Raw genomic sequence first — 44370 nt, forward strand, 5'->3', positions numbered from 1 at the left:
ACGCGAGAAATGGCCTCTATCAGATCGGACAATCAATCAGCTATTAAAGAAAATAGAGTCTTATCAACCGCGAATTGTTGGTTTATATCTTTTCCGACCAGAAGACAATAATTTGGCGGCTAATTTCCAAAATCAAGATAACATTGTCACTACCTGTTTGTTCAGCAGTTTGGGTAGAGATGAAATTCCCCCACCGCCGAATGTCCCTATAGATAATGTCGGATTTAGCGATGTGGTCGCTGACAATGAAATCGACCAAAGTCTCCGCCGCACTTTATTATTTGCCAACTCTACAGACAAGAAATGTACAACATCATTTGCATTTGGTGCATTAATTGCAATTAATTATCTACAAAAACAAGGTATTGCATACGATTTCACTCAAAAAGGAGATTTTATCTTAGGTAAAACCTTGTTTATGCGTTTACAACCTAATTCTGGTGGCTACCAACATTTGGATGCAAAGGGCTATCAAATATTATTAAATTACCGTCACCCCAATAGCCTCGCCGACCAAGTAAACCTCACAGATGTTCTTAGCGATCAAGTCAACCCCAGTTTATTCAAAGACCGTCTGGTAATTATCGGCCCTACAGCAGCTAATATCCCTTCACCTTCAAGTGGCTTTTATACGCCCTACAGCGCTTTACCAGATCAACCAGCTAGAATGCCTGCTCTGTTTATTCATGCACAGATAGCAAGTCAACTCATCAGTACAGTGTTGGATGGGCGACCTTTAATAAATTTTTGGACTGAAGCAATAGAAGAGATATGGATTTTAGGCTGGTCTTTGGTAGGAGCCAGCATTAGTTTATTGTTTTGGAGATGGGCTTCTTGGAAATGGTCGGCCTTCAGTATATTCTTTGCAATGATTGGTCTTGCTGGTATCTGTTACTTGGCTTTCCTGGAAGGTTGGTGGTTACCTTTAATTCCTGCAATGGTAACACTACTATCGTCTATGATTCCTATGCCAGTAGTACCCAGCTATCCTTTAGATAAACTACGCTTCCAGCGCAGTTTAGAGTTAATTTTAGAAGCTTATAATGAAAATCTGGCTGATGCTCGCATAGCTGTTGAATATCTCATCAACTCTAATCCCTCGAAAAGAACTACCACTGAAGGATTGGTTAGTGTTGTTATAGATACACTTAACTCTTGTCAGACTCTTGAAACCATCGCTGCGCTTGCGAATCAACTAGCTTGGATTCCTTCTCAACTGCCAAAAGCTCTTAGCTCTGTACTCCCCCTATTTTTGCAAATTAGCCAAGGAGTGAAGAATGCCTTGGATGTTACGCAAGTAGTCCGTCAGCGCGAATTGCTTAACGAGTCGATAAATGCCTTGCGCTCTTTGTCAGCAAGTTTAGCCTCAGAAATCTTTAGCCGTGAAGCTTCGACTTTTAAAAGTATTGCCGAACGTTGGTTAGCAATCCTAAATGATCGGGCTAGAGGATAAAAAAATAACGCTTTCAGTAGTTTTGCAGTGTTGCAATTGGCTGTATGATTATTTGTAGACTGATTAGAGTGCCAGAAAGCGGTTTAAAGGATGATTCGGTTGTACTTCTCAATCAGATTCGCTCAATTGACAAGCAAAGGCTGATTAAACGTTTGGGAATTCTGCACCCAGAAACGATTGCACAGGTAGATAGAGCAATTCAAATCAGCCTTGGTCTAGTAAACCTTTGAAGCGATGCCTGACAATAAGCAGATGCATCGTCTACACTATAACGTTTCTAAATTCTGCTCAAGGGTTGATTGCAAATTTTTGTGAGATCGCCTGAAAACAGATTTTCATTGTAAGATAGGCGATAGCCTCTATCTATTCGATGTAGCTCAAGCAATATTTTGCGATCGCCCTTTGATATTGAATCAAAGCGATTTTAACCAAAGCGCAATGGCACTACTTGTACTTGTGCATTGGCGATCGCTTCTTTAATCCTTCTGCTTTTATAGCCCAATACGGTTGGGTTAAGGGTTATTGGTACAAAATATTGGGTTTTGAGACGCGATAAATCGGCGTCTCTACAAGTGTTTTGGTCTTATCTAAACTGTATTGGCTTTTAGCCCACTGCATAGTCACTCATTTCACGCATGAAAGGAGGATGAAAACCTAGCACAATATCTTGTTTTGGCACGCCCAAATCAACTAAATCTGCCGCAATATCATGCTCGGTTGAATTGTAAAAAATCCAGATTTTCTCATTCCGAATATCCAGATGCATTACACAATGATGTACCCAGCGCTTATGCTGCCAACCCAGATGCACAATTTGATAGCGATCTCGCAGCGTATCAAAGATAGTCTCAACCTCAATATCACCATAAGCTGGCTTAACTTCTGCGTAACCGATCAACAATTGCTGCACGATTTGCTGATAGTTCTTTAATTTATCCGTCAGTTCTTCCATTGGGAAATTTGCTCCAATTCAATGTCGTAAACAATCATTTTTACGGTATTTTCTTGTAGCATTGAGGCTGGAAAATCAAGTTGAAAGAAGCTGTTATAGATTAGATCGGGGACGGCTAGATAGAGAATGCGATCGGGTTCTTGACGACGCAATGCAGCCCGATAGTTAATAAACTGCCCCAGTGCTGTATGAAACTCTGAAATTGCCGATGCACTAGCCAAAAAACTTTTGACTTCAACCGCAATTTTTTTATCTCCTCGCTCCGCTGCCAGTAATCGTTCTGCCCCCAAGTCAATTTCCATATCTACACCACCTACTTTAATCTGAAGCGGATCGTGAGTAACATTCCACCCATCCTTAGCAAGAGCCGTCTTAACAACTTGATGAAAACGATCCTTAGCCACAACAGACGATCCGATCTAGAGGTGCAATTCAAACCTATCACACCAAGCAAAAGAGCGATCGCTTTTTCTAGTAGCCAGAGTAACTCGATTTTAACTGCTTCCCCAATTGTGCGATCGGGGTTTACTTGCAGTCTCATCTACTCCCAAAGCCTAGATGCGAATTATTTGCCATGCCATCATCAATGAAACAAAACGTCAGTTGAGGTTTTTCATGGCATTATAAGGGGTAATTTTAGATATTGATGGCACACTGGTATTAAGTAATGATGTTCATGCAAATTCCTGGGTAGAGGCTTTTGCAGCTTATGACTTGGAAGTGCCATTTGAAACAGTTAGACCACTCATGGGCATGGGTGGAGATCAACTGATTCCCAAAGTAGTGCCAGAATTAAATGGTGAAGAAGGAACTGGCAAAGCGATCGCTCAACTACGCAAAAAACTATTATTTGACAAATATATACCGCAAACTACTGCTGCTGCTGGTAGCAGAAACTTAATATTAAAGATGCAAAAATCGGGATTGCATCTGGTTGTCGCTAGTTCTGCAAGTTCTGAAGAACTTGAGATCATGCTCAAAATTGCCCAAGTAGATGATTTGCTAACGGAAGTAACTACATCCGATGATGCTGAAGCATCTAAACCTGCTCCTGACATTGTAGAAGCTGCCTTGAACAAAGGGCAAATTACACCAGATAAAGTCGTGATGCTAGGAGATTCGCCCTACGATATTGAGTCTGCCGCCAAAGCAGGGGTAGGTGTAATTGCTTTGCGTTGCGGTGGCTTTAGCGACGAACAACTATCGCAAGCGATCGCAATTTACAACGATCCAGAAGATTTACTACAGCACTATGACTCTTCTATTCTGGGTGCAAATGCTTAAATATTAAAAGAAGGAAGAAGGGTAGGCGATCGCACTCGATTCATTAACAAAGCTGTGCAATATTATACTACTCAAAAAGCCTTAGTCAATCTTGGAGAACAGTTATAGCAAGGGACTGGGGACTAGGGACTGGGGACTAGGGACTGGGTGAAAAGCCTTTTTGTGTCTAAATTTTATCATCTGTTAATGTCCTAACCATTTTGGCTGTTGCTATAAAAGAAAGAGCCATCCAACGGGCGGGACTTGATTTGAAGTTGGTAAATTTTGAGGCGATATCTGGTGAAAAGCTACTTTGCATCTGCGCTTCCCACTTTTTTAGAAGACGCGATTAATCGCGTCTCTAACCTTTGGCTTAGACCTTAGTGTAATTATTGATTACCTTAGCTAAATCTGGCACTGCTTCTTCTACGTGCTTTTTGGCTGAACCGCGAAGTTTTTCATAGGTTCCTCGCACGAGTTGGCGGTTTGAGTTCTTGACTCTAGCATCGGTAACACTCAGTAGCGCGTCTGCTGTATCAGAGCGATTTGCACTCAGATATTCAACTGGATCGCCTTTCTCTACGCCTCTACTCCAGATGGGATCGAGAGCTGTAAAGCATTGCGGTAATATCTGCTCAACGACATAAGGAATATACCCCGGCTTAATCCCTTTCAAAGCAGCAAAGGCAGTTTTCAAAGCGATGCCGCTCATGCCTGACTTGGATGCAAGCTGTCCTTCAATCATGTTGCAACAATCATCTACGACCATAGCCTTTTTGGTCGGATTCAAAAGTCCCTCACTAAGTCCCATTTCACTCTTCCTTATCTAAGTACTAATTCTATTCGGCTAATTTTTTTAGCAAGCAGGAAATTACAGAAAATGGTATCAGAGTTAGAGATGTTGTGGATAAGCTGATACGCTTTTAAGCTGCATAGTTGATAAGAGGTAAGGGGGCAGGGGGCATTGGGCATTGGGCATTGGGCATTGGGCATTAATTATTCCTCCCCTGCTCCCCTGCTCCCCTGCCCCCCTGCCTCTTATGAGACTTAAGAGCTTATCCCATCCTCCTGAGACCTAAGTTGCGTCTCTGGCTGACTTGAGCCAGCAGGTAGAACTTCATGTCTAGTTCCCGAAGCTCCATTTGGTGAATCTGGAGGATTTGAACCTCCTCGTTTCCGAGGTAATATAGCCTGAGCCAAACTCTTAACCAAAATATAGAGAATTGGCACTAAGAACAAACTCAAGAATGTCGAAAGCATCAGCCCGCCAAACAGCGCTGTTCCTAAAGACCAACGGCTGCTGGCTCCAGCCCCTTGAGAAATCACTAGGGGCAAAAATCCTAACAGTGCGGCAAAGGAAGTCATTAAGATCGGTCGCAAACGTTCTTGTCCCGCTTTCACCGCCGCCCTTGTGTAGCTCATGCCCTGCTCGTGCAGTTGATTGGCAAATTCCACGACTAAAATCGCGTTTTTCGCAGCTAGACCAATCAAAGTTACCAAACCTACTTGGCAATAGATATCATCGACCACTTTTGGGAAAAGGCTACCTGCCATGAAAATATTGGAACGCAGCCAAATCGCTGTCATTGCTCCCAAAACTGCCAAAGGAACTGTCAGCAAAATGATAATCGGGTCAACGTAGCTTTCATACTGAGCTGCCAGCACCAGAAAGACAATAACGATCGCTAAGGCAAAAATCAAGCCTGTAGCTCCCCCCGATGTCTTTTCTTGGAGATAAGTGCCTGTCCACTCATAACCAAACCCTTGAGGTAAGTTTTCTGCTGCTAGTTGCTCCATTGCTTTAATCGCCTGTCCAGAACTAGCACCGGGAGCCGGAGCGCCCTGTACTTTGATTGACCTGTACAAGTTGTAATGGGCGATGGTTTTCGGCCCGACAAAGGGAGTAATTGTCACCAAACTGCTCAACGGAATCATCGCCCCATTGGCAGAGCGAACATACAGCTTGCCAATATCCTCTGGATTAGAACGGAACACTCCATCTGCTTGGACATATACCCGATACTGTCGCTGTCCCTGCACAAAGTTATTCACATATTGCGACCCCAGATAAGTTTGCAATGCCCCAAAGATGTCGTTAATTTCAACATTGAGAGCTTTGGCTTGGTTGCGATTTACCTGAATGTCAAATTGGGGAGTATCTGCGGTGAACTGAGTGAAGACTCCTTGGAGAACAGGGGTTTTACGTGCTGCCCCAATCAATTTTTGAGCAGCATCAATTAGGCTTTCAATCGGCGCACTGCCGGTTTTGTCTTGAACGATAAACTCAAAACCACCCGTAGTACTTAATCCTCTCACTGGAGGAGCATTGACTGCGATCGCTCTGGCTTCTGTAATTGTAGATAGCTTTGCGTTCAGTCTTTGAAGTATGCCATAAACAGATTGAGATTGTTCAGTTCTCTCTTTCCAGGGTTTCAGGTTAGCAAAGGCAATGCCTAAATTAGAAGCATTACCATCGAAACCAAAGCCACTGATCATAAAACTAGCTCTAACTTCGGGAGCCGATGTGACTTCTTTGACTACCTTATTCATCACAGATTCGGTATATTTCAAAGAAACCCCGTCAGGCCCCTGGACAATCACAAAGAAGTAACCTTGATCTTCCTCTGGAATAAATCCGGTAGGTACTGCTCTGTACATCAAAACTGTTGCTAATAAACCAGTGAGAAAAACGCCAATTACAACCGGCTTGATATGGGTGAGGTAGCTAATAAACCTGACATATCGCCGCGTGAACCAGCTAAATCCTCGATTAAATTGGGTAAAAAACCACCCCAAAGGGCCGCGTGGAGTCTGAGCAGGGCGCATCAGGATGGCTGCCATACTCGGAGAGAAGGTTAAGGCATTGAAGGTGGAGATGCCAATGGAGCAAGCAACGGTTAAGGCAAATTGTTTGTAAACAATCCCAGTAGTGCCTGGAATGAAGGCAACTGGAATAAATACCGCCATAAGTACAAGTGAAGTGGCAATGATTGCCCCAGTTAACTCCTTCATGGCTTCCACAGCCGCCTCAAAGGGTCTCATACCCTGCTCTAGTTTGACTGCAACTGCCTCCACCACAATAATGGCATCATCCACGACGATCCCGATCGCGAGAACAAAACCAAATAAGGTGAGTGTATTAATTTGAAATCCTAAAACCAACAGAGCCGCACACGTCCCAATCAAGGAAACGGGGATCGCCACAGTCGGAATGATCGTGGTACGCCAGTCTTGTAAAAAGACAAAAATTACCAAGACCACTAGGACAATTGCTTCAACTAGAGTGTGCAGAACTTCTTCTAAAGAAATTTCTACAAACGGAGTGGTATCAAATGCCAACTCGGCTTTGAGTCCAGGTGGAAAACTTTTCTCTAATATTTTGATCTGTTCTTCAACAGCATGAGCAACGTTCAGGGCATTACTACCGGGAAGTTGATATATCCCCAAACCCACGGCTGCCTTGGGAGCATTTCCTGGAATAGTGAATTTGGCATCAGCCAGATAGTTCTCTGCTCCTAGTTCAACTCGACCGACATCTCTGACTTTAACTAGGATGCTATTGGTGCTATTACTAGTGCTATTAGTAGTGTTATTACTGGTGCTACTAGTAGTACTGCCTGGAGTAACTTTTAGCACCATATCTTCAAATTCAGCCGCATCTTTAAATCGACTGGTTGCCCGTAAAGCAAATTCAAAGCTTTGATTATCTGGTGATGGTTCCTTACCAATCGCTCCTGCACCCACTTGAATATTTTGTTGTTGCAGGGCAGTTGTTACATCTTGCGGAGTTAGTTGATGTTGGGCAAGCTTGTTGGGATCGAGCCAGAGACGCATAGCATACTTGCGTTCTCCAAAAACCCTGGCACTTCCTACACCAGGAAGCCGTTTGATCTGATCGAAAATATACAGATCGACATAGTTACTGATAAAAATGTTGTCATACTCATTATTTTCTGAGTAAAACCCATAAACAAGCAATAAACTGCTTGATGCTGTTTCAACAGTTACACCTGTTCGTTGAACAGTATCAGGCAATTGAGGTGAAGCCAGTGCTTCTTTATTTTGAACGTTTACTTGAGCAATATCGCTATTGACATTAGTGGGAAACGAGACAGTTATATTGCTCGAACCATCATTACCCGTATTAGAAGATATATAAGATACATCTTTAACACCATTAATTTGTCGCTCAATAATGTTGGTGACAGTATTTTCTGTTGTTTGAGCATCTGCACCAATATTGTTGGAGCTAACTGTAATTTGTACTGGGGCAAGGTCTGGTAGCTGAGAAATGGGAAGAATCGGTATACAGATGCTTCCCAGCAGCAAGATAATGAACGTGCAGACCGTCGTCAGCACTGGCCGCCTGATGAAGGTATTGACAAACATAAATCAAGCAATAATGGAATTGTTTCAGACTGGTTAGCAACGTAGTAGCTTTTTATTAATATAAGGATTTATTAAGGCTTAATGTCGGCGATCGCACAAGATTGGGGATTGGGTACAAAAGGCAGAGGAGCAGAGGGGCAGAAGGGAAAGACTTAGTGCAACTTCTCCCTTGCTCCCCTGCCCCCTGCTCCCCTGCCCCTGCCCCTTGCCCCCTGCCCCCTGCTCCCTGCTAGGAGAAGTCACGGTTGGGTCTCATCAACCGAAAAATGCGGTAATGAATCTAAATTTCTAATTAGCTTTGCCATTACTCGAAAAATTTAACGATTGCTCGTCATTGACCCAAATTGCTTGTTGAGGGACAGAAATCGAAATTCCCGCTTCGTCTAAGGCAACTTTTAGGCGGCGGCGAAACTCGCGTGCTACATCCCATTGCTTCAGGGGCAGTGTTTTAATCCAGACACGAATAATCAAACCGCGATCGCCAAATTGATCTATTCCCAAAACTTGCGGTGGTTCCAATATTTGACTCTGCCATTGCATTTCTTGATTCATGTTATCAGCAATAGTTGCAATCAGCTTCAAAGCCTCTTCTGTATCGGCTTGGTAGGCGATGGGAATTGTTAAATCGGCTCGCGACCAACGACTAGAAAGATTGGCAACAACTTTAATTTCGCCATTGGGAATTGTAATCAAGCGCCCTTCAGAATCCCGTACTTGGGTCATCCGCAGATTCAGATTTTCTACTAAGCCTCCCACGCTTCCCACATTAATCACATCGCCTAAAGCATACTGGTCTTCTAAAATGATCAAAAAACCGTTAATCGCATCTTTAATTAAGTTTTGCGATGCCAAAGACAATGCAACACCAACTAAACTCGCACCCGCTAGTAAGGGAACGATATCTATCCCCAAGGATACCAGCGCGATCAAGAAACCTACTCCTACCCAGATAACAGTAGTGATACTTTTAGTTACACCAGAAAATGTGGAAACACGCAGTTGCAACCGTGCAGAACTTTCTGGGGTGAGGAAAGCACTACTGCTAATCAGTGTGGAGGCGAAGCGGTCAATCAGGGCGTAGGTCAAACGAATTGCTACATAAGTTGCCAAGCATACAACACCTAATCGCACAGGAAATTGAGCGGCTGTGAGAATTGCTACCTGCAAACCTCGTGTATAGGGAAATAGACCCAAAATAAAGAAGCTTCCACCTCCCCAAATTCCGGCTTGACTGAGCTGAAATAATCGTCTTTTGGCTTCTTGGAGATGTTGTTGTTGTCGTTGATTTAGCTGTGTTGTAATTGCTTGATCTGTTGGTTTTGAGTAGTTGAAGAGTTCTCTTTGGGGTTGAGAGGCAATGGAGTTTTCTAAATTCTTTTGGGAACGCCGCTGCCAACTATATACCCCCCAACTCATGACAATCATTGCTAGTCCGATACCGCCAGCAATTTTACCTTGGTCGATTAAAGATTGAATTTGCCTTTCTTGCTTGGCTTGTTGCAAGTCTTCTTGTAATGATTCGGCGACTTGATTTGCCGATGTCGATATATCTACCTGTCGCAGTTCCGCATCTTCCGAAGTAACGGTCATCAGATATTGACCGTTGACATAAATTACTGGTAATTCGTTTACTTTGCGAACTTCTACCTTGACTGGTGTTTTTGCTGGTGATTGAAAGTAATTTTGACCAATTTTCTCCAACTTCTTTTGAATATCTTCTGAACGCTCAGGAAAGTTGGTTCTTGTTGCCGCTATTTGAAATAACCGACGACCATCTAAATAAATCCAGCCCGAAACAATTCTGTTATCTGAATCATTACTAATACTGCTGGGAGCTTGCAGTTGCGGTAAAAGAGGTATCTGGGCCGTGGCTTTTGGCACAGATACAATGCCTATAGCCATTGAACTAGCGATGCCTACGGCGGGCAAAGCCAACGCCAAAAATTGAAAACGCACTTCAAACACCTCCTTGAGTAAAATCTATCAATTACTACTTTAACTATCCTGCTTAATTCCTTTGGGTAGATGTACCTATCTAAAGTTGAAGTTTTCCCTTGAGTTGATGAGAATTTGATATATTTTTCTTTGTCTTCTATCTTTAGATAGATGACGAAAATCAGTATGCCAGCGTAAAAAGAGTTTTACTCTTACCAAAGATAAAACAAAAAGGAAGAAGCTGAAGAGGAAGTTGACATTCCGGCGATCAAACGTCAAGCTAGTTTTGAGGATTCTTGACTAGTGATTTGCTTTTATCCAAGCAAAAATCACCAGTAGTAGAATAACCTAGTAGAGTGCGTAAAACTTACGTAGCTTTTTTAATTTTTTGAGGTAACTTTTGATGACCGCAACTTCTCCCCGATTAAAGCACGAGGTTAAAGACCTCGGCCTAGCTGCCTTGGGAAGACAGCGCATTGAATGGGCTGGACGCGAAATGCCAGTTTTGAAGCAAATCCGCGATCGCTTTGCAACCGAAAAGCCCTTCGCTGGTTTACGCCTTGTAGCTTGTGCCCACATTACAACCGAAACAGCACATTTGGCGATCGCTTTGAAAGCCGGTGGTGCAGATGCGCTTTTAATTGCTAGCAATCCCCTATCAACCCAAGATGACGTAGCCGCTAACCTCGTCGTCGATCATGAAATTCCCGTCTTTGCTCAAAAAGGCGAAGATAACGCAACTTATAACCGCCACGTCCAAATAGCTTTAGATCATCGTCCCAATATCATTATTGATGACGGTAGCGATGTAGTTGCAACTTTGGTACAAGAACGCCAACACCAAATTGCTGATTTGATTGGTACCACCGAAGAAACCACCACTGGTATTGTACGGTTACGCGCCATGTTTAGAGAAGGCGTTCTCACCTTCCCCGCAGTCAACGTCAACGACGCGGACACCAAGCACTTCTTTGATAATCGCTATGGTACTGGGCAATCAACCTTAGATGGCATTATCCGCGCCACCAATATTTTGTTGGCTGGGAAGAATGTTGTTGTTGTCGGTTATGGCTGGTGTGGTAAAGGTACAGCCCTCCGCGCCCGTGGGATGGGTGCTAACGTCATCGTCACCGAAATCGACCCCATCAAGGCAATTGAAGCCGTAATGGATGGCTTCCGCGTCCTGCCAATGGCAGAAGCTGCACCCCAAGGTGATATATTTATCACTGTGACTGGTAACAAGCACGTTGTTCGTGGCGAACACTTCGATGTCATGAAAGATGGTGCGATCGTTTGTAACTCCGGTCACTTTGACTTGGAACTTGATTTGAAATACTTGGCTGCACAAGCTAAAGAAATCAAAGAAGTTCGTCCTTTCACCGAAGAGTATAAATTGAAAAATGGTAAATCAGTTGTCGTTCTCGGACAAGGACGCTTGATTAACCTAGCTGCGGCTGAAGGACACCCCAGCGCGGTAATGGATATGAGTTTTGCAAACCAAGCTTTGGCTTGCGAATACCTGGTGAAGAATAAAGGTAAGTTGCAACCTGGTTTGCACTCAATTCCGGTTGAAGTCGATAAAGAAATTGCTCGGTTGAAGTTGCAGGCTATTGGGATCACCATTGATAGCCTCACACCCGATCAAATTGAGTACATCAATTCTTGGACAAGTGGAACTTGATACATTGATTAATTGATTTTTTGAGGGATAAGCCCAAAAGCTTATCCCTTTTTTTGGGGTTTTGCCCAAGCGACTGGCGTGGGCTAGGGGGGATCGTATAGATGCCTAAAGTCACAGCCAACCAATTTTAAAACAACCTTTAAGGCTAGAATTTCTTTCCTAGCCTTTTGTCTTTAAAGCATTTTAGCAATGAGGATATTAGTAAACAATTTTATTTAAGAGCGGCTAAAGTTCGATGTCCAATTATTCCATCTGCTCTTAATCCTTTAGATTTCTGAAATTTGATCACAGCTGCACGAGTCTTATTATCAAATACACCATTCACACTTGCTGTATAGAATCCTTGCTGTTTTAAAGAATTTTGAACAGTTTTCACTGTCTCTCCTTTGCTGCCTACTGTCAGTACAGTACCAGTACTACGCTTTGCCACATGATTAGATTTGTGCTTGGCACTAAGCTTTGGTACAGCATTAGGCTTTTTCATGGTGTTGCCTTGCTGAGTACTTTGGGCAATGTGGGTAGCAGTAGCCGAATTTTGGTTTTTATTATTAGTTAAAGAGTAAGCAGGTACAGCAGTAGCTAGAGTCAAAGCAGGGAGCAAAGCAAGTACTTTCCAATTCATTTTCTTGTTCCTTACAACTGTATGAGATTTTGCAATTTCTATTTGAAGAATCATCTTCATAAGGTACTGTGCCTTAAGTGATTCTCTTCTGTAGATTCTGGTATGTGGGTTTAGTCTGAGACTATTTCCGAAGCCAGAGCTATAGCATCACACGTCGTATTGACAAAGCTATTGCAAAATTGTGACAAAACCATGACTAAGTGTATTAAAATTTATGTCGCACGAAATTGCGCTAGTACCGCAAGGCGGAATTAAAAATTAAAAATTAAAAATTAATACAGCATAAGCATTTCATTGGTTTTGAATGAAATGACACGCTTGTTAAGATACAGCTCTTGTCCCAACTGGAACAAGCCTCCGGGCTGGGAAACCATTCTCGGAGGCTCCGCCTCCTCTTTCTTGACAACAGGCAGCAGCCCACAGGAACTCGTTTCCAGCCTGGAGGCTGGGAACGAGGATACAATAAGTGTTTGGGCTTTACAAGCGTGCCATTCGGTTTTGAATGCGTGGTTTATTTACGCGGTACTGTACTAGTCTCTTTTATCCTCCGAACCCAACATTTTTAATAATTTTCTGGCAGCTAAAACGCCCATAACTCCTGCGCCAACCACCTCCACTGCTTGGACAACTTTTTTGCCCACATCATGAGGATCGAGATGGTGATGAAAAATCTCTTCATCCACCCATTCAGTTGTTGCTTTAAAGTCATGAATTGGTGTTGGTAATAGCGTTAAATAAGTTCCTTGACGAATTAAATGCCCGGATTCTCCTGCAACTTCAAAAACATTGAATAAGTTAGCAGCAGCATCATTTAACCCTAATTTTAAGAGAGTTCCGCGTATATTTACCTTTACTGGTTTGAGGTCTTTGCCTAAAGCTAATGCTTTCAAATTTTGGGCAATATTGGCTCCTTGCTGATAAGCAACTTGGGCTGTTGGCGGTAGTGAATTATCTTGAACTGCTACACAATCCCCGCCTGCAAAGACTTCTGGAAAGTCAAGTAGTTGCATTGTCGGAGTAACTAGGAGGCGGTTATGACGATCGCGGTGTTCTTGAGAAATTGGTAAATCTTTAATTAGTGGGTGAATAGAAGTGCCAGCTGTCCAGATTGCGGTGTATGTTGGCAATGTTTCAATTTGCTCATTGCGTTTATATTCAATGGCATTGGCATGAATAGTAGTGGCTTCTGCTCCCGTAAGTATTTCAATTGGAATTGTGCGTTTTTGTAATTCTTTCTCAGCAATTGGGCGCAGAGGATTGTTAATATCACCATTGAGAATTTCTTCACCGTGATTGAGCAATACTATACGGATTTCACTAGAATTTCCTCCCATAGCGCTATACCAATGTGGGAGTAAATCAGCTAGAGTAGCTGCCATTTCTACACCACTTGCACCACCACCAACTATAACTATTGTTAGCAGTTGACGACGTTGTTCTGGATCTTCAGTTTTGATTGCTTTTTGCAAACAATCGCCTAAATGCCGATCGAGAGTGATCGCATCTGCTTGTGTCCAAAAAGGAAAAGCGTATTCTTTAGCACCTTCAAGATGATGATAAGCAGTAACACTACCCAAAGCTAATACTAAGTTACTGTAGTTGTATGAGTTTCCCGAAGCTAATTTGACTTGTTGTTGGTGCAAGTCGATCGATTCCACTGCATCTTGAACAAAAATTACACCACTACCTTTAAGCAATTCTGCAAAACGCGGTACTACTTGAAAAGCATCCATCTCACCACTGAAATATTCGTAGAGTAATGGCTTAAAGCAAAAGCTTTCATTGCGATCGATCAAAATTACAGAGCGAGGATAATGTTCGTGAGCCAGGTGTAAGGCTGTAAATAAGCCAGTGAAGCCACCACCAAGAATCACAGTTTGATAAACTGGGCTATTCATAAAATATCTCCAAAGTATTGTCAAATCAATGAATTTGCCAGGATGTTATACCAATTCACAATTCGCAATTAAAAAAATTAAAGATAGTTAGCCTTTCAGGGTTTACATCTGTTTCATAATTTTAGTGAATTGGTATTACGCATTTAAATCAGATTTTCTGTCTCACGCATAGGTGCAAAGCAAGAATCACAATTAAGATTTTTGCGAAAATACAAATGACAAATGACAAATGACAAATGATTAATTAGCTATACGAATAAAAATAACGCAATTAAAAAGACGCTGAGGAATAAAGCGAAAGCAATAGCGTATTCGACTCTGCGACTAAAAAATCCCACAGCAGCAATTAGAGCGATCGCAAGCCCAATAATGCCAACATATTGCTCTTTTTGTAAACCTTGTGCAATTAGCGGATCTTTACCTGGTGCGGGAGTTTCTTGAACTGCTTTTGGGGCGAGTTTTGATGCTGGTAATTCTTGGATGAATAAATTCATGAAGTTACTCCTGTAAATATTTAGTGAAGTGAAAAATTTTATGCTCGCCAAAGGTAGAGAAGCGAGAAAAGGAAGATCCAAACTACATCAACAAAGTGCCAAAATAGAGTTGTCGCACTTGTACCGAAGTGAGTTTTATTATAATTGCCTGGAATGAATGAGCGAATCAGCATAATTATCTGAAGCACTACACCAGCTAGAACGTGTAAACCGTGGAAACCTGTCAGCAAATAGAATGTGGAACCAACTAATCCCGTAGTGAGCTTGAAATCGAGATTTTTCCACTCAATTAATAGACCAATTAAAAAGTAGATTCCCATTGCGATCGTTATCAACCAGAGCCAGCGAAATTTACTCAATTGATTACGCTTGAGGGCATTTTCTGCTGGTTGAATCACAAAGCTACTAGAAAGTAAAACTACCGTATTAATAATCACGAGTTTAGACAATTCTGGCCCAGAAACCCCAGGTGGTAGCCAGTTATTAGTATTCAGTCGTAAAGCAACATAAGTAAAGATAAAACTCAAAAAAATGATACTTTCCGACAACAAGAATACACTAAACCCGAACATTCCTTTGCCATGATGATCTTCATGACTTCCGCCACCACTTGGCAGAAAGCGCTGTAACCAATTCGGTAAGCGTCGCCGCCACCGATCGAAACGGATCGGACTTTCATCTATATGGATGCTGCGCTGTTGCATAATTCGTAATTCGTAATTCGTAATTCGTAATTAATAAATTCAGGTTCCATCTGATTTTTCGGACAGAGCAGATTATCCTTATAAAACCTCCGCGTCCCTTTGCGCTAACCTCCGCGTCCCTTTGCGTTAAAAAAAGCACGGAATTACTCACCATTATCAGAATTTTCCACGAATGAATATTTTGGATCGCCATAGTCATAAGGAGGTCTGTTGACAACAGGAATCTCTTCAAAGTTATCTCGCGGAGGTGGCGAAGAAGTTGTCCATTCCAATCCCGTCGCGTGCCAGGGATTATTAACTGCTCTGACTCCATATAGCCAGGAACCGACAATGTTAGCAATAAAGGGCAGCGTTGATACTCCTAATAAGAATGATCCCAGGCTTGCGATGATGTTCCATCCCTGATACTGGGGATCGTAGGAGGAAATTCGGCGTAGCATCCCTTGTAAACCCAAGGGATGCATGGAGAAAAAGGTGATATTTGCAGGAATAAAGGTTAACCAGAAATGCAGTTTACCCCAACCCTCGGCGTACATCCTGCCAGTTATTTTGGGAAACCAGAAGTAAATTCCGGCAAAGATTGCCATTGTGATCGTATTAAAAACAATGTAGTGGAAGTGACCGACGACAAAGTAAGTATTATTGACGTGGATATCAAATGGTGTAGCGGCAAGCATCACACCAGTGACACCGCCAAAAATAAACATCGCTGCACCTCCCATCGCAAACAGCATTGGTGTCTCTAGGTGCAATTTGCTCCTCCAGATGGTGGCAGTCCAAGCGAATGCCTTAACACCTGTGGGTATGGCAACTAACATTGAGGTGGCCATGAAGGTCATCCGCATCCAGCCGGGGGTGGCACTGGTGAACATGTGATGCACCCAAACGAAGATGCTGACTACAGCAATACCTAAAGAAGCAAGAGCAACTGACCGATAGCCAAATAAAGGATTGCGAGAAAAGGCTGGGAGAACTTCCGCAATAATACCGAAGGCTGGTAGCGCCATGATATACACTGCGGGATGAGAGTAGAACCAAAATAAATGTTGGTAAATGATCGGATCGCCACTTCCTTCCGGTTTAAAAAATTGTGTACCGAAGGAGAGGTCAAGCAACAGGAGGATCAATGCACCTGTCAAGGAAGGTAAGTTAATCAGCTGCAACAACTGGGCGCTAAAAACTGACCACACAAAGACCGGCATGCGAAAAAATGTCATCCCTGGCGATCGCATCCAAAAGATAGTGGTAACAAAGTTAACAGCCCCCATAATTGAAGAGATGCCGATTAATACTAGGCTAACTATCCAAATAAATTGACCGTTAATCAACTGACCGGCTGGAGCTTGCAGACTAACTGGTGGATAAGACCACCAACCAGCTTGTGCAGTCCCGCTTGGTAGTAAGAAGCTAGACAGTAGTAAAAGACCCGCTGGTGGCAAAATCCAAAAAGAGATGGCGTTAAGCAGGGGAAAAGCCATATCCCGCGCTCCAATCATCAATGGTATTAGGTAGTTAGCAAGACCTGCATTGAAGGGTATAATCCACAGGAAAATCATGATTGTCCCGTGCATGGTGAATAAACCATTGTAGAGGGGGCGGTCAACTAAATTTGCTTCCGGGGTGAGCAATTCAGCCCGGATAATCATCGCCAACAGCCCGCCAAGTAGAAAGAAAATGAAGGTCATCACCATGTACTGAACACCGATTACCTTATGGTCGGTGCTGAAGCTGAAATATTCCCGCCAGTTATTCTCAGGTTCTCTATTGTTGGCTATAGCTTCACTCAAATCATGTGTCATTATTTGTCTTCCTTTGATTGGCTACAGCTGTTTGAGCGGGTGCGACTGTGTACCAGCCGCTTTTGAATAATGTCTTTGGTGGTTGGATATTTTCGACAACTGCCTGATTTTTAGTGTTTGTAGTTTCGCTAGACACTGTTTGCGCAAGCCACTGGTTATACTGAGTAAGGGATTCAACATATACATCTGCTTCCATCAAGGCAAAATAAGCACCACTGAATTGAGAATCTTTCAGTCGATATTTACCTGGGCGAATCGGTGTTAGCACAATGTCAATGTTCCGTCCTGGAACAATATCTTGCTTTAAGCGAAACTCAGGAACATAGAAGCCGTGGATTACTTTCTCGGCTTGCATATTTAAGCGAGTGCTGCGATCGAGCGGCAAGTGCAATTCCTTACTGGTAAGATTATTTGGATAGTGGAAAGACCAATCCCACTGCCTTACGAAAACATCAATTGTTTCAGATGCAGGTTTGGGGACATCGCTAACGGTTGCGGCGTAGGCGGGTGCAGATTCTAGGGGCGCGTGCAAATGCACTATTTGGTTTAGACCCAAAATATTTAATTGCTGATAAATATTGAAGCTTTGAAAGGCAATCCATATTACTAACAAAGTTGGCGTCGCTGTCCACAATATTTCTAACTTGCCATTACCTCTAGAAGGGTGTCCCTCGCTATAGTCTTCTGGGCGGGCGCGATGGAAGGCGATCGCATACACGATAACACCAACCAGCCCCAGCAAAATAAATGCTCCAATTGAGACTAAAAAGCTAAATAAATCATCTACCCGTTGTGCTTCTGCTGTCGCTTGGGGAGGCATCCAAGAAAATGCCTGTTGTCCAATCCACCGACTGACAATTAGCAGCCCTGCGACATAAAACGCTATTAGTACATATTCCCAAAAACTAAACATAATAATTTCATCTAAGAGTACTTCCCACTTGATTATTTGAGTAGTAAATTTGGGTTTTTACCTTCTTGGAGTAACCTCGCAGCAGTAACGTGTATTCCAAACTCTTCTCCCAATTGCGCCCCCAAAGTTCCGTGGACAAACAAAATGCCCAATATTGCAATACCTGCTAATAAGTAACTCCACTGTACCTGCCTAGAAGCATCCTTGCGCCAGCGATAACGTTGTAAACCTCTCCATACTGTCATGGCAACAATGATCGCCAACAATGAAATGCCACCCAAGCCATGCAAAAGCATCGTCCAACCAGCAGTTAACCCCCAAACGCTCTTTTGATCGATTGGTGGATTGGCTAGCAATAACTCGAAAAAACCAGCTGCAACGGTGAAAAAAGTGATAAAAGCTGCTCCAATGAGGTTATACCAGCCGACATCAAAAAAACCAGAACGCAGGGTAGGCAAACCCAAAAATTTGAAGATTGGTTTTTCTAAAGCAAAAAGCGCTCCCGCAATATCAAAAATAATCGCAAGAATGAATAAACCCAATGTTAGATGCACCAGTTGCGGATGTATGGGAATCTCATAAGGTAATCCGTTGGCATTCAGCCTCAATCTCAACTGGTCAATCAATTGCCAGTTCATGGCACAACTCCCTGCTTCATCCCTTGCACAACTGGCTCGATATGTAACCCATACACCCAAACTAGCTTGCTTCCTAAATAGACTTGCAAGCACACTAAGCATACTAAAAACGTTGCGACACCAAGGTAAGCAGGTGGTACTTTTCGGGGAGTGCGTTTGCGAATCACGAAACGCCAAGCTGTAATGCCAACAACAATAGCCGCCAGCGACCAACCCATCACCGTATGAAAATTCATTGTTGGTTGGACTGCTGGGTAGATGTTCGCCAGACCTGCTTCAAACTGACCAAGAATCACCGCTAAAAAAATAGCTGCTGAGGCCACAAACATATTCCAGAAACTCACCTCAAACAACCGCACGTTACGGCTAAAATAGCCTAGCACATCGCACACGAAAGAAAAAAGCACCATCGCAATTACGAAGTGAACAACGATCGGATGTAGAGGGTCAGGGTATGGTAAATTTTGGTTATTCAGAGACAGAGCAAGCATCGCTTTCTCCTTCATAAGTCAAATATATATGCGTTGCATGGAATTGCCATCCGCTTAATGCACCATTCATATTTTCCAGAATACTGCGCTAACGTCACAGTTCGACCAATTAAAAAACATTGACAATTTCCGATACACTGCAATTTTTCAAGTAGCTTTTGAAATACAAATACATAATTACTATTTTTCAGTAATTATTTTCTCCAAAGGTAAAACTCACTAAAACAACTACATTTCTGATTGGTATCATATCTTGATTAGTATTTCCAAAAACTAAAAATTTTCTTTTTAATTAAATGGGATTGCTAATAGCCAATTTAATCAGACGCTTGAGAAGCGCCTAAAAAATGTTTAACGTCTTATATAATTTTCTGATTAACTAAAAAGTTTACTTTCATCAATAATCAAACTTGCTTTGAATATACCATAAATATTTCTTAAGATTGATATAAGTTTGAAAATTACATTTTTACAAATCTTAAAAAGAAAAACATGCGATTGTCACAGAAATGACAAAGTATTTCAATATTTTTTACTAAAAAATATACTGGTATCTTTCTCTAGATAGATTAGAAAAATACTAAAGCTTTTTAAAATCATTAAGAAAGTAAAACTTTTTTGAGCCATAATTTTCTGATTTAAAAATTAAAATTGTCAGGGTAATACTACGCAAAAAAAGCAAAAATATCATGAAAGTCTTGCAAATATTGGGATATTCACAACGAATAGAAGTTTTAAAAATATCGAAAGCATTATGAGTTATTCCCCTTACCTGCTCAAAGGTCAAAAAGCACTTGTGACGGGTGCTAGTTCTGGTATTGGTCAAGCGATCGCTCGCTATTTAGCTTTATCGGGTGCAGCAGTAGTCGTCAATTATCGTTCGGAAGCTGAATCAGCCCAAAAACTTGTTGATGACATCAAAGCGGCTAATGGTGAAGCATTTGCTATTCAAGCTGATGTTAGCAAAGAAGACGAAATAAAGGCGATGTTTAGCCAAACAATCGAGCGATTCGGCACTATTGACATTTTGATAAACAATGCAGGTCTGCAAAAAGATTCACCGTTTGTAGATATGACCCTCGATCAATGGAATAGAGTTATTGATGTTAATTTGACAGGACAATTCTTATGTGCTAGGGAAGCTGCAAAGGAATTCTTGCGCCGGGGTATACAGCCCGATATTTCATCTGCCGCAGGTAAGATTATTTGTATAAGTTCAGTACATCAGGTAATTCCTTGGGCGGGTCATGTTAATTATGCTGCAAGTAAGGGCGGTATAAATATGATGATGCAAAGTATTGCTCAAGAACTTGCACCCCATAAAATTCGCGTTAATAGTATTGCCCCTGGTGCAATCAAAACCCCCATTAATAAATCAGCTTGGGATACTCCAGAGGCAGAAGCAAAGTTATTAAAACTGATTCCAGCAAAACGTGTGGGTGATGTAGAAGATATTGCTAAAGCAGCGGTTTGGTTAGCTTCTGATGAGTCTGATTATGTCTATGGTACAACTTTATTTGTAGATGGTGGTATGACCTTGTATCCAGGTTTTGCAGACAATGGTTAATTGATAATGCTTACAAAAGTTAGGGTTAACTCTGGTTTGATAACAATCAACGATTAAATTTAGCTGTAGGAGAAGTTTTGGCACAAACCCAATGGGAAGTTACCCATCCAGATGGTGAATTAGAAGTTTCTGCATAATTATTATTGACTCTCATGGCATCTGATTCATCTCATAAAACTATATTTGCAGCGATGGGCGCTAACTTAGCGATCGCTATTACTAAATTTATCGCCGCCTCCATTACTGGCAGTTCCGCCATGATATCTGAAGGGATTCATTCGGTGGTAGATACTGGCGATCAACTAGTACTTTTGCTGGGAATTCAAAGAAGCCAAAAGCCAGCAGACGATAGGCATCCCTTTGGTTACGGTCTAGAACTTTATTTCTGGACTTTTATCGTTGCTATCCTCATCTTTGCCCTTGGCGGTGGGATGTCAATTTATGAAGGAATCACTCATTTAATTCATCCCAGCCCTTTAGAAAACCCAATGTGGAATTATATTGTATTAGGTATTGCAATATTATTGGAGGGGTTTTCTTGGACTGTAGCTTTAAAAGAGTTTTTGCCGACTAAGGGTAAACAAAATTTTTGGCAAGCCATCAAAAACAGTAAAGACCCCACAGTATTTACAGTATTATTTGAGGATTCGGCGGCAATTTTAGGCTTATTCGTGGCCTTAATCGGAATCTTCTTAGGACATTTATTTAATAATGTTTATTTGGATGGCATTGCTTCGATTATTATTGGCATTATCTTGGCTATAGTAGCAGTGGTATTAGCGAGAGAAAGCAAAGGATTATTAGTTGGTGAAAGTGCCGATCCTCAAACTATAGCCAATATCCGGTCTTTGTCCAAAACAGAACCAGGAGTGCAAGAAGTTATCCGAGTGCTAACAATGCAGATTGCTCCCAAAGAAGTATTGCTTAACTTAGAAATCCAATTTTCTCAAAATCTTACAGGTGAGGAAATAGCCTTAACTGTAGAAAATTTAGAAGTAAAAATTCGCCAAAAGCATCCGGAAATCAAACAAATTTTTATTGAAGCAAAATCCTTAACTGCCGCTCGGAAATTTTCGCCAACTTCTCAATAAATTTTTAATCGCACAAATATCAAACACGGCATATTCTCAATGCACTCAAAGCTTATCGGCACAACAATGCAGTATGGTAAAGATTATTGATCGAGCAAAAGCTTTTGGCTCACCAGGTATTGAGCCTCGATGGACTCATGCTAATAAAGATGGAGTCGGAACAGCCTACTCTACCTCTAGTAACATTTGGTTTACGCTTTGGAACGGTATTGTCACTGAAATCTACCATCCCACAGTAGACAAACCTCAAATTCGGGATTTGCAGTATCTAATTTCTGATGGTAAAAGCTTTTTCCACGAAGAGAAACGCCATCTCGAATCCAAAGTGGAACCGATGTGGACTCATGGTTTAGGATACCGCATCACTAATTCCGATCCCCAAGGACGTTATGCCGTAATCAAAGAAGTGATTGCCGACCCGCATTTTCCCTGTATCTTACAGCACACCACATTAACAGGAAAAAGCGATTTTATTTCCCAACTCCATTTATATGCTTTGTGTGCGCCGCATCTGGATGTTGAAGGTATGGGTAATAATGGTTACGCTGTAGAGGCTGCTGGACATCGGATTTTGATAGCCGAGAAACAAGGAACATGGCTAGCGCTGGGTGCAACAATTCCCTTTACTCGCCTTTCTTGTGGTTACGTCGGTGAAAGTGATGGCTGGACAGATTTAGCTGATAATTTCCAGATGGATTGGGAGTTTGATAATGCTGTAGATGGCAATCTGGCTTTGACTGGAAAACTTAATTTAGATAGTACTAAAGAGTTTACTTTAGGACTGGCGTTTGGTACAAACTTGCATAATGCAATTTCTACACTATTTCAGTCGCTCAATATTCCTTTTGAACAGCAGAAGCAGCAATACAACGAACAGTGGAAGCGATCGCGCCGCAATCTCCGACCGCTAGAATATGTTTCATACAATGATGGGAAGTTGTATCACAACAGCATTAGTTTGTTGTTAGCACATGAAGACAAAATTTATCCCGGTGCGTTGATTGCATCCCTGGCGATTCCTTGGGGTGAAGCAAAAAACGACCAAGACCAAGGAGGATATCACCTTGTCTGGACGCGGGATATGGTTAGCAGTGTATCAGGTTTGGTGGCTGCTGGTGAAACAGAAACAGCAGTGCGATCGCTAATTTATCTTGCAACCAGCCAGCAGGAAGATGGCGGTTTTGCGCAAAATTTCTGGGTTGATGGCGAACCTTACTGGAAAGGTATTCAACTAGATGAGGTGGCATTTCCGATTCTTCTAGCATGGCTATTGTACCAGCAGAAGACTTGTTTAAAATTCGATATTTATCCAATGGTTCTGCGGGCGGCGGGTTATTTAATTCGTAACGGCCCGGTTACTCAACAAGAACGCTGGGAAGAAAATAGCGGTTATTCACCATCAACACTAGCATCCAATATTGCCGCCTTAATCTGTGCTGCTCAATTTGTTCGTCAACGTGGAGATGAAGCAACAGCAAAGTTTATAGAAGAATACGCAGATTTTTTAGAATGTCACATTGAAGCTTGGACAGTTACTACTGAAGGAACTTTAGTTCCTGGCATCAAACGGCATTATATCCGAATTACTCCTTCAGATATTAATAATTCTCAAGCCGACGAAAATCCTAACCAAGGAACTCTTTTCATCAGCAGTCAGCCACCTGGAGAACCAGCAGAATTTCCCGCCAAGGAAATTGTTGATGGCGGATTTCTCCAATTAGTACGTTATGGAATTCGCAAACCTGATGACCCGATTATTGTTGATTCTGTCAAAGTAATTGATGCAGTTTTAAAAGTAGATACACCCGTTGGGCCTTGTTGGCATCGTTACAACCACGACGGCTACGGCCAGCAAGAAGACGGAAGTCCTTATATTGGTTGGGGTAAGGGACGCGCTTGGCCTCTCTTGGCAGGAGAACGAGGACATTATGAACTAGCTGCTGGCGGCGATGTCAAAACATATATTAAGGCGATGGAAGGATTTGCTTCAGATACTTGTTTGCTACCAGAACAGGTTTGGGATGAGGCAGATATCCCTGATATCTATATGTTTTTAGGAAAACCAACAGGTTCAGCGATGCCTTTAATGTGGGCACACGCAGAGTATATCAAGCTGCTACGGTCAACTGATGACGGACAGGTGTTTGATTTTATTCCAGAAGTGGCAAATCGCTATCTAGGCGAAAGAAAGCAGTGTAAATCATTGGAAATTTGGAAGTTTAACCGACAAATCAGCCAAGTAAAAAAAGGTCAGACATTGCGAATTGACGCTTTAGCATCTTTTCAATTGCACTGGTCAGATGATGATTGGCAAACTACACAAGATATGCTTTCTACTTCTACAAAGTTAGGAGTGAATTTTGTAGATATTTCTATTTCTGATAATCAGCAACAATCAATCAACTTTACCTTTTTCTGGATTGAAAGCAGCAAATGGGAAGGACACAATTATACGGTTAGAATTTCGTAATTCCTAATTTCTAATTCGCCTTTCAATACATTTCGGATCGAAAAGAGCCATTATTATGCAGAATAACTCATCATCCAAACCAACAATTGAATACTGGCACGTCTGGACTGACAACGACGGTATAAGTCATCAATCCTGTTGTCAAATTGAAGACTTTATGGAAAAAGGCATAGCCCCGGATACCTCACCGCAGTGGCTTTCTAATTTGAAGCAGTCCGATGCTACAATCAGCTTTACTGTGCTACCTGTGGGATGGGTTGGTAACTGGCATGAAAACCCAAAACCCCAGTGGATTATACCTTTGTCAGGACGCTGGTTTGTGGAGACTATGGACGGTCAGCGAGTCGAGATGGGGGAAGGCGAAATTTCCTTTGGAGAAGATCAGGGTACGAAAACAGACGCGCAAGGTCATAAAGGTCACTTATCTGGAACAGTAGGCGATGCGCCAGCTGTTTTAATAATGGTGCAATTTGAAAAGACTCCGACTGTAAACCAATCTTGTCGATTTAGGTAAATAAGTTAGTATACTTTTTTGGTGAAGTAAACTATGCATAAGCTAACGTAAATTCGACGACTCTAAAAACCCCACTTCCATTCCTCTCTCCACAGGGAGAGAGGCTTTGAAACCCTAATTTTTTCGTTATCAACTAAAAATATTTCTGCCCCTTTCCGCCTCGGAGAGGGGTTGGGGAGAGGTTCATCGAATTCACGTTAAGCTAATCTTCATTTAAATTGCACCATATTCATAGTAATAAAAGCTGCAAATCCTCTCCCTTGCGCTTACGCCATTTGTCGTGCCATCAGATTAGCAAATAAGCCCTTTTGATTCACTAATTCTTCAAACTTACCTTGCTGAACAACTCGACCGGCTTCAATCACATAAATTCGGTCGGCGTTGCGGATGGTGCTGAGGCGATGGGCGATAATTATACGCGTTACTCCTAACTGGTCTAAGCTGCTACTAACTATCGCTTGAGTACGATTATCTAAAGCACTGGTAGCTTCATCAAAAATTATAATTCTCGGTTTTAAGACTAAAGCACGAGCAATTAATAGCCTTTGACGTTGTCCACCAGAGAGATTTGTACCCCCCTCTGAAATGACTGTGTGCATTTCCATTGGCATTGACTTAATATCATCGGCAAACCCAGCCATCCGTACTGCTTCCCAGGCTTCTTCCATTGTCACTAATGCGCCACTAGAAATATTTTCAAAAATTGAGGCGCTATTGATGCGGCCATTTTGCAGTACTACACCAATCTGTCTGCGCACTGCTGATATATCTAACCCCGATAAGTCCTGACCATCATAGTAAATCGTGCCATCTTTTGGCGTTTCAAATCCCAATAACAGCCTAATAATCGTTGATTTGCCACTACCAGAAGGCCCTACTAAAGCAATCAACTCTCCTGGTTCTGCCTGAATTGTCAGAGCGTCTAAATTCAGGGGGCCATCTTCGCGGTAGCGGAAAGTCACGCGATCGACTTTTACTTTACCCGTTAATCGTCCTGGATCGCTTTTGCTCAGGTCGATTTCTGGTTTAGCCTGAAAGATGGGCTTTGCACGTTCCCAAAAAATGCTGATATCTAATATGCTGACTATGGTATTACTCAGCTGAGTTGCCCCAGCGATAAATATGGCAAAGGCGGAATTAAATGCTAAAAATGTACCTGTAGATAATCCTGTTCCGCTTTCAGATGGGGCTTGTGCGATTAACGTAACTGCCAGCCAAAAGATAATTATCGAGCTGACAGTTGGCATGGCAGTGTTAAATATCGCTAAGATATCTTCAATTACCTCTGTACTCAGCTTGAATTGTAGCTGCTGACTATACTTTTTTGCCCAATAGGCAAAAGCACGGTCTTCTGCATTGGTGACTCGAAGTTTGGACACACCAGCAACCATCTGTACAGTAAAACCAAAAATTTCTCCCTCTATTTCTTCTAAAGAACGCAACTTTTGGCGGCTAAGTAAGCCTGAGATGGTAGTGAAGGCGATCGCTATCAACGCTACTGCGACGACAACTAAAGCTAGACTGGAACTGTAGATAAATAATAGTGCCAGATTTAGTAGAGAGAAGAAGCTGGTAAAAATAGTGCGTAGCACTGTGTCGTTGAGTTTTTGGCGGATTTGAGTGATTGCAGAAACACGAGATTGCAAATCCCCAATTGAATATTCACGAAAGAAAGATACGCGCAGATTAAACAATCTATCCCATAAGGCTGCTTGAGAGTCTAAACTGGCTTTACTTTCTAATCTCAGACCGGCAAAACCTTGGGCGATTTGAAAAATTATCGTCCCAAAGCTGGCGGCTATCAAACCCAAGCCGATTTGCATTAACAACTCTCTATCTGCATCGGGAATGACGGAATCTATGAGGATAGCAGTTGCTAAGGGGGTTAACATTCCCAACAATGCACCCACAACGCCAGTGAGGAAGATAACAATTAGTTCTCGAATTTTCCCCTGAAAGGCAAACAGAAGTAAGTCGATCGCAGTTAAATTGTTTTCGGGTATAGGACGATAAAATACATAGGCAAAGGGAGCTAGTTGTTGAGCAGTACGATTGTTTACAGGTCTGCGGATGTGCTTCTCTGGGTCAAAGATTTCGTATTTTCCTACCCCTGCTGGTAGCAATGCAACAGGACAATTATCTTGATTGGTATATGCTAATAAAGGGCCGCTATCTTTTTGCCACCATTGGTCATTGAGTAATACCCGTCGGATGCGTATTCGGGATGCACGGGCGATCGCTTCTAATGGTTCTTTAATCCGCTTCATGTCTTCAGAACGCACAGGTGGCAGAATCTTAATTCCTAATGCCCTTCCCACTGCACCTGCGGCAATCAGCAACGGTGTACCTGACTGCATCAGTTCGGCTTGCTTGGGTTTGAGGACTGAGGCTAAATTTCCTAAAGCATTAACTTTTACCTGAGAGTTAAGTTCTTGCCGTGCTTGGAATTGAGTCCATTTTGCTGCCAATTCTTCCTGTTCTATTTGAGTCAGAATTTCGCAAAAATCGCTGTGTAATTCGTTCAGAGTAACTTGGATCTCGTTGGAGTTAGGAAGTTTTTCAGTGTAGGAAAAAACTGGCACAATCGAAAAGCGTTCGCGCAGCTTATCGTAGAGTCTTGTAGAGAAGGTATCGCCTAAACAACTTTGGATATTTTGCTCCCATATCTGCACTAACTTAATAAAACTTTCTGCCTTATCTTTCTCCTGACTTATCCATTGCTCGCATTCTTGTGTAGATATTTGCAACAACACAGTATCTTCTATGGATACCGCCAAAAATTTATGGTTATTAGCCGATATCCCAAACAATGCTTCTCCCGCATTGACACTAAATAGATAACGGCGAGTGCCCTCAATACCTTGCTCAATCAGAATAGCAAACACAGCGATCGCACCGGATTCAATTTGCCAAACTGTTAAGGGATTATCTAATACTAAGGATTGATTATCTGTAAGCAGTAACTTGGAATTACTCATCTGGAGTTAGAGGTGCAATGGTTCTTTGGCAAAGGCGTAGAGCATTAAATTGCCCTTCTACTTCTAGTGGAATGTTAGTAAAACGAATATAAAAATTATCTGGTTCTGTCGTTTTTTCTAAGACTTTAGCATAGATATCTTCACTAATTTCGGCATTATCCTGCATAAATAAGTTCAGTTTGAGATTAGTAAAAGGCTGTAAATCTAGATAATTTACTTTAGAGTCATAACATACTTGTGCCCCCTTAGCTGATAGCTTTACTAACTTTCCCTCCATGACAGTGTTATTTACATCTTTTCCATCCAAAACTGTATATTTTAAGGGAATTGCTTTTGGCAGTTCCCAGAAAATTTTATCTTCGTCTTGAACAAGATATAAATTGTATTCTCCAGTAATTCCACCTACTTCATAAATTTTTATCGGTTGTTTCACCCCTTTTGCTTGTACTTCTTTATGTCCAATAATTTTGACAATATAACCAGTTTCATTAATAGTTGATTGCGAAGCAAAAATTTGTCCCCCGACTGTATACGATTCAATGCGATAAGTTAAATTAACTTGATCGCCAATAATTCCATATTTAGTCCGTTTTTCCGAACCAATATTACCGACCACTACTTCTGCTGTATTAATGCCAATACCCATTTCTAGCTTTGGAAATCCCATTTGCTGGATTTTTTTGTTCACTGACTCCATTGCTAATTGCATTGCCACTGCACAAGCGATCGCTCTTGTCGCATCATCTTTTCTAGTAATGGGAGCGCCGAACAAAACTAAAATTCCATCACCCATAAATTCATCAATCGTGCCTTGGTAGTGAGTAATAACATCTGCCATATATCCTAAATAAAGATTAATTATTTTAATTACTTCTTCAGCAGATAATCTCTCAGATATAGCTGTAAAACCTCTTAAATCAGAAGTGAGAATAGTAATTTTCTTGCGTTCACCACCAAGTTTTAAACCTTCAGGGTTTTCTAATAAATTAGCGACGACTTCATCGGTGAGATAACGACCAAAGGTCTTGCGAATGGCTCCCGCAGTTCTGGCAATATAGGCAGTCACAGCAATTTCCGAACCAATCAATGTCAGGAATGGTGGGACAACAGGAATCCACCAACCTGCTATAAAAGCTAGATAACTACTACCCACAAGACAGCATCCAGCTAGCAAAATACTAATCAAAGGTAATAATGATTTTATTTTATAACTGCCGCTATATCTTTGTTGCCAGATTAATATTGCACCAATCAGTGACCAAAGAAAAATCCACAACCATTCCTGTAATTTAGTCCATGTCCTGATTAACGGGCGGTCATCTAAAGTAGCGCTTAAAATTTGACTGATGGCATGAGCATGAATAGTTACACCAGCCATTCGTTTAGGTGCTGCTAATATAGTACTGCTGTATGGTGTATAGAATAGGTCTTTGAGACTTTCGGCTGTGGAACCAATCAACACAATGCGCCCTTTTACTAAGTCCTTGGATATTCGCTTATCTAACACATCCATAATAGATATGTGCTGAAAACTTTCTTTATAACTACGATAATTTATTAGTACTTGATAACCTTGATCTTCAGCCCGAATATAACCACCATCATTACCTTGAAATAATGGGTAAACAACATTACCTGTTTTTACCAAATAATCTTTTGTTTGTCCGACATCAATTTGGCGATCGCTCAAATAAAGATAGGCAAGTTTAAAAGCAAAACTAAACACATTTTCGCCATTTTTATCTGACAAATACATCAAACTGCGGCGAATTTTTCCATCTCCATCTAAGGGAAAATCATTTGCACTGACTCGATCGAGTTTTTTCAGGGCTGGTGGTGGTGCTACTGCCGAGCTATCTTCGCTTTCAGCTACTTTTTGTACGCCAACTAAATTTGGTGTAGACTCAAACACTTTAACTAATGATTGATGTCCAAAACCTACTGGTAAATCTCGATATAAATCCAAACCAATAGCACTGGGTTTTTGTTGTTTTAAATTCTCTAAAACTTGTGCCAGCAACTTGTCAGGCAAAGGCCAATAACCGCGCTTACCAAGTTTTTGCACATCAGATTCATTAATTTCGATAATGACAATCCGCGTATCAATAGGTTCTGGAGAACGTAACAGAAACATTTGATCCAGCGCTGCCAATTCCAACATCTGTAATAATCCACTCAAGCGCAGGATGAATACTAATGCTGCCGCACTGGGAGCAGCAATGAAGATACCACGATATTGCCAAAGTTGTTGCTTGATATGACTCCACATGAATCAATTCAAAATTCAAAATTCAAAATTAAATACAGCCACACCACTTGCGGGTGGGGTGTCTACCTGTCTTGTCAAAATAGGCAGGGGAGAGGCTGAGAAGGAGCTTGTACTTTGCCTCAGCCAAGCGCCCTGGAAGGGCGGGGCTTCATACCCATATTCCGCAACGCTGGAAGGGCTTGCTCCCCCTGCTCCTCGCCCCCTTCCCCTCTGCCTCTTCGGTGAGACAAGGATTTTTTCGCCCACAAGGGGCGAGGTTTTAAACCTATCTTTTTTGATAAATTATTTAATCTTGGCATTCCAGATATCTACTTAAAGGTTTGGAAACTAAATCTTTTAAACCCACTGACTCTAATAATGCTTGCCAATTAGCCATGACTGTGCGATCGCTCGGATCGCTAAGACGTTGCTGTACTAATGTATGTAACACTTCATACCAAATCCCAGATGCAGCATACACTTGGGAAAGCTGCTTGGGATTTGTTCTGGCTAGCTGCTTTGATAAATCATTAGTAGGTTGGATTCGTTCTACCCAACCATCCACAGTGATTCCCTCTCCTACTTCCTCTGAAGCGTCAGTGATTGACATATACCAGTGATATCTTTTACCTACTTTCAGACTTGGTGCTTTTGTTGGCAGAGTAAAACCAATAATTCCTAATTGTTTAGGAAGTTTAAAAGTCGTCTCATAGACTATATCCTCACCATCTAAAAGTGAAAAGCGAGCAGTTTCTACTGGTATCTGCGGTATAAACCAGTAAAATGTTGGACGTTCTGCAAGGGTTAAACCTAATTTATTTAGAGGCATTAAGGCAGTTAAAGTTTCTTTACTCTCTAAAGACCAGGAACCGCGACGAGTCGCCCCACCAGAGGTAGTCTGTGGTGCATTTCGATTTGGTGGGATAAACTTCTGACTAATTTGCCAACTCTGGAATCTTTGGAATTTAAGTGCTACTGGTGATTCAGCTATCACCATTCTGGGCAAACTAGGCATTACCAATACTGTCATAGATATAGGAACTGCTGCCATGTTTACAAATTTTTGTATCCAACTCATATTAAGTCCTATTAATTTTCAAGTATCTAACAAAGATAAATATTTGTGATAACACGAAAAAGCGATATTTAGTTAAATTAACTACCAATGATAAAATCTATATTAACTTTTGTCTAAAAGCTTTGTTAAAGATTTTACCAAAAACCGAACTAAGTATAACTTAGCACGCTATTCTATGAATTCATAGCGAATTAACCGAAACAAGCTTCGCTCCCCTCTGTGCGAAACTCTGTACCCCTAACCTGGAGGAAGTGAAGTGTCTATGCCGCCTTGAAATTTAAAACCTAAATTGGCTTCCAATTTGCAAAATTGTGTATTTAGTATAAGTAAGAAGCTAGTTGTCTAGTAACTTTACTTGTTCATAGAAGTCGACCTATTTTCTGAAAAACCTTGTTTTTACTGACTTTTTACTACTTCTGTCAGCCAGGTTAAAAACTTCTATAAAACTAATAAAAGGTTGTGTTTTGCTGTAAAAAATTAATTTCACTCCTAATCAAGTTTAAATTCTATGTTTAAAGAAATGCTGGTTAATACTCCCAATTTTTCTGCCTTTAGGGAAAGTGATATTGATTGGATGCTCAGTGTAGGCAGATGTAAAGAGCATCTTCCTAATCAAATTCTCATTCAAGAGGGTGAAGAGATTATTGATACAGTAGAAATTTTGTTAGAGGGAGCATTAAGCATTTGTGTCTCTCTCACAGGTAATGTCAAAGACGCACAAGAAATTGATCGCGTATCGCCAGGGGAATTTGTAGAAACTTTATCTTTTATAGATAATCGTCCTCCATCTACTACTTTTATAGCTCTAGAATCCTCACGGATATTAGCACTGCCAAGAGAATTGTTACTCAAAAAACTGGAGCAAGATACAAAATTCTCCGCGCATTTTTATCAAATAATGGCTGTTTTGCTGTCACAGAGGTTGCGGGGAATCACTGATTTTCTTGCCAAAAACAAAGTAATTCCAGGAGAATCACTGCGAAAGGTTTTGTTTGTGTTTGCTATTTTGAACGATAGCGATATTGATTGGATGATTTCCCAAGGAGTAAAAACTAAAGTTAATCCAGGTAAAGTAATAATTGAAGAAGGGAAACCCGTTGAAGGATTATATATATTATTAGATGGGAAATTAGGGATTTTTGTTTCCACCCCACAGAATCAAGTTGCCGAAAAAGAAATAGCTCAATCTGTAAAAGGCGAAATTTTAGGAGAAATGTCTTTTGTAGAAGCAACAACTGCCTCTGCCACAGTCAAGGCGATAGAATCTTCTATATTACTAGCTTTACCACAAGAGAAACTAGCTAAACAATTAAAGCAAAATACAGGATTCACAGCCCGTTTTTATCGAGCGATCGCTGTAGTTTTAGTAGATCGAATTCGCGATCGCCTGTTACGCCGTGGATTTGGAAAGTTGGCTTACCAACTAGATCGACTCTTAGCAGAAGATATCGAAGTTGAAGATGAACTCAACTTAGATACATTAGACAACACCGCCCTAGCAGGTGCTAGATTTGACTGGATGATTAAACGTTTGAATCGGGAATCTTGAAAGAGGCAGAAGGCAGTCTTGCTGGAGGCAGAAGGTAGAAAGCAGAAAGTAGATAGTAAATAGCTTTATTAGTCTCCAATTCCAGTCTTAATTACGAATTACGAATTAACAAATGAATGGCTGAAGAACAAGATAGTATATTTCGCAAAGAATCACTGGAGCGTTTATCTTCTCCAGAAAGATTGGATCGGTTAATGCAGGTAGTCAATCCCGTAGATTGGCTACCTTTGGCGACGCTGGGTAGTTTTGTCTTATTGGGATTAATTTGGAGTATTTTTGGACGTATTCCCGTCACAGTCACAGGAAAGGGAATACTTATTCAACCGAATCAAGTTGTCACTTTTGAGTCGCCAATCTCAGGACAGTTAAAAAATCTGAATGTGAAAACAGGACAATGTATAGATCGAGGATATGTCATAGCAACGATCGATCCGACGGATCTCAAACAGCAATTGCAACTGCAACGCTCAAAACTGGGGCAATTACAAACACAAGAACAAAATTCATCCCTGCTTCAGCGACAACGTACCGCTAAAGAAAAAGAGGCGATCGCTTCTGCTAAAGCTAATTATATTCAACGTTTGCGGGATACTCAAACTCTCACGCCTGCATTTTATGAAAAAGGTTTAAATGCCATTCGCGAACAGCGCCTTAGTTTGCAGCAACGCTTGAATGATGCTGTAACTGTCGTACCTATACTCAAAGATCGATTACAGAAGCGCCAGCAACTCGTAGATGCGGGAGCCATTGCCAAAGATACATATTTACAAGCAGAGCAAGAATATAAACAGGCAACGCAAACCGTATCTGATATCAAAGTGCAGCTCAAGCAATTAGATGTACAAGAAACAGAAGCCCAGCAGAGATACTTACAAAATTTGAGTTCTGTAAGCGAACTGCAAGCGCAGTTAAAAGACTTAGAGACTAAAAGCCAACGTATCGATCAAGAAAACGTAGAAAATCTTAATACCAAAATTAATCAAATTCAAGAAGTTAATCGAGCGATCGCGCAATTAGAAAAACAAATATTAGAAAATAGTCAAATTCTTAGCCCTAGTAGCGGCTGTGTATTAGAAGTGGCTGGTTTTGTCGGACAAGTTACTAGTCCGAAAACTCCGCTTGTCACCTTAAACGTTGGTGACAAAAAGACTTCACTAATTGCCGTCTCCTACTTTCGTGTCGAAGATGGTAAACAAATTCAACCAGGAATGCTCGTGCAAATTACCCCCACTTCCGTGAAAAGAGAACGCTTTGGCGGTATTGTCGGTAAAGTTACTTCTGTTTCCCCTTTACCTGTGACTAAAGAAGGCGCAAAGTCTGTGATTGGCAATCCCGATCTAGTCACAAACATCTTGCTAACTGGAGGCGGAGACATAGAAGTGCGAACAGAAATGGAACTAGCTTCATCCAACTTTAGCGGTTATCGCTGGTCTTCTTCCCAAGGGCCAAAATTAAACATTTCTCCGGGAACAACTACTAGCGTTCGGGTTAAAGTAGCAGAGCAAGCACCAATTACTTATGTCTTGCCTATTCTCAGAGAATTTACTGGCATTAACTGAAGTTTTAGGGGATGTTTGAAAAGTCCTCTTCTTGGGAGCAAAACGTTCTAGATCCCCCTAAATTCTCCAATAAATTGGGGGACTTTGATTTCAGTTTCTCCCAATTTATCGGGGGGTTAGGGGGGAGCAACAAGTGCCTAAAGTCACAGCAAAATACTTTTCAAACAACCTCTTAGGGGAATGCTCTTGTGCAATTGATTCAGCAGTTAATATCCTTAATTCAAAAACTTAATCCCTTACGTCAAAAAGCCCCATTATTAGATTTAGAAACGGCATCAAGTCACATCTTTTCTCGCGTCAAAACTCCCACTCTATTACAAATGGAAGCGGTGGAGTGTGGAGCAGCAGCTTTCGGGATTATTTTGGCCTACCATCGTAAAATTGTGCCTTTAGCAGAACTGCGGCAAAATTGCGGTGTTTCTCGTGATGGTAGCAAAGCCTCTAACATGATCAAAGCTGCGAGAAATTACGGGATGCAAGCCAAAGGTTTTAAAAAGCAATTGGCGCAATTACAAGAACTTTGTCCGCCATACATTGTATTTTGGAATTTTAATCATTTCCTAGTAGTAGAAGGATTTCAAAAAGATTGGGTTTATCTTAATGACCCAGCTACCGGGCCGAGGCGAGTCTCCTTTAAAGAATTTGATGAAGCCTATACAGGGGTTGTTCTGGTAATGGAACCAGGCCCAGAATTTCAACGCGGGGGTCGCAAACCGAGCTTAATAGGCGCACTCTTTGACCGCTTGCGGGGTTCTTGGGGAGCTATTCTCTATTGTTTATTAGCAGGATTTTTTCTAGTCATTCCAGGGTTAGTTTTACCAGTCTTTAATCAAATTTTTGTTGATAACATTTTGGTAGAAAATCGCGCAGACTGGTTGCGTCCATTGATTTTGGGAATGACAATCACAGTCATTATTCAGGTGTTACTCACATTACTACAAAGACGGTTTCTGAGAAAACTAAATATAAAATTATCGGTGGAAATGTCTGGGCAATTCATCTACCATATTCTTCGCTTGCCAGTGGCGTTTTATGCCCAAAGATTTGCCGGAGAAATTAGTAGTCGAATCAACATTAATACTAAAGTTGCCGAAGTTTTATCAGGACAGTTAGCTAGGACTATAATTGATACCGTTATGGTGGTATTTTATGCCTTAGTTATGTTTGCTTATGATGGAGTGCTGACTGCGATCGGTATCTGTTTTGCTGCGATTAATATCTTGACTTTGCAGTGGATTTCCCGACAGCGCACAGATATTTATATGCGAATCATCCAAGACCGAGGCAAAGTTGCGGGGACAGAAATTGCTGCCCTTCAGAGTATGGAAACCCTCAAAGCATCAGCGTTGGAATCTGATTTTTTCTCCCGTTGGTCGGGTTACTATACAAAATTTATTAACGGTCAGCAAGAGTTAGGTATTACTAATCAAGTACTAGGTGTTTTACCTGTTTTCTTAACTAGTTTAAGCTCCCTATTAGTTTTAGTTATTGGTGGTCTACGAGTCATGGATGGGCATCTCAGCATTGGGATGTTGATTGCTTTCCAAAGTTTAATGACTAGCTTTTTGACTCCAGTCAACTCTCTAGTCAATTTCGGCAGTACCTTACAGGAACTAGAAGGAGACTTAAATCGCCTCGATGATGTGTTGCAAAACGCAACCGATTCTGAATTGGATAATCATAATTTACATACCTCACAGTATGCTTCAGCTTGCGAACTTAAGGGATATGTCGAATTAAAAAATGTCACATTTGGCTACTCACGGACAGATGGACCTCTAATTCAAGACCTGAGTCTTCAACTGAAACCAGGACAGAGAGTAGCCCTAGTTGGTAGTAGTGGTTCTGGTAAATCAACAGTTGCCAAATTGGTAGCGGGGCTGTATCAACCTTGGTCGGGAGAAATTCTCTTTGATGGTATTCCCAGAGAGCAAATTACCAGGGCGATACTTTCTAATTCTTTGGCAATGGTAGAACAGGAAATTTTTCTGTTCGCTGGCAGTGTCCGAGATAATTTGACTTTGTGGGATGATACAGTGTCTAATTCTCAATTAGTCCGAGCTTGTAAAGATGCAGTTATTCATGAAGTGATTTTAGCTTTATCTGGAGGGTATGAAGGTAACTTACTTGAGGGTGCTGCTAATTTCAGTGGCGGACAGCGCCAGCGTTTAGAAATTGCCCGTGCATTAGTCAACGATCCCACAATTCTGATCATGGATGAAGCAACCAGTGCCTTAGATGCTGATACGGAAAAAATTATTGACCGAAATCTGCGCTATCGGGGCTGTTCTTGCATTATTGTGGCTCACCGTCTCAGTACCATCCGCGACTGTGATGAAATTATTGTTCTAGAAAAGGGTAAAGTAGTGCAACGCGGTACACACAATGAAATGTTGCAGCTTGATGGTTTCTATGCACGGTTGATTCGGTCAGAACAGGCAAGTGTTTAAGTAGGTCAGCGCAATTAAAGCTAAGTAGCGGAGGCTGTCATTTGTTTTTTGTCATTAGTAAGGGTTTTAAGCCCATTTACGTTTCCAAACATATTTTGGTTTATTTCACCGACTTACTTAGCATTGCTTCACGTCTTCTCAACTCTCGAATATTCTTAATCGGCTCAAGACCAAGATATTGCCCCCGAATTCTTAGGCAAAGGTAGTTTAAAGTGTCCCTGCGATCGCTTTCACTCCCCGACCATGAATCGCTTACAGCCTCTAATTTATTTAACCATTCTAGATGATGCGATCGCGCTTCTGTCTCGTCTTGCAGCAACAACGATAGGGACTGAACATCAACCGAGGGGGCTGGAAAAAGTTTAGCCAATCGCCGATTATAAGCGTTGCGTCCCAAACGATAAGCAATTGACATGGCTGGTTCCAAGTACTCAATGTAGTGCCAGATCATCATCGGCATGAAAATAGTTTCACCAGGATAAAGTACCGCATCATAAGCGTTGGTATATCGGAGAAAATCCGTTTTCTCGGCTTCTGAGAAATTTTCCAGGAAAATACCACTGGTACGGCAGAGATTAAGCCGATCGATCGCATCTAGCTTTTGAGTTTCACGCGGATGAATCAATACAAATCGCTTTGTGCCAAAAACTTGAAACAACAAAACATTACGTTGATCGGCATCATAGTGCAAATGAGCATAATTATTGCTGGCAGCGACAAACATATTGGAGTATAAGTCGCTTTGATCGTTTAAATGTTGGTATGAATTCAAGGGCAATAACTGAAGTAACTTTTGGGGCGTAGGATACTCAACACAGATATCAAGAGTTGTGGGTTGTGCTTGTAAGAAGTCAAGATATGCACCTAAATTCATCATTCGGGGAAAATCAGCTGATGCCGAATTTAGCAGATTGGCGATGTAATTTGGACAGATTTCAACTGGGATGTCAGTTAGCCCTGTTTTTATCTTTTCAAGGCTATCCATTGGACGCAGTGGTGAATTTTCAAAGAGATTGGTGATAATCGCTGGACGCTGGGGCAGAATATACTCTCGGTAAAAGATATCTGCTGGAGGTGCTTCGATACGGTCGATGTTGTCGATAACCACGTTTTTTGATTGCTAAATATGCCGTAATGCTGCTTTAGGCCAGCTTCTATTGTCAACCTTTCTTTTCTTGATTTAACATCACTGGGGACTGGGGATTGGGGATTGGGGATTGGGGACTGGGACAATTTTGATGGGGATTCAAACCCCAACTAAATTGGAAAAAAGACTCTTTCTCAGTACCCAGTACCCAGTCCCGGAAAACCCATTACTCACCTTCAAGCTTTAGCTGAAGTTGGGGAATCCTGGATGTGACCCGTTGAACTGTGGTAAAAGATATTTCATGACCGACGAATCAACTTCAATTACACAAGCTAGTAGTCAGGACTGGGAAAATGGGGATTGGGTGCAACTTAACGTGGGACTCGTCAGGCATCAGGGGAATGCACTATCAAGTGCCCGTGCGCTGTTTGCCCGACTCGAACCGTTAGTTACTTACTGGCAAAGTAATGATTTGTTGCGCTGTTTCTTCTTTATGAGAAAACCGCCAGATGTTCGGGTGCGTTTTTTTACAACAGTGGATCGGCAACAAGCAATCGCTGATATCTCCGATCTCATGTATGCACTTCGGCGTGAGAATTTGATTAATTTATTTTTCTTTAGTGACTACGAGCCTGAAACTGATCGATTTGGCGGACTAGAAGCCATGAAGTTGGTTCATCAGCACTTCGACGCAGACACTTCATTGTGGCTCATGCTTGACTATCTCGATCGACATAACCTTGGTGTTATCTCCAAAGACTTACTTGTGCCAACTGTGTTGCACGATCTCTTTACCCGTACTCTGTCAGATCCGGTAGCTATTCTCGCAACCTGGCATAGTTTATCGGCTTTAATTTCCACACCTCCTGAAGGCACAATTCCAACAATTGAACTACTTTCTCTCGAAACTTTGTATGACTTAAAAGAAGCAGAGATATTGCAAAAATATGCCACAGCTAACGACATACTTGCAAAGGAATTACTTAATCTCCAGCATCTTGGTCAATTGACTCAGGATCTAGTTGACATATTGGCCGCAGTAGCTATGTTCAATTTTCACCGCCACGGGTTTGATTCGCATCGTTCAGGAAGGCTAATTGAAGGGATAATCCGAACCCTTGAAGGAAAGAATGCAGAAGGTTAAAGATTTTTAGATGACAATTGTGAAACATTATTCAAGCAGCACTAAATTGTCAATTTTAACATTAATTTTTGTATTTTATTGTACAAAAATAATGTGATATTAGTTACAAAATTTCACCAAAACGATCTGGACACTAGAGCATATTTCAAGCAATTATTGTATTGAACAATACTAAAATTTGGTGATTGATCTGTTTTGTTGCCTAGCGATTGGGGAACAATACCGTTGAAGTTAATCACCTGGCTTCAGATTTAGTTATCTATTCAAGGTAAAGGCTAAGTATCTTATCTTAAGGAGAGTTCAAAATGTCTCAGCAAAGCTTTGTCGAATACTATGAAAATTTTTTAGCCCAACCAGACAATTCGCCGCTGCGTGAAGCGTTGGATGCTACTGAAGCAGGTGAATTTGCAAGAATCGCTGTTGAACAAGGCCAGACAAACGGTTTTGATTTTAACGCTGATGATGTGAAAGCCGTGATGGTTTCTGCTGAAAGAAAAGTTTTAGGTTTGTCAACTACTTCTCCATCTGTGAATATCCGGTCTATTGATAGCGTTAACGGTATTAAAGCAAGACCAGCTAACCGAGAATTGTCAGAAGATGAGTTAGAAAGTGTAGCTGGTGGACTGGCTTCATCCACAGTTAAAGAGACAGTTATGTGTTGCTGGTAGCCTTGATTTAAAGCTTGCGGTATCTGTGAAGGGAAGGCGTTGCTAAATTGCAACGCTAACCTTTTAGAGACTTCCAATTAAAAAAATATTCCATCGCTTTGAGGGCAGGGGAGCAGGGAGAGAGAAAGTCGTTTTGATGAACGTGAAATGGGATAATTTATTTTCTGGAAGTCCCTTATTTTAATGATTGTGATATCGCAATTTTCAAAGGCGCTAATATAAGTTCATGTGTCGCGTGTTTAATAGAACACATTGGTAAACACTTAAATGCGTTGAAAATTGAGTATTTATTAGTACTCTCAGCAATGGTTGGGAAAGAAACAAGCGAATGTGGCAAAATCTGAATGCTCCTAAGCTGAATCTTAATGGCACGTTTCGGACAGAAGAACCTAATTCTACTTGGGAGAAGCTACAAGAATTTCTGGGTGCTTTTGGCATCACGCGGGTTGCAGACATTACTGGTCTTGACTGCATTGGTATTCCTGTTGCTCAAGCGATTCGTCCTAACGGAAAAGCTTTTTCTGGTTCTCAAGGCAAGGGAATTTCACTTTTGCTGGCGATGATCTCGGCAGTGATGGAATCTGTGGAGTCTTATCATGCAGAAAACCTCCCCCAACCAGAGATAGTTGCTTCTTATGAGGAAATCTGCCGACATGACCAGGCAATCGATCCTAGCGTTTTAGAGCCAGGAAAGCGATCGCAGTTTTATCATCCTGCTATACCGCTAGATTGGATTTGTGGAACCGATTTATTTACGGGCGAACCTGTTTACGTACCACAGGCGTATCTTGATTTAGACACCACAACTGAAAAACGCGATACCAATCTGTTCAGTACTTCTAGCAATGGACTAGCATCAGGAAACCATTTACTAGAAGCGATCGCTCATGGATTGTTTGAAGTCATTGAGCGCGAGGCTGAGTGGCGTTGGTGGCGCTTACCTCTGGAGGAACGGATTAACTGTTTGGTTGATAGTCAAACCATCCAGTCTCCGCTTTTGCAATCTTTACTCTATCAAGTTGAACTTGCCGGGGCAACAGCCGTAATTACTGATTTAACCTCGACTATAGGAATACCTACCTATAAATGCTTGATTAGCGATCGGGAAAACTGGCATGGACGACCGACAGCAGCAGGGTGGGGATGCCACAGTTCCAAAGAAATTGCTTTAGCACGGGCGATTACTGAAGCGGCTCAATCACGAGTAACGGTGATTGCGGGTAGCCGAGATGACATTCATCCAGATAGTTATGCCCTTGGACGCATCAGGATGCCAGGTAGCCCAGCGATGAAGTCTAGCAGCAAAAGACCGATCGCTACCCTGATTGATTTTGAAACTCAGCCTGAGCTAGCCTTTACCCCAACGTTTGCAGAAGAAATTCAACAAATTCTCGATTGTTTGAGTAATCAGGGATTTAAGCAAGCTGTCTTTGTCAATCATACGCGACCAGAGTATGGGATTCCAGTGGTGCATGTGATTGTACCGGGTATGCATCTCCCTTCGTCTTTGTAAAATTCAATATGCACTCGAATTCTTTGGAACCTAGTCAAATTCTCATTTTTCTTGGCCCCACCCTAGCTGTTACCCAAGCCAGTCAAATTTTACCAGCGCGTTACCTCGATCCTGTTCGTTGTGGTGATATTCTTGCCTATCTGCGGTTACAGCCGCGTGTAATTGCCATTATTGATGGTTTTTTTGACCGCAGCGCTTCAGTTTGGCATAAGGAGATTCTCTGGGCATTAGAAGCAGGAGTGCGAGTATTTGGGGCAAGTAGCATGGGTGCGCTTCGAGCCGCTGAACTGGAAGCCTTTGGCATGGAGGGATTTGGAGCTATTTTTGCAGCCTACCGAGAAAGACAGTACATCGGGGATGATGAAGTGGCAATTTTGCATAGTAGCCCTCAATTCCAATACCAACCCTTAACTGATGCCTTAGTAAACATCCGCGCTACAGTTCAGCTGGCGGTAGACAAAGACATTATTGAGCCAGCGATCGCTAGTTTAATTATCAGTTGTGCAAAACGGCAGTTCTTCACTCAACGACATTTGAGCCAAGCAGTGGCTGATGCAGAGTTACAGGGAGGCGATCGCCAGATTCTAGCCCAGTTTTTGGAATTTGTGCAAAATGGTGGCTATGTGGATCAAAAACAGTCAGATGCCATTGAACTGCTGAAACATCTGGCCGCTATGGTTGGAGAAAGTGGTGGTACTACTGCTAATCAACAAGTAAAGTTTCAACTCAACAAGTCCATTTTCATAGAGGAACTTCAAGCTAGAGTTGCTATTCGTCCCTTACGGACAGCATATTCCTGGTTGCCTCTGACTGAAAAATTAAGCCAAGAAGCCCGATTTCTCGGCAGGGTTTACATTCAATTGCGTAATCTCGCTGGGTTAATTCGTTGGTGTGATGCTGTAGCCCAACAACAGAACTTGCAACCCTCCGTGGCTGATTTAACTGACGTTTACAGTTCTGATGCTAATGAACTAGAGTTAGACGTGGATGCCTCAGCAATACCAGTCTTAGTTGAACGTTTGGGTCGGATTCAAGCATTGCTGAAACTTCATAGTGCAGACGATACCTTTGCCAAAAAAGTTGAGCAATTGCATCAATTTGTCTTGATAATTGTTGGTAAGGATATCTCCTCACTTGAGCAAGAGACAACTAACGCAGATGCAGATATTGTAACTGCGTTAGCGAGTTGTGAACGTAGATTGTATCGTCAGGTTGCTATTCTCTGGGCTTTAACCGAACAGACAAACAGCCAATCAAAAGCGAGTTTGAGAAGCAGCATTACTCAAAAAATTACGCAACATTTTTTCCAAGAAAAGGGAGTTACTAACGAGGCTGAATTTCCGGCTTGGTTATCGAGCAATTCCTTCACTCCAGGGGAATTTTCTCAGATGATGGAAGCGATCGCGCGGCTAGAGGGATTTGTCAATGTACCCCGATGGTGGGGGCGAGGCATGAGCAATTATTTTTCAGTCACTGAGTGCTTTCTTCCCGATGCCTTAAGGCTGTCTGGGTTTTATCCAATTTTAAGTAAAAGAGTTCATCTGGCTGAACAAGCACAAAACAGGGAAACCGATCTGAGAAACTGGTGTCAGTTAAATGCCTTTCCCCAGGCATGTAACATTACCCAAGTAGCTTTTTGGCTAGATTTTAGCGAACCAGAAGAATTTGTGAAAGAACTAAGTATAAGGCAGAATTGAATTCAAAATTCAAAATTCAAAATTCAAAATTAAAGAAATTTTTATCCGTTTTCGAGGGAACTCCAAAAATGTTTAGCACTAACTTTGATTTTGAGAAATTAATTCAGCCTATCGATACCGTGACCTTCTTTAAAGAATACTGGGAGCGGCAGTGCCTTGTTGTTTCACGAAAAGAAACAGATTACTATTCAGGTCTGTTTTCCATGAACGATGTTGACTCGCTCATTCGCTTTAGTGGCATTCGCTATTCTGACTTTAATGTATCGAAAGTGGCAGATGATTTGTCCAATCAAGCGAATAAATTAGGGGGGAAAGGCTCTATAAATCCCAATGCATCACCTAGTATTTATCAATTTTATGATGCCTATAATCAAGGCAATACCTTGTGTATCTTTCATCTACAACAGCATTGGGAAGCGATCGCCACACTTTGCAGAAATCTGGAACAATATCTCAATCATCCCGCGAATGTCAATCTTTACCTAACCCCTAAAACTGCTCAAGGATTTCCTCCCCACTTTGATACACACGATGTTTTCGTTCTTCAGCTTTCGGGAACTAAACTCTGGCGCACCTATGATTCCTACTGGGATTTGCCAATGCTAGAAGATGCTCGGCGATTACCACAAGAAGTATTACGGGAGCAACTCAAGGCTCCTAATCATGAAGTTGAACTCAAGCCAGGTGATATGTTATATATCCCGCGTGGTTTTGTACATGAAGCCAAGACGTTGGATACTTCCTCACTTCATATCACCGTCGGTATCCCTGTTTATCGCTGGGTTGACCTGATTCAGGAAGCTCTGACATCGATTGTGCAGGAAAATGTTGAATTTCGCAAAGCAGTTCCCGTTAGCTTTGTGCGTGACGATGATGCCAGGACGCAGACCAAAAATCAATTGAAAGATTTACTCAAAACCTTCGCTAGTAGCGTTGATATTGATGATGCAGTTGAACGACTAACTATTAAGTTCATTGGCTCACTGTCCCCACTTGCAGATAGCCATTTCAGTAAATTGGACGAGTTGCAACAGATTGACTTGGATACCCATGTTGTCAAACGCCAAGGAATGATTTGCACAACCGTCAGAAAAGGGGATGTTGTGATGATTCAATTTCCCCAAAACAGAGTTGAAGCACCAGCATACGTTGAGCCAGCCTTCCGCTTCATTGCTGAGTCGGAAGCTGCATTTCCCATCAAATCGCTGCCCGATTTTGCCAGCGATAATAGCAAGATCGTGTTGGTACGCCGTCTGCTCAAAGAAGGATTGTTAACGATTGTTTGAAAAGAAAATAGTCAGGACTTACGCTATTGCATTAGTTCTGAGAGGTAAAAAAGTTCGTAGTAAGGACTTTAGTCCTGGATTTTTAAACACTGAAGTGCTTACTAACCCAAGTTGCTAGTTATGCTTGCAGGTGTTCAGGTGGCATTGCATAAGCAATAAAATCCCCTCCAGAGGAAAAATTAGGAGGGGTAATGTTAAACGAAATAATTACAATTTATGCTATCACTGATGACCTATTG

General features: G+C 41.7%; 33 protein-coding genes. 16 read left to right on the forward strand and 17 right to left on the reverse strand.

All coding sequences use genetic code 11. From position 1 onward, the window contains the following. The coding region (locus tag RMY32_RS09340; RefSeq protein WP_322714769.1) for a CHASE2 domain-containing protein at window positions 1-1453 on the forward strand (1453 nt) is incomplete at its 5' end. Between the two features lie 44 nt (window positions 1454-1497). Next, on the forward strand, window positions 1498-1683 hold the full coding sequence (locus RMY32_RS09345; protein ID WP_322714770.1) for a type II toxin-antitoxin system PemK/MazF family toxin: 186 nt from the start codon (window positions 1498-1500) through the stop codon (window positions 1681-1683). Between the two features lie 374 nt (window positions 1684-2057). Here the strand turns inward: RMY32_RS09345 and RMY32_RS09350 are convergent, their stop codons facing one another. Continuing rightward, on the reverse strand, window positions 2058-2405 hold the full coding sequence (locus RMY32_RS09350; protein WP_322714771.1) for a XisI protein: 348 nt from the start codon (window positions 2403-2405) through the stop codon (window positions 2058-2060). Then, window positions 2393-2809, reverse strand: a complete 417-nt coding sequence (locus RMY32_RS09355; protein ID WP_322682842.1) for an element excision factor XisH family protein — start codon at window positions 2807-2809, stop codon at window positions 2393-2395. Before RMY32_RS09355 ends, RMY32_RS09350 begins: the two co-directional genes overlap by 13 nt. A gap of 229 nt (window positions 2810-3038) precedes the next feature. On the opposite strand from RMY32_RS09355, the gene RMY32_RS09360 reads away from it, so the two are divergent. Next, window positions 3039-3689: an HAD family hydrolase gene (locus RMY32_RS09360; protein WP_409882617.1), complete on the forward strand. Its 651-nt coding sequence runs from the start codon at window positions 3039-3041 to the stop codon at window positions 3687-3689. A 352-nt stretch (window positions 3690-4041) separates the two neighbouring features. Here the strand turns inward: RMY32_RS09360 and RMY32_RS09365 are convergent, their stop codons facing one another. The 3 genes from RMY32_RS09365 to RMY32_RS09375 form a co-directional block, all read right to left on the reverse strand. After that, complete coding sequence (locus RMY32_RS09365) at window positions 4042-4479, reverse strand: DUF6918 family protein (protein ID WP_322714773.1); 438 nt, start codon at window positions 4477-4479, stop codon at window positions 4042-4044. Between the two features lie 236 nt (window positions 4480-4715). After that, the gene (locus RMY32_RS09370) at window positions 4716-8057 is read right to left on the reverse strand and encodes an efflux RND transporter permease subunit (RefSeq protein WP_322714774.1); all 3342 of its coding nucleotides are present in this window, start codon (window positions 8055-8057) and stop codon (window positions 4716-4718) included. A 288-nt stretch (window positions 8058-8345) separates the two neighbouring features. Then, complete coding sequence (locus tag RMY32_RS09375; RefSeq protein ID WP_409882604.1) at window positions 8346-10013, reverse strand: mechanosensitive ion channel family protein; 1668 nt, start codon at window positions 10011-10013, stop codon at window positions 8346-8348. 382 nt (window positions 10014-10395) lie between these two features. On the opposite strand from RMY32_RS09375, the gene ahcY reads away from it, so the two are divergent. Further along, entirely contained in the window at window positions 10396-11673 is a 1278-nt protein-coding gene (ahcY, locus tag RMY32_RS09380; protein ID WP_322714775.1) for an adenosylhomocysteinase, read from the forward strand. A 211-nt stretch (window positions 11674-11884) separates the two neighbouring features. On the opposite strand, the gene RMY32_RS09385 is transcribed toward ahcY, so the two are convergent. From RMY32_RS09385 to RMY32_RS09420, 8 genes are all read right to left on the reverse strand, one after another. Further along, on the reverse strand, window positions 11885-12295 hold the full coding sequence (locus RMY32_RS09385; RefSeq protein ID WP_322714776.1) for a peptidoglycan-binding domain-containing protein: 411 nt from the start codon (window positions 12293-12295) through the stop codon (window positions 11885-11887). Window positions 12296-12825: 530 nt separating this feature from the next. After that, window positions 12826-14193 (reverse strand): NAD(P)/FAD-dependent oxidoreductase, encoded by a 1368-nt coding sequence (locus RMY32_RS09390; RefSeq protein ID WP_322714777.1) that lies wholly within the window; start codon window positions 14191-14193, stop codon window positions 12826-12828. Between the two features lie 248 nt (window positions 14194-14441). Continuing rightward, complete coding sequence (locus tag RMY32_RS09395) at window positions 14442-14687, reverse strand: hypothetical protein (RefSeq protein WP_322714778.1); 246 nt, start codon at window positions 14685-14687, stop codon at window positions 14442-14444. 38 nt (window positions 14688-14725) lie between these two features. Next, complete coding sequence (locus tag RMY32_RS09400) at window positions 14726-15391, reverse strand: heme-copper oxidase subunit III (protein ID WP_322714779.1); 666 nt, start codon at window positions 15389-15391, stop codon at window positions 14726-14728. A gap of 143 nt (window positions 15392-15534) precedes the next feature. Further along, complete coding sequence (locus RMY32_RS09405) at window positions 15535-17190, reverse strand: cbb3-type cytochrome c oxidase subunit I (protein WP_322714780.1); 1656 nt, start codon at window positions 17188-17190, stop codon at window positions 15535-15537. Continuing rightward, a complete protein-coding gene (locus tag RMY32_RS09410; protein WP_322714781.1) occupies window positions 17180-18103 on the reverse strand; it encodes a cytochrome c oxidase subunit II in 924 nt (307 codons plus the stop codon). Before RMY32_RS09410 ends, RMY32_RS09405 begins: the two co-directional genes overlap by 11 nt. 32 nt (window positions 18104-18135) lie before the next feature. Beyond that, a complete protein-coding gene (locus RMY32_RS09415) occupies window positions 18136-18741 on the reverse strand; it encodes a DUF2231 domain-containing protein (protein WP_322714782.1) in 606 nt (201 codons plus the stop codon). Beyond that, the gene (locus RMY32_RS09420) at window positions 18738-19232 is read right to left on the reverse strand and encodes a DUF2231 domain-containing protein (RefSeq protein WP_322714783.1); all 495 of its coding nucleotides are present in this window, start codon (window positions 19230-19232) and stop codon (window positions 18738-18740) included. Before RMY32_RS09420 ends, RMY32_RS09415 begins: the two co-directional genes overlap by 4 nt. 754 nt (window positions 19233-19986) lie before the next feature. Here RMY32_RS09420 and RMY32_RS09425 point away from each other — a divergent pair. The 4 genes from RMY32_RS09425 (at window position 19987) to RMY32_RS09440 (ending at window position 24874) form a co-directional block, all read left to right on the forward strand. Continuing rightward, window positions 19987-20799 carry an SDR family oxidoreductase gene (locus tag RMY32_RS09425; protein WP_322714784.1) on the forward strand — a complete coding sequence of 271 codons (813 nt, stop codon included), beginning with the start codon at window positions 19987-19989 and terminating at the stop codon, window positions 20797-20799. Window positions 20800-20951: 152 nt separating this feature from the next. Further along, a complete protein-coding gene (locus RMY32_RS09430) occupies window positions 20952-21890 on the forward strand; it encodes a cation diffusion facilitator family transporter (protein WP_322714785.1) in 939 nt (312 codons plus the stop codon). Window positions 21891-21963: 73 nt separating this feature from the next. Then, window positions 21964-24360, forward strand: a complete 2397-nt coding sequence (locus tag RMY32_RS09435) for a glycoside hydrolase family 15 protein (RefSeq protein WP_322714786.1) — start codon at window positions 21964-21966, stop codon at window positions 24358-24360. A 55-nt stretch (window positions 24361-24415) separates the two neighbouring features. Next, window positions 24416-24874, forward strand: a complete 459-nt coding sequence (locus tag RMY32_RS09440; protein ID WP_322714787.1) for a cupin domain-containing protein — start codon at window positions 24416-24418, stop codon at window positions 24872-24874. A 266-nt stretch (window positions 24875-25140) separates the two neighbouring features. Here RMY32_RS09440 and RMY32_RS09445 read toward each other — a convergent pair whose 3' ends face one another. The 3 genes from RMY32_RS09445 to RMY32_RS09455 all read right to left on the reverse strand — a co-directional run bounded on the left by RMY32_RS09445 (window position 25141) and on the right by RMY32_RS09455 (window position 31178). Beyond that, window positions 25141-27852, reverse strand: a complete 2712-nt coding sequence (locus RMY32_RS09445) for an NHLP bacteriocin export ABC transporter permease/ATPase subunit (protein ID WP_322714788.1) — start codon at window positions 27850-27852, stop codon at window positions 25141-25143. Beyond that, complete coding sequence (locus tag RMY32_RS09450) at window positions 27845-30121, reverse strand: adenylate/guanylate cyclase domain-containing protein (RefSeq protein ID WP_322714789.1); 2277 nt, start codon at window positions 30119-30121, stop codon at window positions 27845-27847. The genes RMY32_RS09445 and RMY32_RS09450 overlap by 8 nt, the downstream gene beginning before the upstream one ends. A gap of 286 nt (window positions 30122-30407) precedes the next feature. Next, a complete protein-coding gene (locus RMY32_RS09455) occupies window positions 30408-31178 on the reverse strand; it encodes a DUF928 domain-containing protein (RefSeq protein WP_409882611.1) in 771 nt (256 codons plus the stop codon). A 508-nt stretch (window positions 31179-31686) separates the two neighbouring features. Here RMY32_RS09455 and RMY32_RS09460 point away from each other — a divergent pair. From RMY32_RS09460 to RMY32_RS09470, 3 genes are all read left to right on the forward strand, one after another. Next, a complete protein-coding gene (locus RMY32_RS09460; RefSeq protein WP_322714791.1) occupies window positions 31687-32727 on the forward strand; it encodes a cyclic nucleotide-binding domain-containing protein in 1041 nt (346 codons plus the stop codon). Window positions 32728-32843: 116 nt separating this feature from the next. Next, window positions 32844-34286 (forward strand): NHLP bacteriocin system secretion protein, encoded by a 1443-nt coding sequence (locus RMY32_RS09465; protein WP_322714792.1) that lies wholly within the window; start codon window positions 32844-32846, stop codon window positions 34284-34286. Between the two features lie 320 nt (window positions 34287-34606). Continuing rightward, on the forward strand, window positions 34607-36736 hold the full coding sequence (locus RMY32_RS09470) for an NHLP family bacteriocin export ABC transporter peptidase/permease/ATPase subunit (protein ID WP_409882619.1): 2130 nt from the start codon (window positions 34607-34609) through the stop codon (window positions 36734-36736). Between the two features lie 100 nt (window positions 36737-36836). Here the strand turns inward: RMY32_RS09470 and RMY32_RS09475 are convergent, their stop codons facing one another. Continuing rightward, entirely contained in the window at window positions 36837-37844 is a 1008-nt protein-coding gene (locus tag RMY32_RS09475; protein ID WP_322714793.1) for a cupin-like domain-containing protein, read from the reverse strand. Window positions 37845-38124: 280 nt separating this feature from the next. On the opposite strand from RMY32_RS09475, the gene RMY32_RS09480 reads away from it, so the two are divergent. The 5 genes from RMY32_RS09480 to RMY32_RS09500 all read left to right on the forward strand — a co-directional run bounded on the left by RMY32_RS09480 (window position 38125) and on the right by RMY32_RS09500 (window position 44131). Next, window positions 38125-38967, forward strand: coding sequence for a thiopeptide-type bacteriocin biosynthesis protein (locus tag RMY32_RS09480; protein ID WP_322714794.1), 843 nt, complete (start codon window positions 38125-38127; stop codon window positions 38965-38967). A gap of 305 nt (window positions 38968-39272) precedes the next feature. Next, window positions 39273-39635 (forward strand): hypothetical protein, encoded by a 363-nt coding sequence (locus RMY32_RS09485; protein ID WP_322714795.1) that lies wholly within the window; start codon window positions 39273-39275, stop codon window positions 39633-39635. A gap of 328 nt (window positions 39636-39963) precedes the next feature. Then, entirely contained in the window at window positions 39964-41148 is a 1185-nt protein-coding gene (locus tag RMY32_RS09490; protein ID WP_322714796.1) for a YcaO-like family protein, read from the forward strand. 8 nt (window positions 41149-41156) lie between these two features. Further along, entirely contained in the window at window positions 41157-42845 is a 1689-nt protein-coding gene (locus RMY32_RS09495; protein ID WP_322714797.1) for a TfuA-like protein, read from the forward strand. A gap of 68 nt (window positions 42846-42913) precedes the next feature. Continuing rightward, a complete protein-coding gene (locus tag RMY32_RS09500; protein ID WP_409882615.1) occupies window positions 42914-44131 on the forward strand; it encodes a cupin domain-containing protein in 1218 nt (405 codons plus the stop codon). The last annotated feature ends 239 nt before the right edge of the window (window positions 44132-44370 follow it).

The organism is Nostoc sp. ChiSLP03a (assembly GCF_034531215.2).
In the GTDB taxonomy this organism is placed as follows: domain Bacteria; phylum Cyanobacteriota; class Cyanobacteriia; order Cyanobacteriales; family Nostocaceae; genus Nostoc.

Excerpts from the sequence above, each read along its gene's own strand:
- RMY32_RS09400 (WP_322714779.1), bottom strand. The coding sequence starts at position 15,391 with ATGCAACAGCGCAGCATCCATATAGATGAAAGTCCGATCCGTTTCGAT.
- RMY32_RS09455 (WP_409882611.1), bottom strand. The coding sequence starts at position 31,178 with ATGAGTTGGATACAAAAATTTGTAAACATGGCAGCAGTTCCTATATCT.
- RMY32_RS09445 (WP_322714788.1), bottom strand. The coding sequence starts at position 27,852 with ATGAGTAATTCCAAGTTACTGCTTACAGATAATCAATCCTTAGTATTA.
- RMY32_RS09415 (WP_322714782.1), bottom strand. The coding sequence starts at position 18,741 with ATGAACTGGCAATTGATTGACCAGTTGAGATTGAGGCTGAATGCCAAC.
- RMY32_RS09410 (WP_322714781.1), bottom strand. The coding sequence starts at position 18,103 with ATGTTTAGTTTTTGGGAATATGTACTAATAGCGTTTTATGTCGCAGGG.
- RMY32_RS09405 (WP_322714780.1), bottom strand. The coding sequence starts at position 17,190 with ATGACACATGATTTGAGTGAAGCTATAGCCAACAATAGAGAACCTGAG.
- RMY32_RS09345 (WP_322714770.1), top strand. The coding sequence starts at position 1,498 with ATGATTATTTGTAGACTGATTAGAGTGCCAGAAAGCGGTTTAAAGGAT.
- RMY32_RS09490 (WP_322714796.1), top strand. The coding sequence starts at position 39,964 with ATGTGGCAAAATCTGAATGCTCCTAAGCTGAATCTTAATGGCACGTTT.
- RMY32_RS09395 (WP_322714778.1), bottom strand. The coding sequence starts at position 14,687 with ATGAATTTATTCATCCAAGAATTACCAGCATCAAAACTCGCCCCAAAA.
- RMY32_RS09350 (WP_322714771.1), bottom strand. The coding sequence starts at position 2,405 with ATGGAAGAACTGACGGATAAATTAAAGAACTATCAGCAAATCGTGCAG.
- RMY32_RS09495 (WP_322714797.1), top strand. The coding sequence starts at position 41,157 with ATGCACTCGAATTCTTTGGAACCTAGTCAAATTCTCATTTTTCTTGGC.
- RMY32_RS09485 (WP_322714795.1), top strand. The coding sequence starts at position 39,273 with ATGTCTCAGCAAAGCTTTGTCGAATACTATGAAAATTTTTTAGCCCAA.
- RMY32_RS09500 (WP_409882615.1), top strand. The coding sequence starts at position 42,914 with ATGTTTAGCACTAACTTTGATTTTGAGAAATTAATTCAGCCTATCGAT.
- RMY32_RS09430 (WP_322714785.1), top strand. The coding sequence starts at position 20,952 with ATGGCATCTGATTCATCTCATAAAACTATATTTGCAGCGATGGGCGCT.
- RMY32_RS09465 (WP_322714792.1), top strand. The coding sequence starts at position 32,844 with ATGGCTGAAGAACAAGATAGTATATTTCGCAAAGAATCACTGGAGCGT.
- RMY32_RS09370 (WP_322714774.1), bottom strand. The coding sequence starts at position 8,057 with ATGTTTGTCAATACCTTCATCAGGCGGCCAGTGCTGACGACGGTCTGC.
- RMY32_RS09440 (WP_322714787.1), top strand. The coding sequence starts at position 24,416 with ATGCAGAATAACTCATCATCCAAACCAACAATTGAATACTGGCACGTC.
- RMY32_RS09435 (WP_322714786.1), top strand. The coding sequence starts at position 21,964 with ATGGTAAAGATTATTGATCGAGCAAAAGCTTTTGGCTCACCAGGTATT.
- RMY32_RS09365 (WP_322714773.1), bottom strand. The coding sequence starts at position 4,479 with ATGGGACTTAGTGAGGGACTTTTGAATCCGACCAAAAAGGCTATGGTC.
- ahcY (WP_322714775.1), top strand. The coding sequence starts at position 10,396 with ATGACCGCAACTTCTCCCCGATTAAAGCACGAGGTTAAAGACCTCGGC.
- RMY32_RS09425 (WP_322714784.1), top strand. The coding sequence starts at position 19,987 with ATGAGTTATTCCCCTTACCTGCTCAAAGGTCAAAAAGCACTTGTGACG.
- RMY32_RS09385 (WP_322714776.1), bottom strand. The coding sequence starts at position 12,295 with ATGAATTGGAAAGTACTTGCTTTGCTCCCTGCTTTGACTCTAGCTACT.
- RMY32_RS09480 (WP_322714794.1), top strand. The coding sequence starts at position 38,125 with ATGACCGACGAATCAACTTCAATTACACAAGCTAGTAGTCAGGACTGG.
- RMY32_RS09460 (WP_322714791.1), top strand. The coding sequence starts at position 31,687 with ATGTTTAAAGAAATGCTGGTTAATACTCCCAATTTTTCTGCCTTTAGG.
- RMY32_RS09390 (WP_322714777.1), bottom strand. The coding sequence starts at position 14,193 with ATGAATAGCCCAGTTTATCAAACTGTGATTCTTGGTGGTGGCTTCACT.
- RMY32_RS09420 (WP_322714783.1), bottom strand. The coding sequence starts at position 19,232 with ATGCTTGCTCTGTCTCTGAATAACCAAAATTTACCATACCCTGACCCT.
- RMY32_RS09470 (WP_409882619.1), top strand. The coding sequence starts at position 34,607 with ATGGAAGCGGTGGAGTGTGGAGCAGCAGCTTTCGGGATTATTTTGGCC.
- RMY32_RS09450 (WP_322714789.1), bottom strand. The coding sequence starts at position 30,121 with ATGTGGAGTCATATCAAGCAACAACTTTGGCAATATCGTGGTATCTTC.